Raw genomic sequence first — 42,755 nt, 5'->3', positions numbered from 1 at the left:
CGGCGGTCCGGGCCGCCCCGCCGCGTTCGAGCAGCCGGACGGAGTCGCGCAACAGCGGCGGCGCTCGCGACCGGCTGCGCAGCCGGCGTGACTCCGGCGGGCGCGGAGGGCGGTAGAATCGCATTCGGTTCAACTGCTTGCCGCCGAACGCGGTGATTCGACATGCGCCATCCAGAGACCCATGACGTGATCGTCATCGGTGGCGGCCACGCCGGCACCGAGGCGGCACTGGCTGCCGCGCGCTGCGGCGCCGATACCCTGCTGATCACGCACAACATCGAGACCATCGGCCAGATGAGCTGCAATCCCGCGATCGGCGGGATCGGCAAGGGGCACCTGGTGCGCGAGATCGACGCGCTGGGCGGGGTCATGGCGCAGGCCGCCGATGCGGCCGGCATCCAGTGGCGACGGCTCAATGCCAGCAAGGGGCCGGCGGTGCGCGCGACCCGGGCGCAGTGCGATCGCTCGCTGTACCGTGCCGCGATCCGTCGCGCGGTCGAGCACCAGCCGAACCTCACCCTGTTCCAGGCCGCCGTCGACGACCTGGTCGTCGACAACGACCGGGTGGTCGGTTGTCGCACCGCGATCGGCATCGAGTTCATGGCCGAGGCCGTGGTCCTGACCACCGGCACCTTCCTCGGCGGCATCATCCACATGGGCGAGGCGCGCTCGGCCGGTGGCCGGGCCGGTGACGCGCCGGCCAATCGGCTGGCCGAACGGCTGCGTGCGCTGCCGCTCAGGATCGGGCGACTCAAGACCGGCACGCCGCCGCGGATCGACGGCCGCAGCATCGATTTCGAGCAGCTGGTCGAGCAGCCCGGCGACGACCCCCGGCCGGTGTTCTCGTTCCTGGGCTCGAGCGACGACCACCCGGCGCAGCGTTCCTGCTGGATCACCCGGACGGGCCCTGCGACGCACGACATCATCCGCGCCGCGCTGGACCGCTCGCCGATGTACTCCGGCGCGATCGAGGGCGTCGGTCCGCGCTACTGCCCGTCGATCGAGGACAAGGTCGTGCGCTTCGCCGAGCGCGACTCGCACCAGATCTTCCTCGAACCGGAAGGCCTGGACCTGAACGAGTGGTACCCGAACGGCATCTCGACCAGTCTGCCGTTCGAGGTTCAGCTCGAGTTCCTGCACACCATTCCCGGCCTGGAGCGGGCGCGAATCACCCGCCCGGGCTATGCCATCGAGTACGACTTCCTCGATCCGCGCGACCTGAGTCCGGGGTTGGCCTCCAAGGTCCTGGACGGGCTGTTCCTGGCCGGCCAGATCAACGGCACGACAGGCTACGAGGAGGCCGGTGCGCAGGGCCTCGTCGCCGGCCTGAACGCGGCGCGACGTGCCGCCGGCCAGGCGGAATGGAGCCCGGCGCGTTCGGAGGCCTACATCGGCGTGATGGTCGACGACCTGATCACCCGCGGCACCGCCGAGCCGTACCGCATGTTCACCAGCCGGGCCGAATACCGGCTGATGCTGCGCGAGGACAATGCCGACCTGCGCCTGACCGAGACCGGCCGGGCGCTTGGCCTGGTCGATCAGGCCCGCCTGGCCGCCTTCCTCGAGCGCCGCGATGCGATCGACGCCGAGCGCCGCCGGCTGGACGATCTGCGCGTGGTCGCCGGCTCCGCGCGGGCCGCGGCGGTGGAAGCCGCCTTCGCCAGCCCGGTGCGCAAGGACGTGACCGCCGCGGAGCTGCTGAAGCGCCCGGAAATCGACTACGCCGGCCTGGTCGCGCTGCCGGAGTTCGGTCCGGGCGTGGAGCGTGCCGACATCGCCGAGCAGGTCGAGACCGGCATTCGCTACGCCGGGTACCTGGCCCGACAGGCGGCCGACATCGAGCGGGTCCGTTGCTCGGATTCGAGGCGCATTCCGCCGGAATTCGACTACGCGCAGGTGCGTGGCCTGTCGGCCGAGGTGCTCGAGACGCTCCAGCGCCAGCGGCCGACGACGGTCGGTGAGGCTTCCAGGATCCCGGGCGTCACCCCGGCAGCGGTCTCGCAGCTGCTGGTCTGGCTGAAGCGGGCAGCGAACGCGGCCTGAGCGGCCCACGCACTCCGGCGCTCGATTGTTCACCCCGGGTTCACGGCCGCCGTGGAGACTGGCCTCGTTGGTGGCGGGTTACCTCTCGGTACCCTGACTCCCTCCCCCCGCTACCAACGCTTCGCACGAACCCCGGCCACGGCTCCCGGCCGGGGTTTTTTTTGCCCCGCGATTCCGGGCACGAGGCTGCGGTAGAGTGCCGGCAACGCCCGAGTCCGGGGCGAAGACCAAGGAGGATCGAGTCATGCAGAATCGTCAACAGGCCGCCCGCGTTCTCGGTGCCGCCGGCGTCGCGCCGTTCGTCGCCTTGCTGGTCGTCGTCGCGCTTGGCGGTCCGGCCTGGATCATCGACCTGCTGCGCGGCTACGCGCTGCTGATTCTCGCGTTCCTGTGCGGCAGCCTCTGGGCCGATGCGCTGAACCGGCCGGCCGACGGGCCGGCGCCGTTGATCCTGAGCAACCTGATCGTGCTGGCCGCGCTGGTCGCGCTGCTGCTGCCGCTGGGCTGGGCGTTTGCCTGGCTGGCGGCGCTGTTCGCGCTGCATGCGCTGACCGAGTGGCGCTGGACCCGGGCCGGCCAGCCGGGCTGGTACCGGCGGCTGCGCTGGATGCTGAGCATTGCCGTGACCGTCCTGCTGGCCGCGACCGCGGCCGTGGCCGCCCGCGGTGGCTGACCCATCCCCGGTCCTCGGCCTGCGTGGGCTGGTCCGCCGCTACGGCGAGGGCCCGCGTGCGGTCCGGGTCCTCGACGGCGTCGATCTCGACGTCCGGCCCGGCGAAACCGTCGCGATCATGGGCGCCTCGGGCTGCGGCAAGTCGACCCTGCTGCACCTGGCCGCCGGCATGGACCGGCCCGACGCCGGCGAAGTCCGGATCGCCGGCGTCGAGGTCCACGGCCGGCCCGAGCCGGCCCGCACCCGCGAACGGGCCCGGCGGGTCGGGCTGGTGTTCCAGGACTTCAACCTGATCGAATCGCTGACCGCGCGCGAGAACGTCGAACTGGCCGTCTGGCTGTCCGGAGCCGCCGTTGCCGCCGACCGGATCGACGCACTGGCCGGCGAGCTCGGCATCGGCGAGCTGCTGGAACGCCGTCCCGACCAGCTCTCGGGCGGCCAGCAGCAGCGCGTCGCGATCGCTCGTGCGCTGATCCACGGGCCGGCCGTGCTGCTGGCCGACGAACCGACCGGCAGCCTGGATCGCGTGGCCGGCGAGCAGGTCCTCGATGTGTTGTTCGACGCCGCCCGTGCCCGCGATTGCGCGCTGGTGCTGGTGACCCACAGCGATCAGGCCGCGGCGCGCTGCGACCGGGTCCTGGCGCTGCGCGACGGGCGCCTGGTGCCGGCCTGACCCGATGCGCGCGCGGCTGTCGCACGGCTTCTTCCGTCGTCACCCCGGTCAGTGGCTGCTGGCGCTGGTCGGTATCGCCGCCGGCATGGCGGTGGTCACCGGCGTGGCGCTGCTGCGCGGCGCGCTGGTCGATTCGCTCGATGCCGCCGCCGACGAACTGGCCGGCCGGGACTCGATCGTGGTCCGCCCGCTCGGCGAGTCGATCTCGCCGGAGCGTTTCGCCGAGCTGGCCCGGCTGCCCGGGGCGCCGGACTGGGTGCCGGTGGTCCGGATTCCGGTCCGGGTCGGCGACGTCCAGCTCGAGGTCATCGGCCTGGATGGCTTCAGCGCGGTCCGCGACGTGACCGCCGACAGCGCGCTGGCCGGCGACGCCGACCGGCTGGAATGGACCGGCGACGGCCCGCCGCCGGCGGCGATCGGCCGGGAGACGGCCGCCCTGCTCGGCGTCGAACCGGGCGAGACGCTGACGCTGGAAGGTCCGAACGGCCCGGCCGACCTGGCCCTGGTCGGCACGCGCGGCGCCGGCCTCGACCGCCGGCTGGTCATGGACATTGCCGTGGCCCAGCACGCCTTCGACCTGCCCACGGCGATCTCCGAACTGCTCGCGCCGGGCTCGGCCGCGGCCTGGATCGAGCGCAACCTGCCCGCCGACCTGCAGGCGCGCACGCTCGACCAGCAGCGCGCCTCGGCCCGCGAGCTGACCGCCGGTCTGCGCGCCAACCTCACGGCGATGAGCCTGTTGGCCCTGGCCACCGGCCTGTTCGTCGTCTACAGCGTGCTCAGTTTCCTGATGGTCCAGCGCCGGCGCAGTTTCGGCGTGCTGCGCGCGATCGGGCTGACGCCGGGCGACCTGGCCCGGATGCTGGCCCAGGAGGGCCTGGTTCTCGGCGCGCTCGGCACCCTGGCCGGACTGGTCGTCGGCACCCTGTTGGCCGATCTTCTGCTGGCGTTGATCGCCGATCCGGTGCGCAGCATCTACGGCCAGCTGGCGCTGGCCCGGACCGCGCCGTCGCTGGGCCTGTACGGGACCCTGTTCGGACTGGGTGTGCTGGCGGCCACCGCGGTCACGCTGCCGGTGGTGCGCGAGGCGCTGCGGGTGCCGCCCGGGCGCCTGGTGCGGGCGGCCGAGGCCCCGGCGCCGGATCGCGTGGGCTGGGCGCTGGCCGGGCTGCCGGTCGCGCTGGGCCTGGCCTGGCTGGCGCTGGATCCCGGGCTGATCGCGGCACTGGGCGGTTTGTTCCTGGTCCTGGCCGGCCTGGCCACGCTGATTCCGCGGACCGGCTTCGGGCTGCTCGCCGTGCTTGCCCGGCTCGCCGGCGGCGGCCTGACGGGACGCGCGATCCGACTGCTGGGCGGTTCACGCCGGCGGCTCGCCCCGGCCCTGTCGGCCCTGTCGCTCGCGCTGGCCCTGGCGATGGGCATGGGCATGATGATCCTGGGCTTCCGGGCCTCGGTCGACGACTGGGTCCAGCGGCTGTTGCAGGCCGACCTGTATGTTTCGGCGACCGAGCGCAGGTTGACCGTCGATGAGGTCGACCGGCTGGCAGCGCTCGATGCCGTGGCAGCGATCTCGACGGTCTCGGTGCAGCGGCTGGCCGACCAAACCCGGCTGACCGCCTATCGGCTGCCGGACGCGGCCTGGTCGGGCTTCGAGTGGCTGGCCGGCGATCCGGAACGCGTCCGGGCCGGTTTCGTCGCCGGGCGCGGCGTGGCGGTGTCGGAGCCGCTGGCGCGGGCGCGTGGCCTGGCGCCCGGCGACCTGCTCGAACTGCCGCTGGCCGGCGGCCCACGGCGCTTCGAGGTGCTCGGCGTGTTCCGCGACTACTCCAGCGACGCCGGCTTCGTCGCGATCGACGCCGACCAGCTGACCGGTCCGGACGCTCGCGAGGTCGACAGCGTCGGCCTGTACGCAACACCCGGCGGCGATCGCGCGGCGCTGGAGGCGGATCTGCGCGCCGCCTTCGGCGCGGCCGGTGAGCTGCAGTGGATCGGCCCGGCCGAGATCCGCGACCAGAGCCTGAGCGTGTTCGACCGCACCTTCCGGATCAGCTGGGCGATGGCGGTGCTGGTCGGCGGCATCGCGCTGGTCGCGCTGGTCAGCGCCCTGCTCGCCCACGGTTTCGAGCGCGCGCGCGAGTACGCGACGCTGCGCGCGCTCGGCCTGTCGCCGGCCGCGCTGTTCCGGCTGGTCGTGGCCCAGACCCTGGCCCTGACCCTGGCCGCGGCGCTGCTGGCCGTGCCGATCGCGGTGGTGGTGCACTACGCGCTGGCGCTGTTCATCCAGCCGCGGGCGTTCGGCTGGAGCGTGCCGGCCGGGCTGCCGCCGCTCGGGCCGGTCGTGGTGGTGGTGCCGCTGGCGCTGCTGCTGGGGGCGCTGGCCGGCCTGATTCCGGCCGCCCGGATCGGTCGCCGGGCGCCGGTTTCCGCGCTGAGGGCCGGCTGATGCGGCGTGACCTTCTCATCGTCATGCTGCTGGTCGCGCTGGCCGCGACCTGGCTGGTACTGCGCAGCGATCCGCCCGAAGTCGTCTCGGGGCCGCTCGACACCACCGCGCTACTGGCCGAAGCGCCGGAGGCCTTCGAGCGGATCACCGGGCCGCGTCCGCTGGACTTCCCGGCCGACCATGCCGCGCATCCCGGCTACCGCAGCGAATGGTGGTATTTCACCGGCAACCTGTTCGACCGCGACGGCCGTCGCTTCGGCATGCAGTTCACGCTGTTCCGGTTCGGCCTCGGTACCGAGGCGTCGCGGCCGTCGCTGGACAGCGTGTTCGCCGCCGATGCCGTCTGGATGGCCCACCTGGCGGTCAGCGATATCGAGAACCGCCGGTTCCTGAACCGCGAGCGCTTCGCACGCGGCGCGCTCGGCCTGGCCGGCGCGACCGCGGACCGCTGGTGGCTGCGCGACTGGACGGTCACCCGGACCGAGGCCGGCTGGCGGCTCAACGCCGATGCCGGCGAGTTCGCACTGGACCTGGCGCTGGACGCGGTCAAGCCGGTGGTGCTGCAGGGCGACCGCGGCTACAGCCAGAAGGGTCCGGCCGCCGGCAACGCGTCGCGGTACTACACCTATTCGCGGCTGGCCGCCGACGGCCGGGTGCGGATCGACGGCCGGGCGTACGCGGTCGAGGGCACCGCCTGGCTGGACCGCGAATGGGGCTCCAGCCAGCTCGGCCCGGGCATCGAGGGCTGGGACTGGTTCGCCCTGCAGCTCGACGACGGGCGCGACCTGATGCTCTACCGCCTGCGCACCGAGGCCGGCGAGGCCTCGCCGTTCTCGGCCGGCGCGCTGGTCCAGAGCGATGGTGCGACGACGATCCTGGGCCGGGACGAGTTTTCGCTGGAACCGGTCCGTCGCTGGCGCGATCCCGACGGCGTGGACTGGCCGGTGGCCTGGCGCGCGCGCGTCCCGTCGGCCGGGCTGGACCTGTCGATCGTGCCGACCTTCGACGACCAGCAGTGGCGGACCGGCGTACGCTACTGGGAGGGTGCGATCGACGTGCGGGCGAGCGACTCCGAGATCCCGCTGGGCCGCGGCTACCTCGAGCTCAGCGGGTATTCGGCGGCGTCGGCGCGCGGCCGGCGCTGAGCCGGGCGAATCGTCTCAGGGTTCGACCAGCGGATCGCGAAGCCGCGCGTCGGGGATCTCGATGCAGCCGGGAGTGGTGGGCTCCGCCGCGATCGCCGGCGAGGTCGGGGCGATGCCGAGCAGCATTTCCACCCGTGCCACCGGCAGGCCCTGCTCGATCAGGTGGATCGCATAACTGTTGCGCAGCACGTGGCCGGTCACCCGGCGATGGATGCCGGCGGCGTGGGCGGCCTGTTCGATCGCGCGGTGCATCCGGGCCGGGGCCAGGTGATGGATCGGCCGGCGCTCGGTGTCGGCCGTGAACCGGGCCGCGCCGGGCCGGGCCGGAAACAGGTACTGCCAGCGCCAGGCCAGGGCCGCGTCGGGCCGGCGCTCGGCGATCTCCGGCGGCAGCGTGACCGCGCCGCCGCCGTTGCCGATGTCCTGGATGTGCTGCTGCTTGAGATCGTCGAGCCGCGGCACCAGCGCCCGCGCCACGGCCGCCGGCAACGGGAGTTCGCGCTGTACGGTGTCGGCCGGGTCGCGGACGATCAGCCGGCGGGCGTCGGGATCGACGTCACGGACCCTGAGCCGCATGCATTCGAGCAGTCGGATTCCGGTGCCGTAGACCAGGGCGGCGGCCAGCCATTCGCTGCCGGCCAGTCGGGCCAGCAGCTGGCGGGCTTCTTCGCGCGACAGGATGTTCGGTCCGACCACGCGGCGGCGCTGGTCGAGCAGCACCTGCAGCCAGGGCGGCGTGCCGCCCGGGCTGCTGCGGTAGAGCGCGTGGACTGCATCGAGCGCGCGGTCCTGGGTCGGGCGCCCGGCGTAGCGTTCGTGCGCGATGTGCTCGAGGAAGCGATCGACCGCGTCGCGGTCGAGCTGCGTCGGGTCGTCCTGGCCGCCGTGCTCGAGGAAACCGCGCGCCCAGAACAGCAGGTGCCGGGTCCGCGCCTCGTCGACGCCTTCCCGGCGGAGCATCTGCTGCATGCGCTCCAGCGATCGGTTCATGGACGCTCCCGGCGGCGGCTCTTGAATGTGACGGACTTCACTATACGAGCGCAGCCGACCGGGATCAATTACCGGCGGCCTGATCCAGGGAGCCGGGTCGGATCGGGAATGCAGCCGCTCGAACGCCGCTCGGTGCCCGCAGTGCGCTCCGGTCAGCGCGTAGCGCGTCCCGGCACATAGACGGTGCCCGCCTTCATCACGAAGCGCACGTCCATCAGCGTGTCGACCGATTCCAGCGGATCGTCCGGCACCGCGATGATGTCGGCCCAGTAACCCTCGGCCAGCCGGCCGGCGTCGCGTTCGATGCCGAGCAGTTCGGCGGCGTTCAGCGTTGCGGTGCGCAGCGCGTCGGCCGGCGACATGCCGGCCTCGACCATGAAGCCGAACTCGGCGGCGTTGTCGCCGTGATAGCAGACCCCGCAATCGGTGCCGAAGGCGATCGGAACCCCGGCGGCGTGGGCGCGGGCGAAGGTCTCCTGGATCAGTGGTCCGATCAGCGCGGCCTTGGGCCGGACCAGCTCCGGGTAGTAGCCGTCGATTTCGGACTTCTCGGCGACGAAGCGGCCGGCCGAGATGGTCGGCACGTACCAGGTGCCGTTCTCGACCATCATCGCCATGACCTCGTCGTCCATGAAGGTGCCGTGTTCGATCGAGTGAATGCCGGCGCGGATGGCCCGCTTCATGCCCTCGGCGCCGTGTGCATGGGCCGCCACGTGCATCTCGTAGTCGGCGGCGGTCTCGATCACGGCCTGGATCTCCTCGGGCCGGAACTGCGGGTTCATGCCGCTCTTGGCCACGCTGAGCACCCCGCCGGTGATCGTCACCTTGATCAGGTCGGCGCCGTCCTTGTAGCGCTGGCGCACGGCCTCGCGCGCTTCGGCCACGCCGTTGAGCACGCCCTCGCGCGGGCCGGGCGAACCCATCAGGTCGGCGCGCCAGCCGTTGGTCGGATCGGCGTGGCCGCCGGTGGTGGCCAGCGACTTGCCGGAGGTGTAGATGCGCGGCCCGGGGATCACGTCGCGGTCGATCGCGTCGCGCAGCGCGATGCTGGCGTTGTAGGAATCGCCGAGGTCGCGCACGGTGGTGAAGCCGGCGGCCAGCGTTTCGCGCGCGTATTCGACCGACTGCAGCGCGACGTCGGCTTCGTTGTCGGTGAACTGATCGGCGTAGCGGGTCGGGCTGGATTCGGACGTCAGGTGGGTGTGCATGTCCATCAGGCCGGGCAGACAGGTCAACCCGGTCAGGTCGATCAACTCGACGCCGTCCGGCGCCGACCGGTGACCGGATTCGATCCGTTCGATCCGGTCGTCGACGACCACCAGCGTCTTCGCGCCGGTGCGCTCGCCGGCCACGACATCGATCGTCGCACCGCAGTGCAGCCAGGTCTCGGCGGCGGCCGGGCCGGCGAGGAGCAACAGGGACAACAGCAAGGAACAGCGCATCGGCATCTCCGGTCTTGATCGCAGACCGGCGATTGTGCGTGATGCGGGCGGCGAACGCAAAGCCGACGCCGAGCCGGGGTCGCTCAGGCCAGCACGCCGATCAACAGCAGCACCGCGACGACCACCAGCCACAGCATCAGGACGCGACGGGCCAGTTGACGTCCGGCCTCCAGCCCGGCGGCCAGGCCGCCGTCGGTCGTGCACAGCGCGCCGGCGAGGTCGTCGAGCAGGCGGGCCGGGAACCGCCACCGATCGGCGCGCGCATCGAAGCGGTCGAGCGCCCGGTCGAAGTCGGTCATCAGCGCGATCGACAGCGTCATCAGTCCGACCACCGGCCAGTTCAGTACGCCGAGGATGGCGTCGAAGGCGCGGCGCTCGTCGCGGCCGGGCGGGAACGCGCGCCGGGACACGCGCACCGCGCGATACAGCAGCGCACCGGGAATTCCGGCGACGGCAAACCAGAACAGCACGCCGAACCAGCGCGCCAGGCCGCCGTGCAGCGCAGCCGCTGCGCCGTCGGTGGCCGACGCACCCACCGGAAGACACAGCCGCTGGCGCGCGGCCGCTGCCTCTTCTTCGCCGGCCGCGGCCGCCTCGATATCGCGGTCGAGGTCGCGCGGACCGAGCACGAACAGCAGCACGACGATGCCGGCCAGCAGCATGCCGACGTCGCCGAGCAGCCGTTCGGCCAGCACGGAGAGCAGGCCGCCGGCGAGCAGGGCCAGGGCGAGTGTGGCGATGGCTGGAAGCGCCCCCCGGCCGCGCAGCCGCCGGGCCGGCTCGGCCAGCAGCTCGTGGCGGCGCCAGCCTTCGATATCGCGCCAGGCATGACTGATGCCCAGCGCGCAGAGCAGGGCCAGAAGCGTCATGGGCGGGGCCGGTCCACGGGGTGGGGCTCGGCGTCAGCCCATCGCGAACGATGAGCCGCAGCCGCAGGTCGTGGCTGCGTTCGGGTTGCGGATCACGAACCGGGCGCCCTGCAGGTTCTCGCTGTAGTCGACTTCCGCGCCTTCGAGGTACTGGAAGCTCAGCGGATCGACCAGCAGGGTCACCCCGTCGCGTTCGACCCGGACGTCGTCCTCGTCGGCCGCTTCGTCGAAGGTGAATCCGTACTGGAAGCCGGAGCAGCCGCCGCCGGTGATGTACACCCGCAGCTTGAGTTCCGGGTTGCCGTCGGCCAGGATCAGTTCACGCACCTTGCGGGCGGCCGAAGCGGTGAATTCGAGCGGATTCGTGGCATCCATGACGGTCTCCGTGAAGCGATTCGTGGCACCGGACGAGCGCCTTGATTCAAGGTGGGGGCCGTCTCCAGCATACCCAAGCCCGACGCTCGCCGCAGCAGCGGGACCGGACGGGACGGGTGGATAAAAAAAGCGGTCCGAAGACCGCTTTTGCCCCAAACCGGATGCTGCTCGGTACGTGCAGGAACCCTTGATCGGGTTCTGCTGTGCTGTTGTTAATATTATGTTTGCACGCCGAAGTTATACCGTCCCGCAGCCTGCCAAGTCAAGTCGATCCATGACGTCCGGCAGGGGTCGGGTTGAGGGACGGTGGCGAAGCGGTCACAATACGGGGTCCGCGACGTTCCGCGCCCCGATTGCTCGCCCATGCTCTGGCTCAAGGCCTTCCACATCATCTTCGTCGTGACCTGGTTCGCCGGCCTGTTCTACCTGCCCCGCCTGTTCGTCTATGCCGCCCAGCATCCCGAAGCGGAGCTCCAGCCGGTGTTCCGGACCATGCAGCGCAAACTGCTCGGGATCACCCACGTCGGCGGTGCGCTGGCGGTCGGCTTCGGCCTGGCGCTGATCCTGCTTGCCCCCAGCGTCTATCTGGCGATGGGCTGGCTGCACGCGAAGCTGGCGCTGGTCGCGGTGCTGATCGGCTACCACGTCTGGTGCGCCCGGCTGGTCGCGGCGTTCCGCGAGGGCCGGAACCGCCATTCGCATGTCTGGTACCGCTGGTTCAATGAAGCCCCCGCGCTGCTGCTTGTGGCGATCGTGCTGCTGGCCATCCTCAAACCGTTCTGACCCGGAGTTTCCCGATGCGCGCTCGACTCGTTTTCCTGTCTGCCTGGTGGCTGCTGCCGGTTCTGCTGGCCGCGGTGCCGGCACGCGCCGACATCACCGGCATCGTCGTCGACGACCTGACCGGCGACCCGGTCGCCGGCGCGCGCGTGCGCGTGCAGACCACCACCGACGCACCGGCGACCACCGGTGCCGACGGTTCGTTCGCGCTGCCCGATCCGAGCGGCCCGGTGACCGTGACCGCGGTTCCGCCCTACGACGGCGCGCGGGCGGTCAACTACATCACCGGCTCGGTCTCCGCCGGCCCCGGCGACGATGTCGAGATCCGGCTGACGCCGCTGCCGATCAACGATCGCATGCCCTACGATCCCGGCACGGCGACCGACTGCGCGAGTTGTCATTTCGACCAGTTCGTCGAATGGAACGCTTCGCGGCATGCCGGCGCCGGCGTCAATCCCTGGGTGCTGGACCTGTATTCCGGCGACGGCACGCCGGACGGCGGAAACGGCTACGTGTTCCTCGACGATCGCGACCCCGGCCAGACCGGCTTCTGCGCGACCTGCCACACGCCGCTGGTCGACGCCCAGGATCCCGGCAACGTGTTCCTCAACGAGGTCACCCTGCCCGGCGGCCTCGACGGCGTGAACTGCCTGGCCTGCCACCAGATGGCCGAGGTCAACGACAATACCGACGCGCTGCATCACCTCGGCAACACCGAGTACCGTTTCCCGGACGATCCGTCGACGCCGCTGTGGGTCTGGGGCCCGCTCGACGATGTTTCGTTCTCGGTGATGCGCGCGTCCTACCAGCCCGGGTTTTCCGAGTCGAAGTTCTGCGCCTCCTGCCACCAGTACAACAACCCCGACACCGGTGCCCCGGGCCAGACCACCTACGACGAATGGCTGGCCTCGCCGTTCTCGGTGCCGGGCCCGGACTTCATGGCCTGCCAGGACTGCCACATGCCCCCGGCCGACGAACCCGGCCCGATTTCCTCGCTCGGCGGTCAGCCGATCCGGCCGGCCGAGCAGCGCCGCTCGCACGCCTTCATCGGCGCCACGCCGGACACCCTGGCCGACGCGGTCACGCTGGACCTGGACGCCTGGGTCGACGGCGCCGAGCTGGCCGTCGAGGCGCGGGTGGCCAACGTCGGCGCCGGTCACGCCTTCCCGACCGGCGTGTCGATCCGCAACGCGGTGCTGGTCATCGAGGCCACGGTCAACGGCCAGCCGCTGGCCCAGGTCGCCGGCCCGGTCGTGCCGTTCTACGGTTCGGCGAGCGGTTCGAACACCCCCGACGACGTGGCCGGACGGCCCGGACGCGGCTTCGCGCGCGTGCTGGAAGGGCGGATCAACGGCACCGGTCCGGTCGTTGCGCCGGTCCTGTTCATCGATGCCGAGGCAGTCCAGTCCGACACCCGGATCCTGGCCGGTGAGGACGATGTATCGAGTTATCGCTTCTCGCTCGATGGCGTGCTGGTGCCCGAGGCCGAGGTCACGGCCCGGCTGTTCTATCGCCGGGCCTGGCGCGACCTGGCGGTGACCAAGAACTGGACCGAGACGCCATCGGGCGATCCGGTCCAGACCGAGGTCCGATCGGCGGCGCGGACCGTGGACCTGTCGGGCGTGATCGGCGATGCGGTCGCGATTCCGACCCTCGGCGGCCTGGCGATGCTGCTGCTGATCAGTCTGCTGCTGGCGGCGGCGTGGGCCAGTTCGCCTGCGGGTCGCCGCTGACCAGGAAGTCGCCGTTGAGCGTGGTGGCGCGCGCGTTGTACAGCAGCGCGCGACCGTCCGGCAGCCCGACGCGACCGCCGGCGGCCTGCACGATGGCATCGCCGGCCGCAGTGTCCCATTCGCTGGTCGGACCCAGCCGGGGATAGAAGTCGGCTTCGCCTTCGGCCACTGCGCAGAACTTCAAAGCGCTGCCGCGGGCCAGCCGTTCGTGTCGACCGATGGCTTCGAAATACGCCTCGCTGCGCGGGTTGCCGTGCGAGCGGCTGCCGAGGACGACCGGTGGGTCGGCCGGCGGGCGCCGCGTCCGGATCGGCCGCGCTGGGCCATCGGCAGCGTGGCGGAACGCGCCGTGACCCGGAATGCCGCTGTAGCTCAACGCCAGCGCCGGCACCGCGATCACGCCCAGCACCGGTCGATGGTCCTCGACCAGCGCGACGTTGATCGTGAATTCGCCGTTGCGCTTGATGAACTCGCGGGTGCCGTCCAGCGGGTCGACCACCCACAGCCGCGGCCAGCCGCGACGCGCCGCGAAGGCGGTCGCCGCCGACTCCTCGCTGAGCACCGGGATGTCGGGGGTCAGCCGTTCCAGCGCCTCGACGAGGATGCGATGGCTGGCCAGGTCGGCCCGGGTCAGCGGGCTGTCATCGGCCTTCATTTCCACGCTGAAGTCGTCGTTTTCGTAGATCTCGAGAATCGCGGTGCTGGCGGTGCGGCAGGCCGCGAGCACGCCGTCGACCCAGCCGGCCAGGGTCGCGCTGTCCAGTCGGCTCATGCCCCGGCCCCGGCGTCCTGGGCCAGCAGGTCGCGGGCCATGTAGAGCGCGGCGATCGTTCTTCCCTCGCTGCAGTCGTCGCGCCGGATCAGCGAGACCAGGTCGTCGATGGGCCACTCGATGACCTGCAGCTCTTCCGGCTCGTCGCCGGGCAGCCGCGATTCGTAGAGGTCGCGGGCCAGCACCACATGGGTGGCGTGGGTCATGTAGCCGGGCGCCAGTGACAGCTGGCCGAGGACCTGCAGGTCGCGCGCGGCGAAGCCGACTTCTTCCTGCAGCTCGCGGTTGGCGCCGTCGATGTGGCTCTCGCCGGGCTCCAGCCGGCCCTTCGGCAGCCCGAGCTCGTAGCGATGGACGCCGCAGGCGTATTCACGCACCAGCAGCACGGTCCCGGGATCCGGCATCGCGACGATGATCACGGCGCCGACGCCGCGGCTGATCAGCCGCTCGTAGACCCGCCGCTCGCCGTTGGAGAATTCCAGGTCCAGCGTTTCGACCCGGAACAGGCTGCGGTCCTTGCGCTCCTCGCGCTTGTGTACGGTCGGAAGGTCGGGTGGATCGTCAATCATCGAGAAAGGATACCAGCCGCCGATGCAGGGCCGCCGAAGCGGCGATGATCGACGTGGTGCCGAGGTCGATGGCCTCGCCCGAAAGCGTCGTGCAGATGCCGCCGGCCTCGCGCACGATCACGGTCAGCGCCGCGATGTCGAGGATATTGACATCGCTTTCGATGACCGCGTCGAGCCCGCCGGCGGCCAGCCGGTGGTAGGGGTAGAAGTCGCCGTAGCCGCGGGTACGGCGGGCCCGCTCGACCAGCTGCCCGATCCGCGCCCAGCCGGGCCCGCGGGCCAGCGAGCGGACGTTGCCCAGCGACAGGTCCATCGCGTCGATCGAATCGGCCTCGGCGACCTGCAGCCGCTGCTTGCCACCGCCGGCTCGCGCCAGCCACGCGCCGCGGCCACGAACCGCCCACGCGGTCTCGTCGAACGGCGGGGCGGCCGATACCCCGAGCACCAGCTCGCCGTCGATCATCAGCGCGATCTGGACCGACCAGAACTCCAGCCCGCGGATGAAACTGCGGGTGCCGTCGATCGGATCGATCAGCCACAGGCAGCGATGCTCGCCGTCGCGGCCGTATTCCTCGCCGAAGACCGCGTGGTCGGGAAACGCCGCGGCGATGCGCTCGCGGATCGCGCGCTCGCAGGCCCGGTCGGCCACGGTCACCGGGCTGTCGTCGGCCTTGGTCTCGACGTCGAGCGGGGCGTGGAAATGCGCCATCGCGATGCGCGCGGCGTCGGCCGCCGCGGCGCGGGCGACGTCGAGTGCGTGATCCAGGTCCACGGCGGTGGAAGAAGCGTCGTTCACACGGGGCTCCGGCGGCGCGAGATGAAGAGAAACGGTATCAGATCACGCGCCGCCGGGCGGGCGTCCGGATCGTGCGACTCAGCGCTGCTCGAGCAGCACCGTGGCATCGACCCGGCCGGACTCGACCCGGTCGGCCCGCACCGAAACGACCCGGAACGGCCTTTCCCCGACCAGGCCGGACAGCCAGCGCATCATCGCCGGGAACTCGGCGCGTTCGAGCGTCACCCGGATCTCGCCGGTGCTGCCCGGCTCGATGCGCTGCAGCGCGCCGGCCAGGCCCGCGGCGCGCGCCGATTGATCGACGACGGCCAGCGGCGAGCGGCCGCCGAGCGAGGTCGCGGGCGTCTCGGTGACGCCGGCCGGCAGTTGCTGCTCCAGCCCGGCCAGCCAGTCGGCCAGCGCCTGCTGGGCCGCGGCGCGTTCGGACAGGGCGTCACGATGGCGGTCCAGTGGCTCCCAGACCGCAACCCACAGCACGACCACCAGCACAACGGCGCCGGCGCTTGCGACCAGCATCCGTTCGCGCTCGGACAGCGCGTTCCATCGATTCCTCATGGCGCCTCCCTCAGCACCAGCCGGCCGCGCACGCCGCCGGATTCGATCGCGACATCGTCGACCCGGGCCGAGAGTCCGCGCGCGACCAGCTGGGCCTGCAGGGCTTCGAGGTCGGGCAGACCGGGCGCGCGCACGCCCAGTTCGAGTTGCTCACTGTCCCACAGCAGCGATTCCACGATCACCGCATCGAGGCCGCCGAACAGCGGGCTGGCCCGGCGCAGGGTGCGGACGAAGGTGTCGCCGGTCTCGCCGCGACCGGCCAGTGCCCGCTCGATCTGCAGCCGCTCGCGGCCCGGCAGCAGCGTCAGGTCCGGAAACAACCGGGCCGTGCGGGCTTCGATTTCTTCGGCCAGCGCATCGGCCCGGGCGTCGAGCTGGACGACTTCCAGCGCGGCGTCGCCGAGCCACAGCAGCACGGCCAGTGCAACCAACGCGGCGGTCCAGCCCGGCCGCGGCGCCGGCCTGCGGGCGGCGGGCGCGAACTCGCCGTAGAGCAGGTCGACATCGGGCGGGTCGGCCTGCGCGGCCAGCCAATCGGCCAGCACGCTCGGCGCGGGATGGCGCTGCGGGTCGAGCATGGCGATGCGGTCGGGCGGCTTGCCGCCGTACCAGCGGATCCGTTCCGGGGCGGCCTGTTCGACCAGTTCGGGCAGCAGCACGTCGAGCAGCGCGGCGTCGAGCCGGTCGAAGGCGTGTCGGCCCCAGCGAGCCAGCACCGCCTCGCCGTCTTCGGCCAGCACGAGGTCACCGGGCTGCCAGGGCAGCAGCGCGGCGTCGGGGACCAGCGCGGTCAGCGCCGGATCGTCAGCGCGCCAGCGGCGCATGTCCTCGCGCGAAGCCACCGCGCAGACCATGCGGCCGTCGTCGCGGCGGCCCAGCGGCACCACGTGCTGGTTCTCGGCGTCACCGGCCAGCGCGTCCTCGGCGGCCCAGCGCAGTGCCTGTTCCAGGCGTGCGCCGCGCAGTTCGGGCAATTCGACCGCGACCACGCTGACCCGGTCGGCCGGCACCAGGCCGACGAAGGGTCGGTCCTCGGCGGGCGGCGACTCGTCGGCGCGGTCCCGGAAAACCAGGGCAGGCGGCGGGGTACGGGGCATGTCAGGGCAGGCCGGTGCTGACGTAGCGCGCATCATACCCCGCGCCCGCGATGTCGAGCAGGCGGACCTGCTCGTGCAACCGGCCGTTCAGGACGATTTCGGCATGGGCCAGGTACCAGCGTCCGCCGAGCCGGATCCGGTCGTCGAGATCGACCGCCGCCAGCGCCTGGAGATCGGGATGGGCGCGCAGGTCCTCGATCCGCGCATAGGGTCGCTGGGCATGGATCCGTCGGGCGGCGTCCAGGCCCAGCGACGGCAGCCGCGCGGCCAGCACCTCCGGCGGCGCGCTGTTGATGTCGACCCGGCTTGCCGGGTCCGGCAGCACGGTGACGAACGGCGCCAGTCGGGCCTCGACCGACGGGGTCCAGCCGGGCACGGCGCGCGCCTCGCTGAGGTGGATCATCCGCAGCGGTCGGCCGCCGGCGTGCAGCCGCGCAAACAGCGCGTCGGCCAGGTCGGGATCGAGGTCCAGCGTGGCCAGCAGCCGGGCCAGGCCGAGCCGGGCGGCGTCGGCCTCGACCGGGTCGCGCGCGGCCAGCGCGTTCAGGTTGAATCGGTCGCTGCGCGCCAGCAGCCGGACCCGTACGCTGCCGCCGGGCACCGCGAACGGCGCCGACCAGCGGCCGTCGAGCAGCGCGTCGGGCACCTCACCGCGCCGCGCGCGCCGGATCCAGTCGGCGGCCAGTCCTTCGAGCCCGCGCGCGAACTGCCAGCTGCGCTCGGCGTCGGCCAGCGCCTGGGTCCGCGCCAGCGTGCCGCGCTGGTCTTCGATCAGGCCCACCGCCAGCGTCGCGGCCAGCGCCACGGCGAGCAGCGCGATCAGCAGTGCCGCGCCGCGCTGGGTTCGAGGCGGCCGGGTCACAGCACCACCAGCCGGCGGATCGTGCCGAAGGCATCGCTTTCGAACGCGTACTCGACGGCGGCCGGCAGGCCGGCCGGTTCGGCGTCGACCGGCCATCGCTCGTGCCACTGGCCCAGCGCGTCGCGGTAGCGCAGCCGGAAAGCACGGCAGCCGACCGCGAACCGCTGGGCGCGCGGATCGGGCCCGACCGGCAGCGCAGCGGCCGCGTCCGGTGCTGCGCGCCGCTCCAGGCGGCCGTCGCCGGTGCACGACCAGGCCACTGTCTGCAGTACGCTGCCGCGCTCGTCGGCCAACCAGCGGCCGCTGCGGTGGCCGACCCAGCCGTCGACGCTGCCGGCCAGCGCCGGCCGGGTCCGGCCGTCCGGGCCCGGTGCGGCGCGGCTGACCAACTGGCGCAGGTCCTGGTCCAGGGTGGCCACGGCCCGCTGCAGCCCGGCCAGCCGTTCGGCCCGGCCATCGAGCTGTCCGGCGCCCTCGGCCATCCGGCTCAGCCCCGTGTAGGTGGCCGCTGCGAGCAGGCCGAAGGCCAGCACCGCGACCAGCACTTCGATCAGCGTGAAGCCGTTCGCCCGCCGGCCGAGCGGGGCGCGTGCGCAGCTCATCGCGGCAGGTACCCGGTGTGGACCGCGACCGTGGCGTTGCGGCCCTCGCCGAGCGCGGTTCCGGCCACCGTCACGTCGATCCGCCACAGCTCGCCACCGGGCGCGGCGCTGATGTCGGTCTGCCAGCGCCAGTCGCGCCCGCCCATCCGGGTCCGGCCGCTGCTGCGGCCGGCCTCGAGGCCGGCCGCCAGGCTCAGTTCGGCGAGCCGGTTCGAGGCGACCCACAGCGCCAGCGTTCGCTGTTCGGCCTCGTACTGCGTATCGGCGGCCTGGCCGGTGGTCCGGATCAAGGCACCCAGCGCCAGCGCGACGACGGCCAGTGCGACCAGCACTTCGACCAGCGTGAAGCCGGTCGATCGACGCGGGGCGGACGAGCCTGGACGGTTCATCGATCGGGATCCGGGACGCGCAGTTCGGCGCGATGGCCCGCGAGGACGAGCTGCCACTCGAAGGCCTCGAACGGCGTCAGCGCGGTGCAGACCAGCTGCGGCCGCTCGGCGGTGGTCGGCGCCACGGCCCGGCCGCCGACGACCAGACGGGCCCGCAGCTCGTCCGGCCAGGTCGCCGGGGCCGGGCGATCGCTGGCCGGCAGCGCGACCCACTGCCGGCGCTGGCGAACCCAGAAGTCGTAGCCGCGGGCCGTGGCGCGCACGCCGTGCGGTCGACCGGTCAGCAGGGCCCGGTCGCACAGCGCGGTCAGCCGCGTGTCGAGTCGCTCGAGCTCGCCGGCCAGGCGCTGTTCGGGCCGGTCGCCGCCGAGCCGCAGGATCGCCACGCCGGTCAGCACCCCGGCGATGACGACCACGACCAGCAGCTCGATCAGCGTGTAGCCGCCGACGCGCCGCTCAGTCCATCCAGTTGCCGATCTCGGCATTCGCGCCCTCGCCGCCGGGCTGGCCGTTGGCGCCGTTCGACCAGACGTCGATATCGCCGTGCACACCCGGATTCAGGTACAGGTAGGGACGGCCCCAGGGATCGTTCGGCAGCCGTTCGAGGTAACCGCCTTCCTTCCAGTTCAGCGCTTCGGGCCGCCCGCTCGGCCGGTCGACCAGGGCGTCCAGGCCCTGCTGGGTCGACGGGTAGACGTGGTTGTCGAGCCGGTAGAGGTTCAGCGCCGTGACGATCGCCTCGATGTCCTGGCGGGCCTTGACCGCACGGGCCCGGTCGGGTTCGTCCATGAACCGCGGCACCACCACCGCGGCGAGGATGCCGATGATCACGACCACCACCAGGATCTCGATCAGCGTGAAGCCGCCGATCGAGCGGGGCCGGGACATCGAAGGTCGGGTCGAAGCCTGCATGGAATGGAACCTCGCGGGTGGTCGCCGCGCAGCGCGGCCGATTGCGGGCGTCGCGCTCGAGTCTGCGACGCGGAACTCAGGGCGGACGATCATAGCAAATGGCGGGCCTGCCTCCGCTATGCTCGGGTCCGGACTCCCCGGCCGGACCCCGAGACCATGAACAACGCCGAATGGCGCCGCCGCGACCTCGACGTACTGTGGCACCCCTGCTCGCAGATGAAGGACCACGAGGACGTGTTCCCGCTGATCCCGATCCGGCGCGGTCGGGGCGTCTGGCTCGAGGACTTCGACGGCAACCGCTACATCGACGCGATCAGCTCCTGGTGGGTCAACCTGTTCGGTCACGCCCATCCCCACATCAACACCCGTCTGCGCGAGCAGGCCGAGACGCTGGAGCACGTGATCCTGGCCGGCCTGACCCACCCGGCCGCGACCCGGCTGGCCGAGCAGCTGGTCGCGCTGACCCCGCCCGGGCTGGATCGGGTGTTCTATGCCGATTCCGGCTCGGCGGCGGTCGAGATCGCGCTGAAGATGTCGTTCCATCACTGGAAGAACCGCGGCCAGGACCGCACCCGCTTCGCCTGCCTTTCGGGCAGCTACCACGGCGAAACGCTGGGGGCGCTGGCGGTCAGCGATGTCGGGCTGTACCGCGACACCTACGCGCCGCTGCTGCTCGAACCGCTGGTAATGCCGTCGCCCGACGCCTTCGACCGGGTCCCCGGCGCCAGCTGGGCCCAGCATGCCGAGGCGAAGTTCGCCGAGACCGAGCGGCTGCTCGCCGAGCACCACCACGAGCTCTGCGCGGTGATCGTCGAGCCGCTGGTCCAGTGCGCCGGCGGCATGCGGATGTACGACCCGGTCTACCTGAAGATGCTCAGACAGGCCTGCGACCACTACGAAGTGCACCTGATCGCCGATGAGATCGCGGTCGGCTTCGGCCGCACCGGCACGCTGTTCGCCTGTGAGCAGGCCGGCATCGCGCCGGACCTGATGTGCCTGTCCAAGGGCCTGACCGGCGGGTACCTGCCACTGTCGGCGGTGCTCACCTCCGAGGCCATCTACCAGTCGTTCTACGACGACTATGCGACGTTCAGGGCCTTCCTGCATTCGCACAGCTACACCGGCAACGCACTGTGCTGCGCGGCCGCGCTGGCGGTGCTCGAGCTGTTCGCCGAACACGACGTGCTGGGCGACAACCGGGCCCGGGCCCTGCGCATGCGCGAGGCGGTGGCGCCGCTGGCCGATCATCCGAACGTCGCCGAGATCCGCCAGACCGGGATGATCCTGGCCATGGAAATGGTCGACGACGACGGCAGCGCCTACCCGCTCGAGCAGCGGCGCGGCATTCGGGTCTACCGGCACGCGCTCGAGCACCAGGCGCTGTTGCGCCCGCTCGGCAACGTCGTCTATTTCATGCCGCCCTACGTGATTTCCGACGCGGAGATCGATCAGCTCGGCCGGGTCGCGATTGCCGGCATCGAGCACGCCACCGGGCGCCGTCTCTGATGCGCACGATCCGGATCCACACGCCGGTGGCGCTGGTCGTCGGCCACGAGGTCACGCTCGATGAACGCGCCTCGCATCGGCTCGGCCGAGTGCTGCGTCGGCGGGTCGGTGACCCGGTGACGCTGTTCAACGGCGACGGCCACGAGGCCCGCGCCGAGTTGCTGGCGGTCGATGCGCGCGCCTGCCGGGTCCGGATCGATGCGCGGGTGGCGGTCGACCGCGAATCGCCGCTGGTCCTGCACCTGGTCCAGGCCGTGGCCAAGGGCGACAAGATGGACTGGGTGATCCAGAAGGCCGTCGAACTCGGCGTGGCCGCGCTGCACCCGGTGCTGACCGAGCACGGCGACGTACGGCTGGACGCTGCGCGCGCCGACAAGCGCCGGGCTCGCTGGCAGGAGATCGTCGTCGGGGCCTGCGAGCAGTGCGGACGGGCGGTGATTCCCGAGGTTCACACGCCGGTTGCGCTGTCGGAATGGAGGCCGCCGGAGGCGACCGGCTGGATGCTCGAGCCCGACGCCGCCGAAGCGCTCGGTGCCATGGCCCCGGACGGTCCGGTTGCGCTGGCGATCGGGCCGGAAGGCGGCTTCGGCAGCAACGATCGACGGCTGCTGGTCGAGGCCGGCTACCATGCGGTGCGGTTCGGGCCCCGGGTGCTTCGCACCGAGACCGCCGGCGCAGCGGCGCTGGCCGTGCTGCAGGCGCGCTACGGCGATCTGGGGCGCTGACGGGTCCGTGGATGGTTGGCCGGCGGCGGTCGCCGCCGGTCGGACGAGGCTCAGCGAGTGACCGGCAGAGCGCCGTAGGCGGCATGAGCGACCAGCTGGGCGATCCGGTCGAGGTCGGGCACCCAGGCCTGGCGGTCGCCGACCACGGCCGCGCCGGCAATCGCGATGTGCCGACTGCTGTCGGGCACCTCGCTCAGGGTCGACTCGGTGATCGTGACCAGCCGCGGAAAGCCCTGCGCCAGCAGCGCGATGTACGGCAACCGGTCGTTGTGGACCAGTGACTTGGTGATGCAGAGCTTGGCCTGCTCGGTCGGCTCGACCTCCTGTTGCTCGGTCAACGCGCCGAACGAGACCACCGGCACCTGCCAGCCGTGCCAGAGCACGTTGCCGAGCAGCCAGGCCGGCCCCTGGTCGAAGGGCTCCGGCTCGGCGTACGCGACCACCTCGGCGATGCTGGCGTTGGGCACCAGCAGTTCGCCTTCGGTGATCGGGATCAGGACGCTGCGAATCTCGGCTTCGTTCATCGTCAGGCCTCCGGATCCGGCATGTCGAGCATCTCGAACACGTTACGCATCAGGTTGGTTTCCTGGTAAGGCTTGATCAGGTAGCGATTCACGCCCAGCTGCTTGGCCCGATCGCGATGCTTGTCGCCCGAGCGCGAGGTGATCATCATGATCGGCACGTCCTTCAGGCGCGCGTCGTCGCGCACGTAGGCGGCCAGTTCGAAGCCGTCCATGCGCGGCATCTCGATGTCGAGCAGCATCAGGTCGGGCACGCGCTCGAACAGAAGGTCGACGGCCTCGACGCCGTCGCGGGCGGTGACCACTTCCATCCCGTTGTGTTCGAGGATGCGCGAGGTCACGCGGCGCATCGTGATCGAGTCGTCGACCACCATGACCAGCGGCGCGCGCTTGACTTCCTCGGTTTCCACGGCCGTGACATCGTGCCGTTCGACCATGCCGGGCAGCCGCTGTTCGCGGATCGCGCGCTCGATCAGCGGCGCCATGTCGAGCAGCACGACGACGTTGCCGTCGCCCATGATGGTGCCGCCGAGAATGCCCGGAATCGAGCTGATCTGCGGGCCGACCGGTTTGAGCACGATCTCGCGGTGGCCCTGGATCTCGGTGACCCGGATCGCGGCGCGCTGATCACCGGTGGCGATCATCAGCAGCGACAGGCTCACGCCTTCTTCCTGTTCGTCGGGTTCGAAGCCCAGCTGCGGCTCGAGCTCGAGCAGCGGATAGTCCTGGCCACCGTAGCGGAACAGGCCGTCGCCCTCCAGCGCGTCCTGCCACTCGTCGTGACGGATGCGCGCCACGCCGCGCACGGCCTGAAGCGGAATCGCGAACAGGCGTTCGGCGGCCTGGACGAAGATCGCCTGCATGACCGCGAGGCTGAGCGGAATGCGCAGCGTGAACCGGGTGCCCTGGCCGCTTTCGCTGTGTACGCTGATGCGACCGCCCACCTGCCGGACCTCCGAGCTCACGACGTCCATGCCGACCCCACGACCGGCCAGCTCGCTGACTTCATGCGCGGTCGAAAAGCCGGGCCGCAGGATGACCTGCGAGAGTTCTTCCGGATCGTCGGCCTGCTCTTCGGTCAGCAGGCCCTGGGCCAGCGCCCGCTCGCGGATCCGCTCGAGGTTCAGCCCGGCGCCGTCGTCGGACACGCGGATCAGCAGCTCGGTCGCTTCGCGGTCGATCTCGATGCGGATGCGGCCGGTCTCGGGCTTGCCGGCAGCGCGCCGGTCGGCCGGTGACTCGATGCCGTGGGCGATCGCGTTGCGCAGGATATGTTCGATCGGCGCGGTCATGCGGTCGAGCACGTTGCGGTCCAGCTCGCCCTCGCCCTCGGCGCGGATTTCCAGCTCGGCCTTGCGCTCGGCGTCGCGGGCCGCGTTGCGGACCACCCGGCGCAGACGCGGCGCCAAGGTGGTGAACGCCACCATGCGGGCCTGCATCAGCCCTTCCTGCAGCTCGGTGGTCACCCGGGCCTGCTGCATCAGCAGCGTCTCCGCCTGGCGACCGGTGTTGTCCATCAGCTCGGTCAGCGAGTTGAGGTCCGACACCGACTCGGCCAGTGCGCGCGACAGCTGCTGGATGGTCGAGTAGCGGTCGAGCTCCAGCGGATCGAATTCTTCCTCGCCGGGACCGTGCTCGCGCTCGTAGCGCGACAGGATCTGGGCCTCGGTTTCGGCCTCGAGCTTGCGCAGCTGCTCGCGCAGGCGGGCGACCGTCTGCTCGATTTCACTGATGTTGCCGCGGTAGCTGCCGAACTCCTGTTCGATCCGCGAGCGGAAGATACTGATCTCGCCGGCGAAGTTGAGCAGTTCCTCGACCCGCTCGGAGGCCAGTCGAATGGTGCTCGCGCGCTGGGTTGCCGCCTCGTCGGTGGATTCGGCGGCCGTCTCGGCCGCGGCTTCCATCGCGTCGACCTGCGGATCCTCCGACGCCAGCGTCTCGCCGGCCGGCCGGGCCGGCAGCGGATCGCGCCGGGTCACGGCGTCGACCATGCCGTGCAGGTGATCGCAGCCGGTTTCCAGCGTGTCGATGCGCTCGCTGGTGGCCTGCTCCTGGCCACCGGCGATGCTTTCGAGCAGGTCTTCGAGCACGTGCGCGACTTCACCGATCGGGTTCAGCCCGGCCATGCGGGCGCTGCCCTTGATCGTATGGACATCGCGCTGCAGCGCCGTGACCAGCGCCCGATCTTCCGGCTTCTCGCGCCATTGCTGAAGCAGTTCGTCGGCGTGCTCGAGCAGTTCCTGGCCTTCTTCGGCGAACAGGTCGACCAGCTCGTCGTCGAGGCTGGCGTAGTCCACCGCGATCGTCGCGCCGCGGCCGGCAGCGGCGGACGGTTCGGCTGCCTCGACGACTTCGCGGCGTTCTTCCGGCCGGTCGAGTTCGCCGACCTGCTCCTCCGGCCAGCTTTCGAATTCGAGTTCCGCCGGACGGCGGATTTCGATCGGTGCTTCGGGTTGTTCTGCTTCGGCGTATGCTTCTGCTTCTGCTTCTGCTTCGGCTTCGAACTCGTGTTCGGGCTCGGGCCGCTCCTCGATGGCGTCTTCGGCCGTTTCCGCAGCGTCGGCCGACGATTCGATGTCGTGGTCGAAGGCCTCGATCGGCTCATCGGATTCGGCCGTTTCGTCGTCTTCGGCCTCGGTCTCGAACGGCGGCTCGGTCGGGCGGTCTTCGCCACCGAGCCCGGTTGCTTCGTGGTCCGGCTCGCCGGCGTCCGCGCCGTGTTCGGCCGTGACGGGCTCGCCCTCGATGGCCTCGAATCCGGCCTCCAGATCGTCTTCTTCGTCGAGCTCGATCGGCTCGCCGAAGTCGTCGATGTCCTCGATCGCTGTCGTGGTATCGGTCGGCGCGATCCTGTCCTCGACCGGCTCTTCGGTCGGCTCTTCGGTCGGCTCTTCGGCCAGTTCTTCGGTCGGCGCTCCGGATTCGTCCGTACCGACCTCGAGCGCAGTTTCGCCCGGGTCGTCGACCCGTGTCGCCTCCGGTTCTTCCGGCAGCTCCTGATCGGTGCTCTGCTGCTCCGGGGTTTCCGCGTCGGGCGTTTCGAGCTCGCTCGCTCCGGTCTCGTCGGTGGGCGCCGGGGCCGCTTCGTCGGCGCCGGTCGCTGCATCGGCGCTTTCGTCCTCGAACGCCGCGTGTTCTTCCGACCAGGCCGCGTCGTCGGCATCGCGTCGACGATGCAGCGCGCTGATCAGCCCGCGCGCCTGCTCGGCCAGATGACCGGTCTGGAAATGGTCGGTCGAAACGGCCTGTTGATTGAGGCGGTCCAGGCGCTTGCCGAGCATTGCCCGCATGTCTTCGATCAGCGCGATCGCGTCGTCGCGGGCCTCGGCTTCCGTGTCGGCCAGTTCCTGGAGGTATTCCTCGATCAGCTGCATGCTGTCGGCTTCATCGCCGATCGGCGCGAGTCGCAGCGTGCCCTTGATCGTATGCACCGCGCGGATCAGGTCGCGATGGACCGGCGCCGCCCAGCCCTGCTGACGGCTTTCGTTGATCCAGCCGTCGATGGTCTCGACGTGGTCGCCGATCTCCTTGATCATCAGCTGGACCAGCTGATCGTCCAGGCCTTCGAGTTCGGGCAGGGCCTGCGCGGAGCCGAGTCGTTCGGCGCGCCGGACCAGCGCCTGCGCGCCGGCCTCGTCGAGCGCCGCGGCTTCGCCGACCAGGCGGTTGCGCAGTTCGGGCAGCGCCTCGATCGCTTCACCGATCAGGTCGACGACGTCCTCGGCCCGGAACTGGTCGTCCAGGGTGCGGTTGAGCACCTGCTCGAAGGCCCAGGAAAACTCGCCGATTTCCTCGGCTCCGGCCATCCGGCCGGACCCCTTGAGGGTATGGAAGGAACGCCGGATGTCGCCCAGCGTGACGCGGTCGTTCAGGCTCTCGCGCCAGCGCGGGTAGCTTTCGTTGAGCGTTTCGAGAACTTCGTCGAACTCCTCGAGGAAGATCTCGGTGAGGTCGAAGTCGTCTCCGCCGAGCGCGGTCTCGGCCGGCTCGGGTTCAGGCTCGGGCTCGAGCGCTGCTTCCGGCTCGGTCTCCGGCTCCGTCTCCGTCTCCGTCTCCGGCTCCGTCTCCGGCTCCGGCTCCGGCTCCGGCCGGTCCGTCGATGCCGGCTCGCTGTCACCCGGCGCTTCGCTGGAATCGAACTCCAGGCTCGGGCCCTCGAAGGCCGGCGCATCGTCCTCGGTGGTCGTTTCGGCGTCGAACTCGAAGCCCTCGAATTCCAGGCCGCCCGGCTCGTCGTCCGGGGTTTCGGCCGCCGCCGGGTCGGTCGATGCCGGTTCGGATTCGATCTCGAAATGCTCGAATTCGAAGCCGGCGTCGTCGGTCGTGGTTTCGCTGTCGGCCGCGTCCTCGTCGGTCGGCGCTTCGCTGGCGCTGTCTTCGGGCGAGGGCAGCGCGCCGAAGTCGAACTCGAACTCGGACTCGGACTCGGACTCGGACTCGGACTCGGACTCGGACTCGGGCTCGGGCTCGGACTCGGACTCGGACTCGGACTCGGACTCGGACTCGGACTCGGACTCGGACTCGGACTCGGACTCGAACGTCGAGTCGGCTTGCTCGACGGATCCGGGCGCTTCGGTGTCGGTCGTTGCGCGCTCGATGTCTTCGGCGCTCGTTTCGGTGTCGAGACCCTCGAAGGTGAGCTCGTCGTCGCCAGGCGCCTCGCCCGAGGCTTCGGCGGCTTCGATGGTCGGCGCTTGCGGGCTTTCCGGCGGCTCCAGCGTCGGGGCGTCGGACTCGAGCTCGGCCTCGGTCGGTGCCGCCGGTTCGGCCTCGTCCGCTGCGGGTCCGCTCGAAAGGTAGCCGAGTTCGACCAGGTTGCGGCGCGCAGCCTGAAGGTAGTCCGGGCCGCGGTCGTCGAGCCGGGTCAGGCTGTCGAGATAGAACTCGGTGACGATCAGCGCCTCGGCCAGCGCATCCAGACGCTGGCGGTCCGCCCGGGCGGCCGGTTGGTCGACCAGTTCTTCGCGCACCGAGCGGGCACTGGCCTCGATCAGTTCGGCGGCTTCGTCCAGCCCGGCCATGCGCAGCACGCCGGCCAGTCGCTCCAGTGTGTGGCAGGCCTGTTCGGGTGATTCCGGGTCACCCTGGCCGCGGTGGAGCTGGTCCAGCAGGTGCTTGGCCTGGCTCAGGTCGTCCAGGGTCTCGTTGAGCAGTTGACGCATCACGCGGCGATGCTCGGCCTTCGGCAGGTGTTCGCCGTCGCCCTCCAGCAGTTCGCTATGGGGCGCTTCGCCGAGGTAGAGCACCGCTTCTTCCAGCTCCGAGTCGACCAGCAGCAGTTCGCGGGCGACATCAAGAAGCGCAGGGCTGTCCGGGTCGCCGGTAAGCTCGCCCAGCCGTCCGGCCTGGGTGCTGACGCGCTCGGCGAGCCGGCTCAGGCCGAGCATGCCGAGGCTCTGCGATACCGACTGCAGCAACGCAGTCTGGATTTCGATGTCGGGCGCGTCGCCCGAGCTGCCCAGCAGGGTCGCGTTCAGCGCGTCCTTGGCCTGGTTCAGCTCGCCGCGAGCGGCTTCGGCCACGGCCGTGAACAACTCGCGGTTGCGGCCGGACAGTACGCTGCGCGCGCGTTCGAGTTCTTCCTCGTCACCGCTGGCCGAGTCGCCCGCCGATGCCGCCACCAGGCGGTCGACGATCTCCAGCCCGGGTCGGGCTCGCTGCAGGTGTCCGAGCAGATCGGCGGCGGTGGCGTCTGCGGCCTGATCGAGCGCCCGGACCGGGCCCTCCGCCGCCCACTGACGCAGCAGGCCGTCGATGCCGGCCAGCCGCTTGTTGATGTCGGCCGACGCGTCGACCTTGTCGGCGTCCAGCGCTGCGAATACCGCGCCGGCGGCGGTGCCGACCCGCCGGATCGATGGAATGTCGGTGCGCGCCATTTCCTCGGTGACGGCGACCAGCCCGGCCGATTCGGTCGGGTTCATCAGCCAGTCGCGCAGGGCGCGCTGCCAGGCGCGCCGCAACGCATCGGGTTCGGCCGCCGACGGAGCAGGCGGTGGACCGGGATCGAGGACGTCGAGCGCGCGCGCGCCGGAGGCGGCCGCTTCGGGCGCGTCCCGGCCGGCAATGCGATACAGCTCGGCGATTCGATCGGCCAGCACGTCCGGGGTGTCGGGCGCGCCGGTCTCGAGCCGCTCGAGGTAGTTCGGAAGGATGGCCACGGCTTCGAGCACCGTGGTTGCCTGGTCTTCGTCGAGCGTGTCGGTCAGGCGATCGAGGGCGGCGGCCAGTGCATGGGCCAGGCGCGCGGCACCCACGGCGTTCAGGGTGTCGAGCGTGTGGGCGATCTGGTGGCCACTGGCGCGCGCCGTGTCCAGCGTCGGCGCGTCGGCCCTGCCGTCTTCACCGGCCAGCGCCTCGATGGCCTGACGGATCGAATCGCACAGTTCGGCCAGGTGCGGTCGCGTCCACAGGATGCCCTGGGCGCGCGCCGCTGCGGACGGATTCAACATGGCTGCCTCATTCGCTCAGATTGCCGCTCGTTGCAACGCAGGGACACGCTCAGCCCTGGTCCTCGGGCAGCTTGAAGTCGGACACCGAGTCACGGAGGTCGCGGACCACGTTGGCCAGGCTGACCACCGACTTCGCCGTCTGGTTCGTGCCTTCCGTCGTCTGTACGGAAATGTCCCGAATCGAGTTCATCAGGGTGGCGATCTTGCCGGCGTTCTGCGACTGTTGCTGGGCCTGGGTGGAAATGTCCTGAATCAGCCGGGACAGATCGTTGGAGACCTTCTCGATGGACTCCAGTGCTTCACCGGCGTCCTCGGCGGTGCGGGCCCCGCTGACCACCTGCGAGGTGGTGGCTTCCATCGAAGTGACCGCCTCGGAGGTGTCGGACTGAATCGTCTGGACCAGCGTTTCGATTCGACGGGTGGCGTTGGTGGCGCGTTCTGCAAGGCGCTGGACTTCGTCGGCAACCACGGCGAAACCGCGGCCTGCGCCGCCGGCCGATGCGGCCTGGATGGCGGCGTTCAGGGCCAGCACGTTGGTCTGTTCGGAAATGCCGTTGATCAGCTCGACGATGTCGCCGATTTCCTGCGAGGACTCACCGAGTCGCTTGATTCGCTTGGAGGTTTCCTGGATCTGGTCGCGGATCGAGTCCATGCCGGCGATGGTCTGGCGCACCATGTCGGCGCCGCGGTTGGCGATCTCGACGGAGCTCTGCGCGACTTCCGCGGATTCGCTGGATCGCCGAGCCATGTCGTCGAACGACTTGGCCATTTCGTTGATGGTGTCGGTGGCGGTTCGGATCTCGCGGGCCTGGTATTCCGACGCCTCGGCCAGCTGGGTCGTCGTGGCCTCGGTCTCCTGGGCCTGGGCGGCCACCTGGCGGGCCGTCGAGTTGACGCCCGAGACCAGGTCGCGCAAGGCCTCCACGGCGAAGTTCACCGAGTCGGCGATAGCGCCGGTGACATCCTCGGTCACCGTGGTCTCGACCGTCAGGTCACCGTCGGCCAGCGACGACATCTCGTCGAGCAGGCGCAGAATGGCTTCCTGGTTCCGCTGGTTGAGCTCGGCGGTCTCGACCGCCCGGCGGCGCTGGGCGATGTAGAGGTTCAGGCCGACCAGGAACAGCACCAGCAGCGCGCCGGCGGCCAGGGCGATCCCTGCGGTCAGCGATGGCCACAGCCGACCCTCGCCGAGGGTGGCGTACTCGTTGGCCAGCGTGGCGGCCTGGTCGGTCAGGTCCTGCGAGTCGAGGAAGATCTCGTCGGCGGCTTCGCGCACGTCGAACAGGTCGGAGGAGCCGGACAGGATGGTGTCGACGTCGATCTTGACTTCCTCGAACACCGGCTGGATGGCGACCAGTGCGGCCAGCACGTCGGGGTTGCGCACGGCCGGCAGGTTCAGCTCTTCGTTGCCGCTCAGGAGGCCCTGGAGCACCTGGTCGAAGAGCACGGCGTCCCGGCTGAACGCGTCGGCTGCGGTGATCGCGCCGGCGCCGCCGCCGAGGATTTCGTTGACGCGGCGCAGCATGCGGTCGGCAAGCACCAGCTGCCTGGACGCAACGTAGATCTGGCCGACCGGCGTGCCGGTCTGGATCATCAGGCGCACCGCTTCGTCGGACAGGGCCTGGAGCTGCGGAATGTTGGTTCCGAACGCGGCCGCGGAGTCGGCGAGGTCCAGGACGAGCTCGGAGCGGCTCAGGATCCGTTCGGCTTCGACCTCGATGCGCTGCCAGATCTGCTCCAGCGTGGCGAGGTTGTCGTTGACGCTGGCCGGCGATGGCGGAAGGCCGGTCTCCGGATTGCCGTTTCGCAGCTGGTCGATCGCGTCGGCGATGATCTCACGGGTCAGGGCCAGTTCGTCGAAGGCGTCGAAGTTGCCGATGGCGGCCTCACCGGCGGCCTTGGCGAGCTGCTGGGCGCGCACCTGGACCTCCGTCGTCAGCGCCAGGTACTGCGTTTCCTGCTGGGTGCGCTGGTTGAGGAGGAAGAAATTGACCGACACGGCGGCCACAAGACCGACCAGCACCAGGAACAACAGGACCTGTGCTGGGGAAAGTCGGCGCTCGGTGATGGGGGTTTTGCTGCTCATGCCTGGGCCTCTTGATTCGATTCAGTCGTTCTGTCGTTTCTTCGGGTCGGTCGGTGCATCGATACAGGGGACGCCCGCCTCAGGCGGAGCCGTCCAGGAAACGGGGTTCGGTCATCAGTTGCCGGATCTGCAGTCGGCCCCAGCGATCCTCGCCCTGCGGGAACTGGTCCTGGACCAGGCCCTGCAGCGCGTCCGGCGGATCGTCCACCGGCGCGATGTCGTTGCGATTGAAGTGACGCTGGCCGAAGACCTCGTCGACGATCAGCCCGACATAGCGCCCCTGCAGGCGGGTCAGGATCAGCCTCGTACGCATCGTGATCGGCGTGCGACTGCCGAACAGGAACCAGCCCAGATCGACGATGGTGACGAGGTTGCCGCGCACGTTGGCCATGCCGATCAGCCAGTCCCGGGCACCCGGAACGGGCGTCGAGGACGGCAGCGGCAGGATTTCATCGACGTCGGTGATGCCGATCGTCAGCCGGTGCTCGCCGAGCCGGAACACGACGCCGTCCCAGTTGGTTTCGCTGTCGCGCTGGCTGGACGTGCTGACGTCGTGCGCGATGCTGCGCGCCTCGAAGTCGAGGAGCTTCTCGAACAGAGCGCGGTTTTCGATTGCGGACTTGGATTCCATGAATCCGGTCACTCCTCCCTTTCTTCAGCCCGGCTCGATGGCGGGCCGGGCCAGGATCTCCCCGGGGACGACGGCCAGGCGTCTCGCCGGCCCGTCACGCCGCCTGCTTGCCCGGCGCCTTCTCCCGAACGGCCGACAGCAGCTCGTCCTTGGTGAACGGCTTGGTCAGGTAATGGTCCGAGCCGACGATGCGACCGCGCGCCTTGTCGAACAGGCCGTCCTTGCTGGTCAGCATGATGACCGGCGTATCCCGGAACTGGTCGTTGTTCTTGATGATCGCGCAGGTCTGGTACCCGTCCAGGCGCGGCATCATGATGTCGACGAAGATCAGGTCCGGCTGATGCTTGTGGATCAGCGACAGCGCTTCGAATCCATCATCGGCGGTGATCACTTCGCAGCCTTCGCGGCTGAGCATGGTCTCGGCCGATTTCCGGATTGTCCGGCTGTCGTCGATGACCATCACCTTGAGGCCGTCAAGGTCCGTCGAGGCGGAATCGTTGGGGTGCTCTGCGTCGCTCATCGGGTACGCTCAATCAATGCTTACAGGCGGTTATAGTACATTCTTTTCTCGGAAGTCTAAACCGTTGAAACTTTTGATTCCAGCGCAGTTCGATATTTTCGTTGTGCGCTCTGTCAATCGACGCGCTCTGTGGCTTGAGCCAGTTCTCAATTCTTCGGAGGAGCAGCCGCGATGAACCAGGCCGTGTTCGTGATGGACGCGCTCGAGGCGATCAAGCCGGTCAAGGACACCACGTTCGCGCTGATGCTCGAAGCGCAGCGGCGCGGCCTGCCGGTCTGGTACGCCAACGAGCGCGACCTGACGCTGGACGGCGGGCGGTGCACCGCGCGGCTTCGGCGCGTCGAGCTGGTCGATCGGGCCGATGATTTCTTCGCCGTCGTCGAGGAAACGCACCGGCCGCTCGGCGCCGATGACCTCGTATTCATGCGCTCCGATCCGCCGGTCGATGATACTTATATATATGCGACGCTCCTGCTCGATCGCGTCGTGGCCGCAGGCGGGCGAGTGATCAATCGACCCGATGCGTTGCGCGGTTTCAACGAGAAGCTGGCGATCGCACGCTTCCCCGAGTGGATTCCCGACACCCTGGTCAGCGCCGACATGCAGGCGCTGCGTGGCTTTGTCGAAGCGCGCGAGCGGGCCGTGATCAAGCCGCTGGACGGCATGGGCGGGCACAGCATCTTCGTGGTCTCGTCGAGTGATCCCAACCTTTCGGTCATTCTCGAAACGCTGACCGACCAGGGGCGGAAGCTGGCCATGATCCAGCAGTACCTGCCGGGCATCGCGGATGGCGACAAGCGGATCCTGCTGGTGGCCGGCGAGCCGGTGCCCTACATGCTGGCCCGGATTCCCGGGGAGAAGGACTTCCGCGGCAACCTGGCTCGTGGCGGCCGCGGCGAAGGGCGCCCGCTGACCGCCGCCGAGCGAGCGATCGCCGAGGTGGTCGGTCCGGTGCTGGTGGAACACGGTATCGATTTCGCCGGACTGGACGTGATCGACGGCAAGCTCACGGAGATCAACGTGACCAGCCCGACCTGCGTCCGCGAGCTGGATGCGCAGTTCGGCATCAATATCGCCGGACAGCTGTTCGACGCGCTGGAACGCTGACGCCGACGATGGCCGAGGCCCGGGAACGCGCCAACCCCGAAGTGCTGACCCTGGCGCTGCTGCTGGCCGTGGCGGCGCACGCGCTGGTGCTGACCCAGCTGCATTTCGACTGGCTCGACGCCAGCCGTGGCGAGCAGGCGCCCAGTCTCGACGTCATCCTGGTCGACTCGGCCAGCGAAACCGCACCCGAGGAGGCCGATTTCCTGGCCCAGGCGAACCAGGTCGGCGGCGGCGACAACCCGGATCTCGAGCGCCCGTCGGCGCCGCCGCCGAGCGAACCGGCCGGCCCGCCGCCGGAGCCCACGCCCGAGCCGGCACAAGCCGAGGCGCCGGCCGAAACCCCGGCCGACGAAATCGTCGCCGTCGATGATCCCGATGTTGCGCAGCCGCAAGCGCCGGCCGAGGAGCCGGTCGAGGAAACCCTGCCCGACACTCAGGACCTGCTGGCCCAGACCCGGGAGCTGGCGACCGCAGCACCGGATCCGCTGGCCGAGCGACGCGTCACCCCGAGGCGGCCGCGCCGGAAGTTCATCACCGCCAGCACCCGCGAGCACCTCTATGCGGCCTACATGCGCTCCTGGGTGGCCAAGGTCGAGCGCGTCGGCAACATGAACTATCCGGAGCAGGCGCGGCGCCAGGGCCTCGAAGGCAGCCTGGTGCTCAGTGTCGACGTGCTGCCGGACGGTTCGATCGAGCGGGTCCAGGTGCTGCGGTCGTCGGGGCACGAGATGCTCGACGAAGCCGCGGTGCGGATCGTCCGGCTTTCCGCGCCGTTCTCGGCCCTGCCGCCCGATATCCTGGCCGAAACCGACATCCTCACGATCACGCGCACCTGGCAGTTCTCGGCCAGCGGCGGGCTGGACTGACCGCTGCGAACTTGCAACCGGCCGTCGTCGTCCCGACATCGACGACAGGCTCCTGCTATTCTGATCCCGTGAGTTATTTCAACCAGCAACTACTGATCGCGATGCCCGGACTCGACGATCCCAACTTCGATCATGGCGTCACGCTGATGTGCCAGCACAATGACGAAGGCGCGCTGGGGATCACGATCAACCGTCATTCCGACCTGACGCTGAAGGACGTGCTCGCGCAGCTCGATATTCCGTGCGAGGACGCATCCATCGGTGACCGGCCGGTGCTGGCCGGCGGGCCGGTCCAGCAGGAGCGCGGATTCGTGCTGCATACCCCTGACGGTGCCTGGGAATCGACCACCGAGGTGGCCCCCGGCATCATGGTGACCACCTCGCGCGACGTGCTCGAAGCGATCGCCGAGCATCGCGGCCCCGAGAAGTTCGTCGTTGCGCTCGGCTATGCCGGCTGGTCGGCGGGGCAGCTCGAAGAAGAGCTGCGCGATAACGCCTGGCTGAACACCAACGCCCGCTCCGAGATCGTCTTCGATCTGCCGATCGACGACCGTTGGATGCGTGCCGTGGCCACGCTGGGCATCGATGCAGCAACTCTGCAACCCGTCGGTGGCCATGCCTGAAGTCGGCCGGGTCTGGCTCGGCCTGGACTTCGGCGAACGCCGCATCGGCGTGGCGACCGGCCAGCCGCTGACCGGCACCGCACAGCCGCTTCGCACCCTCCGACACACCGGCGACCCGATGCCGGACCTGGCCGTCATCGTTCGTGAGTGGAGGCCGGCCGGCGTGGTCGTCGGCCTGCCGCTGGCCGCCGACGGAACCGAGTCGCCGATGAGTCGGGCGGCCCGCGCTTTCGCCGAGCGGCTACGAGCCGCCCATCCCGACCTCCGGGTGGTGATGCACGACGAGCGATTCTCGTCGCGCGAAGCCGACGCCCGGTTCCGCGCCGCGCGGCGCGACGGCCGCGCGCGTCGGCGCGACGCCGCCGAGCTCGACAGCCACGCCGCCGCCGTCATTCTCGAATCGTGGCTGGCCGAAACCGCTGGGGCGTCCGCATGACCGGCAGACACCTGCTCGACATCGCAAGCCTGGCACCCGGCGAGGCCGAGGCGCTGATCGGCCGCGCCGTGGCCCTGGCCGGCGGTGCTGCGCCGCGCCGTCTCGACGGAGAGGTCGCCCAGCTGTTCTGGGAACCGAGCACGCGGACCCGCGTCTCGTTCGAGCTCGCCGCGCGGCGGGTCGGTCTGCATTCGATCACCGTCGACCCCGATCGATCGTCGTCGGTCAAGGGCGAGACCGTCGACGACACCGTCGGCACGCTTGCGGCGATGGGAATCGCGGCGCTGGTGGTCCGCCACGCCGAGGCCGGCATCCCGGAACGCGCAGCCGCTGTCCTTGCCGCTTCCGGTGTCGCCGTCATCAATGCCGGTGATGGAACGCACGCCCATCCCAGCCAGGCCCTGCTGGATGCGGCCACCCTGCTCGAAGAGGGCATCGACTGGCCCACGGCGCGGATCGTGCTGCTTGGCGACCTCCGCCATTCACGAGTCGCGCGCTCGGCGTTCGCTCTGTATCGCCGGCTGGGCGTCGGCGAGCTGCGGATGGCCGGCCCCCCGGAGCTTCTGCCGGACCCGGGCGATCCGGCCTTCGCTGAAGTGCGTCGCTACGACGATCCGGATGCCGCGCTCGACGGCGTCGACGTGGTCGGTTGCCTGCGGATCCAGCGCGAACGCATCGACGCCCTCGATCTGCCCGACGTGGCGACCTACCACGCCTCCTGGGGGTTGACCGCCGCACGCGCCGAACGACTGTCGCCCGGCGTGCGGGTGCTCCATCCCGGGCCGGTCAATCGCGGCATCGAGCTCGACCCCGAGGTCGCCGACGGGCCGCGCTCGCGCATCCTCCATCAGGTCCGAATGGGCGTGTTCCTCCGGATGGCGGTGTATGAACGTGCACTGGCTGCCTTCGACCGATGAGCGGCCCGCCGGAGGAACAGCCGATGAGCAACCGATCGAGCAGCGGAAAGTGAGCGAGGAGCAGGAACAGCGTCGCCGCGTGCGCAGTTTCGTACGCCGACCCGGCCGCCTGACGCCGGCGCAGCAACGTGCGCTCGAGGATCTGCTTCCGATCTATGCCGTCCCCGACGACGCGGACACCCTGGACGAGCTGTTCGAGCGGCCGGCCCCGCTGATCGTCGAGATCGGCTGCGGCAACGGCGAAGCGCTGTGCTGGATGGCCGCGCGTGAACCGCACGCCAATTTCGTCGGGATCGAAGTCCACGAGCCCGGCGTCGGACGGCTGTTGCGCGGGCTCGAAGCTGCCGGTCTGGGCAATGTCCGGGTCGCGATGCGCGACGCCGTCGAGGTGCTCCAGCAGCAGCCCGAGGCGTCGATCGACATGTTGAGGGTCTACTTTCCGGATCCATGGCCGAAGAAGCGGCACCACAAGCGCAGGCTGGTCTCGCCGGCGTTCGCGGCACTGGCCGCGCGGGTGCTGCGGCCCGGAGGTCGGCTGCACCTGGCCACCGACTGGGTGCCTTACGCCGAGTGGATGCACGACGTGCTGGCCGAACAACCGGCGCTGGAGAACCTCGGCGGCCCGGACGTGGTCAAGCCGGACTGGCGCCCGGAGACGCATTTCGAGCGCCGCGGCCTGAAACGGGGGCACGAAGTGCGCGACCTGCTCTACCGCCGCCGCCCGGACGTCGAGTGCGTTGGACCGCCAGGTTGCTGATTCTGGACGGTTTCCATCGCGCCCTCGCCGGCGGGGCGAAAAAACTTCGTGAAAGTGGTTGACACCCCCGAAATCGTCTCTATAATTCGTCGGCTCGTCGGGTTGGAACGCGACTTCGACGGCGGCACCGCCCGGAAAAATTTTTCCACAAGGTGTTGACCGAAACGGAAATCGCGTTATACTGCTCGGCCTGCTTCGGCGAAATGCCAAAGCGCGAACGAAACGTTCATTTACAATTGATGCAGATAACTTGTGTGGGCGTCCCGATTGGACCATCAGTGGTGCCAAATCGGTTCGTCCCGCCCTGAAAGAAATTTCAGAGTGGGGATCGTTCCGAAGTTCGAAGACATTTGCTTTTGAACTGAAGAGTTTGATCCTGGCTCAGATTGAACGCTGGCGGCATGCTTAACACATGCAAGTCGAACGGTAACAGGCAAGAGCTTGCTCTTGTGCTGACGAGTGGCGGACGGGTGAGTAATGCGTAGGAATCTGCCCTGCAGCGGGGGATAGCCCGGGGAAACTCGGATTAATACCGCATACGCTCTACGGAGGAAAGTGGGCCTCTTCTTGAAAGCTCACACTGCAGGATGAGCCTACGTCCGATTAGCTTGTTGGTGGGGTAAAAGCCTACCAAGGCGACGATCGGTAGCTGGTCTGAGAGGATGATCAGCCACACCGGGACTGAGACACGGCCCGGACTCCTACGGGAGGCAGCAGTGGGGAATATTGGACAATGGGCGAAAGCCTGATCCAGCAATGCCGCGTGTGTGAAGAAGGCCTGCGGGTTGTAAAGCACTTTTATTAGGGAAGAAACGGCCTGGCCTAATACGCCATGGCAATTGACGGTACCTAAGGAATAAGCACCGGCTAACTCCGTGCCAGCAGCCGCGGTAATACGGAGGGTGCAAGCGTTAATCGGAATTACTGGGCGTAAAGCGTGCGCAGGCGGCTTGCTAAGTCGGATGTGAAAGCCCCGGGCTTAACCTGGGAATTGCATTCGATACTGGCAAGCTAGAGTCTGGTAGAGGTAAGCGGAATTCCGGGTGTAGCGGTGAAATGCGTAGATATCCGGAGGAACATCAGTGGCGAAGGCGGCTTACTGGACCAAGACTGACGCTCATGTACGAAAGCGTGGGTAGCAAACAGGATTAGATACCCTGGTAGTCCACGCCCTAAACGATGTCAACTAGCCGTTGGGTCCCCTTAATAGGACTTAGTGGCGAAGCTAACGCGTTAAGTTGACCGCCTGGGGAGTACGGCCGCAAGGTTGAAACTCAAAGGAATTGACGGGGGCCCGCACAAGCGGTGGAGCATGTGGTTTAATTCGATGCAACGCGAAGAACCTTACCAGCCCTTGACATCCTCGGAACTTACTAGAGATAGTTTGGTGCCTTCGGGAGCCGAGTGACAGGTGCTGCATGGCTGTCGTCAGCTCGTGTCGTGAGATGTTGGGTTAAGTCCCGCAACGAGCGCAACCCTTGTCCTTAGTTGCCAGCGAGTAATGTCGGGAACTCTAAGGAGACTGCCGGTGATAAACCGGAGGAAGGTGGGGATGACGTCAAGTCATCATGGCCCTTACGGGCTGGGCTACACACGTGCTACAATGGTCGGTACAGAGGGCAGCGAACTCGCGAGAGCAAGCCAATCCCACAAAGCCGATCCTAGTCCGGATCGCAGTCTGCAACTCGACTGCGTGAAGTCGGAATCGCTAGTAATCGCAGATCAGCACTGCTGCGGTGAATACGTTCCCGGGCCTTGTACACACCGCCCGTCACACCATGGGAGTTGGCTGCACCAGAAGTAGTTAGTCTAACCTTCGGGAGGACGATTACCACGGTGTGGTCAATGACTGGGGTGAAGTCGTAACAAGGTAGCCGTAGGGGAACCTGCGGCTGGATCACCTCCTTTAAAGAGAATGCACCCGGTTCTCTCGGGACGTCCAACACAAGTTATCTGCAGCAAGAACTGCACCATGCCGGCTCTTGAGATTCATCGTTTTCGATGGGTCTGTAGCTCAGTTGGTTAGAGCGCACCCCTGATAAGGGTGAGGTCGGAAGTTCAAATCTTCCCAGACCCACCATCCTTGTGGGGCCATAGCTCAGCTGGGAGAGCGCCTGCCTTGCACGCAGGAGGTCGGCGGTTCGATCCCGCCTGGCTCCACCATTCTTGATGGGCCGGCTGGATCAAGTTCTTTAACAATCAGGAATTCTGTTCAAGAGCGTCTTGGATGGATCGAGAAACGAACGCGTAGCCGCTGTTCGTATTCGAGGTCCGTTCAGTCGTGTCAGCGATCAAATCTTGGCGCGAAGTCATGGCGCCCATAGCGAAGTTGGCTTTGGGTTATATGACCAAGTGACCAAGCGCACACGGTGGATGCCTTGGCGGCAGAAGGCGATGAAGGACGTAGTAGTCTGCGATAAGCCACGGGGAGCTGACAACAAGCTTTGATCCGTGGATTTCCGAATGGGGAAACCCACCTGCTTGCAGGTATCCCTACCTGAATACATAGGGTAGGGAAGCGAACCCGGAGAACTGAAATATCTAAGTACCCGGAGGAAAAGAAATCAACCGAGATTCCCTCAGTAGCGACGAGCGAAAGGGGACTAGCCCTTAAGCTTTCTTTGTTTTAGCAGAACGGCCTGGGAAGGCCGGCCATAGACGGTGATAGCCCGGTATGCGAAAAGGCATTGAAAGTGAAATCGAGTAGGGCGGGGCACGTGAAACCCTGTCTGAATATGGGAGGACCATCTTCCAAGGCTAAATACTCTCTGCCGACCGATAGTGAACCAGTACCGTGAGGGAAAGGCGAAAAGAACCCCGGAGAGGGGAGTGAAATAGAACCTGAAACCGTGTGCGTACAAGCAGTCGGAGCCACTTCGGTGGTGACGGCGTACCTTTTGTATTATGGGTCAGCGACTTACTTTTAGTGGCAAGCTTAACCATTTAGGGAAGGCGAAGGGAAACCGAGTCTTAATAGGGCGTGCAGTCGCTAGGAGTAGACCCGAAACCGAGTGATCTAGCCATGGGCAGGGTGAAAGTGAGGTAACACTCACTGGAGGCCCGAACCCACTAATGTTGAAAAATTAGGGGATGACCTGTGGCTAGGAGTGAAAGGCTAAACAAACTCGGAGATAGCTGGTTCTCCTCGAAAGCTATTTAGGTAGCGCCTCGTGTCTCACTCCTGGGGGTAGAGCACTGTTATGGCTAGGGGGTCATACCGACTTACCAAACCATTGCAAACTCCGAATACCAGGAAGTGCAATCACGGGAGACACACGGCGGGTGCTAACGTCCGTCGTGGAAAGGGAAACAACCCAGACCGCCAGCTAAGGTCCCCAAATCACAGCTAAGTGGGAAACGATGTGGGAAGGCACAGACAGCCAGGAGGTTGGCTTAGAAGCAGCCACCCTTTAAAGAAAGCGTAATAGCTCACTGGTCGAGTCGGCCCGCGCGGAAGATTTAACGGGGCTCAAGCTGTGTACCGAAGCTGCGGATGCAAGTTTACTTGCATGGTAGAGGAGCGTTCCGTAGGCCTGCGAAGGTGAATCGAGAGGTTTGCTGGAGGTATCGGAAGTGCGAATGCTGACATGAGTAACGATAAGGAGGGTGAAAAACCCTCCCGCCGAAAGCCCAAGGTTTCCTCGCGCAACGTTAATCGGCGCAGGGTGAGTCGGCCCCTAAGGCGAGGCCGAAAGGCGTAGTCGATGGGAAGCAGGTTAATATTCCTGCACCAAATGTTACTGCGATGGAGAGACGGAGAAGGCTAGGTGCGCCGGGCGTTGGTTGTCCCGGTCCAAGCATGTAGGGAGAACTCCTTGGCAAATCCGGGGGTTCAATCCTGAGGTGTGATGGGGAGTGCCCATGTGGCGCGAAGGTATTGATGCCAGGCTTCCAGGAAAATCTTCTAAGCTTCAGGTAACAATTGACCGTACCGTAAACCGACACAGGTAGGCAGGGTGAGAATCCCAAGGCGCTTGAGAGAACTCGGGTGAAGGAACTAGGCAAAATGGTACCGTAACTTCGGGAGAAGGTACGCCCTTGCTGGTGAAGAGACTTGCTCTCGGAGCTGGTGGGGGTTGCAGTGACCAGGTGGCTGCGACTGTTTATTAAAAACACAGCACTCTGCAAACACGTAAGTGGACGTATAGGGTGTGACGCCTGCCCGGTGCCGGAAGGTTAAGTGATGGGGTTAGCTTCGGCGAAGCTCTTGATCGAAGCCCCGGTAAACGGCGGCCGTAACTATAACGGTCCTAAGGTAGCGAAATTCCTTGTCGGGTAAGTTCCGACCTGCACGAATGGCGTAACGATGGCCACACTGTCTCCACCCGAGACTCAGTGAAATTGAAATCGCTGTGAAGATGCAGTGTACCCGCGGCTAGACGGAAAGACCCCGTGAACCTTTACTATAGCTTCACACTGAACTTCGGTTATTCCTGTGTAGGATAGGTGGGAGGCTTCGAAGCGTGGACGCCAGTCTGCGTGGAGCCAACCTTGAAATACCACCCTGGTGTAATTGGAGTTCTAACCCAGGCCCGTTATCCGGGTCGGGGACAGTGTGTGGTGGGTAGTTTGACTGGGGCGGTCTCCTCCCAAAGAGTAACGGAGGAGCACGAAGGTACCCTCAGCACGGTCGGACATCGTGCGCTGAGTGCAAAGGCACAAGGGTGCTTGACTGCGAGATCGACGGATCAAGCAGGTGCGAAAGCAGGTCTTAGTGATCCGGTGGTTCTGTATGGAAGGGCCATCGCTCAACGGATAAAAGGTACTCCGGGGATAACAGGCTGATACCGCCCAAGAGTTCATATCGACGGCGGTGTTTGGCACCTCGATGTCGGCTCATCACATCCTGGGGCTGTAGCCGGTCCCAAGGGTATGGCTGTTCGCCATTTAAAGTGGTACGCGAGCTGGGTTTAGAACGTCGTGAGACAGTTCGGTCCCTATCTGCCGTGGGCGCTTGAAACTTGAGGGAATCTGCTCCTAGTACGAGAGGACCGGAGTGGACGATCCGCTGGTGTTCCGGTTGTATCGCCAGATGCATTGCCGGGTAGCTACGATCGGACGGGATAACCGCTGAAAGCATCTAAGCGGGAAGCCCCTCCCAAGATGAGGTTTCACTGGACCCTTGAGGTCCCTGTAGGGCCCTGGAAGACGACCAGGTTGATAGGCTGGGTGTGGAAGTGCAGTAATGCATGAAGCTAACCAGTACTAATTGCCCGTGAGGCTTGGTCATATAACGCCAAAGCCAACTTTGCGCTGGACTTGATCGGCGCGACACGACACGCTCTTGAACAGAATTCCGCTGTGTGGTCCGAAGAGGCCATGCGGTTACAAGTTCGCTTTGCCTGGTGGCAATAGCGCTGTGGAACCACCCGATCCCATCCCGAACTCGGAAGTGAAACGCAGTAGCGCCGATGGTAGTGTGGGGTTTCCCATGTGAGAGTAGGTCACCGCCAGGCATTTATTCGAAAGCCCAGATGCATTCCGCGTCTGGGCTTTTTTCTTCGTTTCGCCGGGCGGTGGATCTTCATTCGCGCTTCGCCCCGCTGCGCGCGAAGGCCCTGACGGGCCAATTCGACCGGCCTTCGGCCGAACGATCGATTTGCGGAGACACGCCCCCGCAAGCGGGTCACCGCCAGGCATTTATTCGAAAGCCCAGATGCATTCCGCGTCTGGGCTTTTTTCTTCGTTCCGCCGGGCGGTGGATCTTCATTCGCGCTTCGCCCCGCTGCGCGCGAAGGCCCTGACGGGCCAATTCGACCGGCCTTCGGCCGAACGATCGATTTGCGGAGACACGCACCCGCAAGCGGGTCACCGCCAGGCATTTATTCGAAAGCCCAGATGCATTCCGCGTCTGGGCTTTTTTCTTCGTTCCGCCGGGCGGTGGATCTTCA

35 protein-coding genes, 2 tRNA genes and 3 rRNA genes are annotated in these 42,755 nt (G+C 68.3%); 20 read left to right on the top strand and 20 right to left on the bottom strand.

The features are described 5' to 3' along the window. Positions 1 to 162 precede the first annotated feature (162 nt). From mnmG to HFP89_RS10975, 5 genes are all read left to right on the top strand, one after another. Entirely contained in the window at positions 163 to 2,043 is a 1,881-nt protein-coding gene (gene mnmG / locus HFP89_RS10995; RefSeq protein ID WP_168717707.1) for a tRNA uridine-5-carboxymethylaminomethyl(34) synthesis enzyme MnmG, read from the top strand. Positions 2,044 to 2,287: 244 nt separating this feature from the next. Next, complete coding sequence (locus HFP89_RS10990) at positions 2,288 to 2,716, top strand: DUF3429 family protein (protein WP_168717706.1); 429 nt, start codon at positions 2,288 to 2,290, stop codon at positions 2,714 to 2,716. After that, positions 2,709 to 3,389: an ABC transporter ATP-binding protein gene (locus HFP89_RS10985; protein ID WP_168717705.1), complete on the top strand. Its 681-nt coding sequence runs from the start codon at positions 2,709 to 2,711 to the stop codon at positions 3,387 to 3,389. The genes HFP89_RS10990 and HFP89_RS10985 overlap by 8 nt, the downstream gene beginning before the upstream one ends. Positions 3,390 to 3,393: 4 nt before the next feature. Next, positions 3,394 to 5,832: an ABC transporter permease gene (locus HFP89_RS10980; RefSeq protein ID WP_168717704.1), complete on the top strand. Its 2,439-nt coding sequence runs from the start codon at positions 3,394 to 3,396 to the stop codon at positions 5,830 to 5,832. Continuing rightward, the gene (locus HFP89_RS10975; RefSeq protein ID WP_168717703.1) at positions 5,832 to 6,977 is read left to right on the top strand and encodes a lipocalin-like domain-containing protein; all 1,146 of its coding nucleotides are present in this window, start codon (positions 5,832 to 5,834) and stop codon (positions 6,975 to 6,977) included. Before HFP89_RS10980 ends, HFP89_RS10975 begins: the two co-directional genes overlap by 1 nt. A 15-nt stretch (positions 6,978 to 6,992) precedes the next feature. On the opposite strand, the gene HFP89_RS10970 is transcribed toward HFP89_RS10975, so the two are convergent. The 4 genes from HFP89_RS10970 to erpA form a co-directional block, all read right to left on the bottom strand. Next, a complete protein-coding gene (locus HFP89_RS10970; RefSeq protein WP_168717702.1) occupies positions 6,993 to 7,967 on the bottom strand; it encodes a tyrosine-type recombinase/integrase in 975 nt (324 codons plus the stop codon). Positions 7,968 to 8,119: 152 nt separating this feature from the next. Further along, positions 8,120 to 9,409 (bottom strand): amidohydrolase family protein, encoded by a 1,290-nt coding sequence (locus tag HFP89_RS10965; protein WP_206212331.1) that lies wholly within the window; start codon positions 9,407 to 9,409, stop codon positions 8,120 to 8,122. An 83-nt stretch (positions 9,410 to 9,492) separates the two neighbouring features. Further along, complete coding sequence (gene ampE / locus HFP89_RS10960; RefSeq protein WP_168717700.1) at positions 9,493 to 10,278, bottom strand: regulatory signaling modulator protein AmpE; 786 nt, start codon at positions 10,276 to 10,278, stop codon at positions 9,493 to 9,495. A gap of 33 nt (positions 10,279 to 10,311) precedes the next feature. Then, on the bottom strand, positions 10,312 to 10,653 hold the full coding sequence (gene erpA, locus HFP89_RS10955; RefSeq protein ID WP_168717699.1) for an iron-sulfur cluster insertion protein ErpA: 342 nt from the start codon (positions 10,651 to 10,653) through the stop codon (positions 10,312 to 10,314). 363 nt (positions 10,654 to 11,016) lie between these two features. Here erpA and HFP89_RS10950 point away from each other — a divergent pair, with 363 nt between their 5' ends. Beyond that, complete coding sequence (locus HFP89_RS10950) at positions 11,017 to 11,436, top strand: CopD family protein (protein WP_168717698.1); 420 nt, start codon at positions 11,017 to 11,019, stop codon at positions 11,434 to 11,436. A 14-nt stretch (positions 11,437 to 11,450) separates the two neighbouring features. Then, positions 11,451 to 13,166 carry a carboxypeptidase regulatory-like domain-containing protein gene (locus HFP89_RS10945; protein WP_168717697.1) on the top strand — a complete coding sequence of 572 codons (1,716 nt, stop codon included), beginning with the start codon at positions 11,451 to 11,453 and terminating at the stop codon, positions 13,164 to 13,166. On the opposite strand, the gene cysQ is transcribed toward HFP89_RS10945, so the two are convergent. The 10 genes from cysQ to gspG form a co-directional block, all read right to left on the bottom strand. Beyond that, on the bottom strand, positions 13,114 to 13,938 hold the full coding sequence (gene cysQ / locus HFP89_RS10940; protein WP_168717696.1) for a 3'(2'),5'-bisphosphate nucleotidase CysQ: 825 nt from the start codon (positions 13,936 to 13,938) through the stop codon (positions 13,114 to 13,116). The two genes, HFP89_RS10945 and cysQ, sit on opposite strands and share 53 nt — an antisense overlap. Beyond that, the gene (gene nudE, locus HFP89_RS10935; RefSeq protein WP_168717695.1) at positions 13,935 to 14,507 is read right to left on the bottom strand and encodes an ADP compounds hydrolase NudE; all 573 of its coding nucleotides are present in this window, start codon (positions 14,505 to 14,507) and stop codon (positions 13,935 to 13,937) included. The genes cysQ and nudE overlap by 4 nt, the downstream gene beginning before the upstream one ends. Continuing rightward, on the bottom strand, positions 14,500 to 15,303 hold the full coding sequence (locus HFP89_RS10930; RefSeq protein WP_346775233.1) for an inositol monophosphatase family protein: 804 nt from the start codon (positions 15,301 to 15,303) through the stop codon (positions 14,500 to 14,502). The genes nudE and HFP89_RS10930 overlap by 8 nt, the downstream gene beginning before the upstream one ends. Positions 15,304 to 15,381: 78 nt before the next feature. Continuing rightward, on the bottom strand, positions 15,382 to 15,858 hold the full coding sequence (gene gspM / locus HFP89_RS10925; protein WP_168717694.1) for a type II secretion system protein GspM: 477 nt from the start codon (positions 15,856 to 15,858) through the stop codon (positions 15,382 to 15,384). Continuing rightward, on the bottom strand, positions 15,855 to 16,955 hold the full coding sequence (gene gspL, locus HFP89_RS10920; protein ID WP_168717693.1) for a type II secretion system protein GspL: 1,101 nt from the start codon (positions 16,953 to 16,955) through the stop codon (positions 15,855 to 15,857). The genes gspM and gspL overlap by 4 nt, the downstream gene beginning before the upstream one ends. 1 nt (position 16,956) lies before the next feature. Continuing rightward, positions 16,957 to 17,817 (bottom strand): type II secretion system minor pseudopilin GspK, encoded by an 861-nt coding sequence (gspK, locus tag HFP89_RS10915; RefSeq protein WP_168717692.1) that lies wholly within the window; start codon positions 17,815 to 17,817, stop codon positions 16,957 to 16,959. Then, a complete protein-coding gene (gene gspJ, locus HFP89_RS10910; protein ID WP_168717691.1) occupies positions 17,814 to 18,419 on the bottom strand; it encodes a type II secretion system minor pseudopilin GspJ in 606 nt (201 codons plus the stop codon). Before gspJ ends, gspK begins: the two co-directional genes overlap by 4 nt. After that, a complete protein-coding gene (gene gspI / locus HFP89_RS10905; RefSeq protein ID WP_168717690.1) occupies positions 18,416 to 18,808 on the bottom strand; it encodes a type II secretion system minor pseudopilin GspI in 393 nt (130 codons plus the stop codon). Before gspI ends, gspJ begins: the two co-directional genes overlap by 4 nt. Next, positions 18,805 to 19,293: a prepilin-type N-terminal cleavage/methylation domain-containing protein gene (locus tag HFP89_RS10900; RefSeq protein WP_168717689.1), complete on the bottom strand. Its 489-nt coding sequence runs from the start codon at positions 19,291 to 19,293 to the stop codon at positions 18,805 to 18,807. Before HFP89_RS10900 ends, gspI begins: the two co-directional genes overlap by 4 nt. Then, positions 19,265 to 19,696 (bottom strand): type II secretion system major pseudopilin GspG, encoded by a 432-nt coding sequence (gene gspG / locus HFP89_RS10895; protein WP_168717688.1) that lies wholly within the window; start codon positions 19,694 to 19,696, stop codon positions 19,265 to 19,267. Before gspG ends, HFP89_RS10900 begins: the two co-directional genes overlap by 29 nt. Before the next feature lie 180 nt (positions 19,697 to 19,876). Between gspG and HFP89_RS10890 the strand changes: the two genes are divergently transcribed. Continuing rightward, positions 19,877 to 21,226, top strand: a complete 1,350-nt coding sequence (locus tag HFP89_RS10890) for an adenosylmethionine--8-amino-7-oxononanoate transaminase (protein ID WP_168717687.1) — start codon at positions 19,877 to 19,879, stop codon at positions 21,224 to 21,226. Further along, the gene (locus HFP89_RS10885; RefSeq protein ID WP_168717686.1) at positions 21,226 to 21,951 is read left to right on the top strand and encodes a 16S rRNA (uracil(1498)-N(3))-methyltransferase; all 726 of its coding nucleotides are present in this window, start codon (positions 21,226 to 21,228) and stop codon (positions 21,949 to 21,951) included. The genes HFP89_RS10890 and HFP89_RS10885 overlap by 1 nt, the downstream gene beginning before the upstream one ends. A 50-nt stretch (positions 21,952 to 22,001) precedes the next feature. On the opposite strand, the gene HFP89_RS10880 is transcribed toward HFP89_RS10885, so the two are convergent. The 5 genes from HFP89_RS10880 to HFP89_RS10860 form a co-directional block, all read right to left on the bottom strand. Continuing rightward, positions 22,002 to 22,475 carry a chemotaxis protein CheW gene (locus tag HFP89_RS10880; protein WP_168717685.1) on the bottom strand — a complete coding sequence of 158 codons (474 nt, stop codon included), beginning with the start codon at positions 22,473 to 22,475 and terminating at the stop codon, positions 22,002 to 22,004. A gap of 2 nt (positions 22,476 to 22,477) precedes the next feature. Beyond that, positions 22,478 to 28,921 (bottom strand): hybrid sensor histidine kinase/response regulator, encoded by a 6,444-nt coding sequence (locus HFP89_RS10875; RefSeq protein ID WP_168717684.1) that lies wholly within the window; start codon positions 28,919 to 28,921, stop codon positions 22,478 to 22,480. A gap of 49 nt (positions 28,922 to 28,970) precedes the next feature. Further along, a complete protein-coding gene (locus HFP89_RS10870) occupies positions 28,971 to 31,007 on the bottom strand; it encodes a methyl-accepting chemotaxis protein (protein WP_168717683.1) in 2,037 nt (678 codons plus the stop codon). 79 nt (positions 31,008 to 31,086) lie between these two features. After that, positions 31,087 to 31,638: a chemotaxis protein CheW gene (locus HFP89_RS10865; protein WP_168717682.1), complete on the bottom strand. Its 552-nt coding sequence runs from the start codon at positions 31,636 to 31,638 to the stop codon at positions 31,087 to 31,089. Between the two features lie 94 nt (positions 31,639 to 31,732). Further along, complete coding sequence (locus HFP89_RS10860) at positions 31,733 to 32,158, bottom strand: response regulator (protein ID WP_168717681.1); 426 nt, start codon at positions 32,156 to 32,158, stop codon at positions 31,733 to 31,735. A gap of 171 nt (positions 32,159 to 32,329) precedes the next feature. Between HFP89_RS10860 and gshB the strand changes: the two genes are divergently transcribed. From gshB to rrf, 11 genes are all read left to right on the top strand, one after another. After that, complete coding sequence (gshB, locus tag HFP89_RS10855) at positions 32,330 to 33,265, top strand: glutathione synthase (protein WP_168717680.1); 936 nt, start codon at positions 32,330 to 32,332, stop codon at positions 33,263 to 33,265. 8 nt (positions 33,266 to 33,273) lie between these two features. Next, positions 33,274 to 34,131 (top strand): energy transducer TonB, encoded by an 858-nt coding sequence (locus HFP89_RS10850; RefSeq protein ID WP_168717679.1) that lies wholly within the window; start codon positions 33,274 to 33,276, stop codon positions 34,129 to 34,131. 101 nt (positions 34,132 to 34,232) lie between these two features. Further along, the gene (locus tag HFP89_RS10845) at positions 34,233 to 34,754 is read left to right on the top strand and encodes a YqgE/AlgH family protein (RefSeq protein WP_168717708.1); all 522 of its coding nucleotides are present in this window, start codon (positions 34,233 to 34,235) and stop codon (positions 34,752 to 34,754) included. Beyond that, positions 34,747 to 35,190: a Holliday junction resolvase RuvX gene (ruvX, locus tag HFP89_RS10840; RefSeq protein WP_168717678.1), complete on the top strand. Its 444-nt coding sequence runs from the start codon at positions 34,747 to 34,749 to the stop codon at positions 35,188 to 35,190. The genes HFP89_RS10845 and ruvX overlap by 8 nt, the downstream gene beginning before the upstream one ends. Then, the gene (locus tag HFP89_RS10835; protein WP_168717677.1) at positions 35,187 to 36,107 is read left to right on the top strand and encodes an aspartate carbamoyltransferase catalytic subunit; all 921 of its coding nucleotides are present in this window, start codon (positions 35,187 to 35,189) and stop codon (positions 36,105 to 36,107) included. The genes ruvX and HFP89_RS10835 overlap by 4 nt, the downstream gene beginning before the upstream one ends. A gap of 49 nt (positions 36,108 to 36,156) precedes the next feature. Continuing rightward, positions 36,157 to 36,864 carry a tRNA (guanosine(46)-N7)-methyltransferase TrmB gene (gene trmB / locus HFP89_RS10830; protein ID WP_346775232.1) on the top strand — a complete coding sequence of 236 codons (708 nt, stop codon included), beginning with the start codon at positions 36,157 to 36,159 and terminating at the stop codon, positions 36,862 to 36,864. Positions 36,865 to 37,222: 358 nt separating this feature from the next. After that, positions 37,223 to 38,772 (top strand): 16S ribosomal RNA (locus HFP89_RS10825). Positions 38,773 to 38,867: 95 nt separating this feature from the next. Next, positions 38,868 to 38,944, top strand: a tRNA-Ile gene (locus tag HFP89_RS10820). A gap of 7 nt (positions 38,945 to 38,951) precedes the next feature. Continuing rightward, positions 38,952 to 39,027: transfer RNA gene (locus HFP89_RS10815), tRNA-Ala, on the top strand. 183 nt (positions 39,028 to 39,210) lie between these two features. Next, positions 39,211 to 42,094, top strand: a 23S ribosomal RNA gene (locus HFP89_RS10810). Between the two features lie 111 nt (positions 42,095 to 42,205). Beyond that, positions 42,206 to 42,320: ribosomal RNA gene (gene rrf / locus HFP89_RS10805) — 5S ribosomal RNA — on the top strand. The 16S, 23S and 5S rRNA genes sit together here with 2 tRNA genes alongside, the layout of an rRNA operon. A gap of 170 nt (positions 42,321 to 42,490) precedes the next feature. On the opposite strand, the gene HFP89_RS15840 is transcribed toward rrf, so the two are convergent. Beyond that, positions 42,491 to 42,755, bottom strand: a 265-nt coding sequence (locus HFP89_RS15840; protein WP_206212330.1) for a hypothetical protein, incomplete at its 5' end; no start/stop codon positions are given.

This window comes from Wenzhouxiangella sp. XN79A (assembly GCF_012272825.1).
Classification (GTDB): domain Bacteria; phylum Pseudomonadota; class Gammaproteobacteria; order Xanthomonadales; family Wenzhouxiangellaceae.
This window is presented reverse-complemented; position numbering and strand designations above follow the sequence as displayed.

Excerpts from the sequence above, each read along its gene's own strand:
- mnmG (WP_168717707.1), top strand. The coding sequence starts at position 163 with ATGCGCCATCCAGAGACCCATGACGTGATCGTCATCGGTGGCGGCCAC.
- HFP89_RS10990 (WP_168717706.1), top strand. The coding sequence starts at position 2,288 with ATGCAGAATCGTCAACAGGCCGCCCGCGTTCTCGGTGCCGCCGGCGTC.
- HFP89_RS10980 (WP_168717704.1), top strand. The coding sequence starts at position 3,394 with ATGCGCGCGCGGCTGTCGCACGGCTTCTTCCGTCGTCACCCCGGTCAG.
- HFP89_RS10975 (WP_168717703.1), top strand. The coding sequence starts at position 5,832 with ATGCGGCGTGACCTTCTCATCGTCATGCTGCTGGTCGCGCTGGCCGCG.
- HFP89_RS10970 (WP_168717702.1), bottom strand. The coding sequence starts at position 7,967 with ATGAACCGATCGCTGGAGCGCATGCAGCAGATGCTCCGCCGGGAAGGC.
- HFP89_RS10965 (WP_206212331.1), bottom strand. The coding sequence starts at position 9,409 with ATGCGCTGTTCCTTGCTGTTGTCCCTGTTGCTCCTCGCCGGCCCGGCC.
- ampE (WP_168717700.1), bottom strand. The coding sequence starts at position 10,278 with ATGACGCTTCTGGCCCTGCTCTGCGCGCTGGGCATCAGTCATGCCTGG.
- erpA (WP_168717699.1), bottom strand. The coding sequence starts at position 10,653 with ATGGATGCCACGAATCCGCTCGAATTCACCGCTTCGGCCGCCCGCAAG.
- HFP89_RS10950 (WP_168717698.1), top strand. The coding sequence starts at position 11,017 with ATGCTCTGGCTCAAGGCCTTCCACATCATCTTCGTCGTGACCTGGTTC.
- HFP89_RS10945 (WP_168717697.1), top strand. The coding sequence starts at position 11,451 with ATGCGCGCTCGACTCGTTTTCCTGTCTGCCTGGTGGCTGCTGCCGGTT.
- cysQ (WP_168717696.1), bottom strand. The coding sequence starts at position 13,938 with ATGAGCCGACTGGACAGCGCGACCCTGGCCGGCTGGGTCGACGGCGTG.
- nudE (WP_168717695.1), bottom strand. The coding sequence starts at position 14,507 with ATGATTGACGATCCACCCGACCTTCCGACCGTACACAAGCGCGAGGAG.
- gspM (WP_168717694.1), bottom strand. The coding sequence starts at position 15,858 with ATGAGGAATCGATGGAACGCGCTGTCCGAGCGCGAACGGATGCTGGTC.
- gspL (WP_168717693.1), bottom strand. The coding sequence starts at position 16,955 with ATGCCCCGTACCCCGCCGCCTGCCCTGGTTTTCCGGGACCGCGCCGAC.
- gspJ (WP_168717691.1), bottom strand. The coding sequence starts at position 18,419 with ATGAGCTGCGCACGCGCCCCGCTCGGCCGGCGGGCGAACGGCTTCACG.
- gspI (WP_168717690.1), bottom strand. The coding sequence starts at position 18,808 with ATGAACCGTCCAGGCTCGTCCGCCCCGCGTCGATCGACCGGCTTCACG.
- HFP89_RS10900 (WP_168717689.1), bottom strand. The coding sequence starts at position 19,293 with ATGCCGAGATCGGCAACTGGATGGACTGAGCGGCGCGTCGGCGGCTAC.
- gspG (WP_168717688.1), bottom strand. The coding sequence starts at position 19,696 with ATGTCCCGGCCCCGCTCGATCGGCGGCTTCACGCTGATCGAGATCCTG.
- HFP89_RS10890 (WP_168717687.1), top strand. The coding sequence starts at position 19,877 with ATGAACAACGCCGAATGGCGCCGCCGCGACCTCGACGTACTGTGGCAC.
- HFP89_RS10885 (WP_168717686.1), top strand. The coding sequence starts at position 21,226 with ATGCGCACGATCCGGATCCACACGCCGGTGGCGCTGGTCGTCGGCCAC.
- HFP89_RS10880 (WP_168717685.1), bottom strand. The coding sequence starts at position 22,475 with ATGAACGAAGCCGAGATTCGCAGCGTCCTGATCCCGATCACCGAAGGC.
- HFP89_RS10875 (WP_168717684.1), bottom strand. The coding sequence starts at position 28,921 with ATGTTGAATCCGTCCGCAGCGGCGCGCGCCCAGGGCATCCTGTGGACG.
- HFP89_RS10870 (WP_168717683.1), bottom strand. The coding sequence starts at position 31,007 with ATGAGCAGCAAAACCCCCATCACCGAGCGCCGACTTTCCCCAGCACAG.
- HFP89_RS10865 (WP_168717682.1), bottom strand. The coding sequence starts at position 31,638 with ATGGAATCCAAGTCCGCAATCGAAAACCGCGCTCTGTTCGAGAAGCTC.
- HFP89_RS10860 (WP_168717681.1), bottom strand. The coding sequence starts at position 32,158 with ATGAGCGACGCAGAGCACCCCAACGATTCCGCCTCGACGGACCTTGAC.
- gshB (WP_168717680.1), top strand. The coding sequence starts at position 32,330 with ATGAACCAGGCCGTGTTCGTGATGGACGCGCTCGAGGCGATCAAGCCG.
- HFP89_RS10850 (WP_168717679.1), top strand. The coding sequence starts at position 33,274 with ATGGCCGAGGCCCGGGAACGCGCCAACCCCGAAGTGCTGACCCTGGCG.
- HFP89_RS10845 (WP_168717708.1), top strand. The coding sequence starts at position 34,233 with ATGCCCGGACTCGACGATCCCAACTTCGATCATGGCGTCACGCTGATG.
- ruvX (WP_168717678.1), top strand. The coding sequence starts at position 34,747 with ATGCCTGAAGTCGGCCGGGTCTGGCTCGGCCTGGACTTCGGCGAACGC.
- HFP89_RS10835 (WP_168717677.1), top strand. The coding sequence starts at position 35,187 with ATGACCGGCAGACACCTGCTCGACATCGCAAGCCTGGCACCCGGCGAG.